This window comes from Kitasatospora sp. NPDC097643 (assembly GCF_040302625.1).
Classification (GTDB): domain Bacteria; phylum Actinomycetota; class Actinomycetes; order Streptomycetales; family Streptomycetaceae; genus Kitasatospora.
This window is the reverse complement of sequence record NZ_JBEOSA010000031.1, coordinates 1-51,852: the sequence shown is the minus strand read 5'-3', so window position 1 is coordinate 51,852 and position 51,852 is coordinate 1. Positions and strand designations below refer to the sequence as shown.

Here is a 51,852-nt window from a genome sequence, read left to right as displayed (position 1 = left end):
GGTGCGGCAGCGCCAGGGCGTCCAGCCGCAGCGGCCCCACCGGATGGGCGGCGGGCAGCGGGTGCAGCGGGTGCACGTCGAACACGTCGCGCAGGTCCTCGGTCGGCTCCATCGCCTGGACCCGCCCGAGCACCCCCGGCGGGCAGTACAGCGGCACCCGCGCTCCGCGCTCGGGCGCGAAGTAGCGCACGCGGCACAGCGCGCTGAGATCGGCGCAGTGGTCGGGGTGCTCGTGGGTGATCACCACCGCGTCCACCCGCCCCCCGGGGCAGTGCTCCAGCAGCCGCGGCAGCGTCGCGTACCCGAGGTCCAGCACCACCCGGAACCCGTCGTACTCCAGCAGGAACCCGCTCGCGGCCCGCCCGGCCTCGGGCCAGGCCCCGCACGTCCCCAGAACCGTCAGTCGCCGCACCGCCCGATGATCTCACGGACACTCAGACACGCGGCGTCCCGTACGGCTTATCGCTGTCGCCGCCGCGGCACCACCGCGGTGCCACCGTCCAGGTCGACGCCCACGCGGGGAGGGGCACCGGTGTGATCGTCGTCCCGCAGGACCAGCCGCTCGCGCCGCTGCTCGATCTGCACGCGCTTGTTGGCGTTGAGGAAGGCCTGCAACTCCTCGGCCGCGGTGGCGCCGAGACCGAGCTCACCGCCGCGCGCCCGCGCCCGCGCGGCCAGCCGCCGGCACAGCCACCCAGGCCGGCCCGAGCGCACCACGAGATGCCGCACGGAGGCGAGGGTGAAGGGCACGATCACCAGCACGACCATGAACAGCAGACTCGTCAGCATCACCATGCCGGGCCAACGCACGAGCCCGACACCCCCGTTCCCCCCCCCGGGGACGAAAAGCGGTGGCCGCCCGCCCGGCCCCCTGCCACCATCCGAGGGTGACCACGCTGTTCCTGATGGTCGGCCTGCCCGGGGCCGGGAAAACCACCCGGGCCCGCCAACTCGCCGACGAACACCGCGCGCTGCGCCTGACGCCCGACGACTGGATGATCCCGCTGTTCGGCGAGGCCGAGGCGGACGGCGCGCGCGACGTGCTGGAGGGGCGGATGCTCCGGCTCGCCCTGGAAGCCGTCCGGCTGGGCACCAACGTCGTGGTGGACTACGGCTGTTGGTCCCGCGACGAACGGTCCTCGATCCGCTGGCTGACCCGGGCCGAGGGCGCGGACTTCCGCATGGTCTACCTCCCGGTGGACGACCGGACCCAACGCGCCCGGATCGCCCACCGCTGGGCGACCACCCCCGAGGAGACGTTCCCGATGACGGAGGCCGACATCCAGGACGGGCGGGCGCACTTCGAGGAACCCGACGCGGCGGAACTGGCCGGCCACGGCACGGCCGGCCCGCCCCCCGGCTGGACGGACTGGCGGGCCTGGGCCGCCCACCGCTGGCCGTCCTTCGCCTAGCCATCCTTCGCCTGGCCGTCGTTCGCCTGGCCGCCGTTCGCCCGGGACCGGGCCGGCGGCCTACCGTGTGACGCCGAACGAGGAGGATCGCTTGTCCAGGTACACGGCCGCAGCGGAAGCGGGGATGAAGGGCATCACCTTCCCCGCCTGGCAGGGCCACCACTACGTCACCCTGGCCGAACTCCTCGCCCAGCTCGGCGATTTCGGCCGCGGCCTGCGCTGGCGCGTCGAGTGCGACGAGACCTGGGACCTCACCGCGGAGCTGGAACGCCGTTCCGCGGGCGACGGCATGGACACCCCGACGCTGCTCGCCCTGACCGCCCCCGGAGTCCAGCTGATCGACGCCGAGGCCTGCGGATTCGCCGGGGACACCCTGGTGGTGGTCCTGACCGAGGTGGACAGCTCCTTCTGGAACGTCAGGGCCGCCGACGAGCGCGTGCTCGGCGAACTGCGCCACCACTACCCGGGCACCCGCGCACTCTGAGCGGGCGCCCGCGGCTCGGCCCAGCGCGGTCTCCGGCCTCCCGCGTCTGCGACCGGGACGTCGATGCCCGCCCCGCCCATCGGTGGGGCTCTGCGGGTGCTCGGTGCACTGCTGCCCGCCGGGGACGGTGCGAAGCGGCTGGACCTGGCGGGACCGGGGTTCGGCGAGCCGGCGGCCGCGGACCTGGTGCTGGTGCCGGTCCATCCGCAGACCGGAGACGTGTGGCAGCCGCGTGCCGGGGCGGTTCCGGTGGCCGTGGATGCCGCACTCCGGGCCGAGCTCGCCTTCCCGCCACACCGGACCCGCCGGCCGGTGGTCGGCGGGCTGCCGGCAGGCGTGGAGATGGATGATCCACTGCCGCCGCACCCGTGGTACCCGTTCCGGCCGTCCAGGGAGGCGTTCCGGTACACGCTCGCGCGGATGCCGGCCGTCCGGGAACCGTGGCTGCGGGCGATCCACGACCGAGGATGCTGACCCGTCACAGGCAGCCCGGACCCGAGGCGTGGGGCGCGGCCAAGGCGCCGTGAACACCAGCACCATGACCGTCCAGGGACGGACTCCTGGTTTCGGCGTGTCCGCGGAACTCCGCCCGGTCGGCCTCGCGATCGCCCTGCCCGGGTGAGCAGCGTGATCACCCTCCGCCTCCTGCGCGACGCGATCCGCCCCGCCCGCACGTCCGGCGGTGTTGCGCCGGTGCAGGCCTCGCGGTCGAAGGCGGGCGGACCTAGCCGGCGTTGAACGTGCCGGCGTCGAACTCGCCGGCGCGGACGGCGGTGACGAAGGCCTGCCAGGCGGGGGAGGAGAAGAGGAGGACCGGGCCGTCGGGGTCCTTGGAATCCCGGACGGGCATCACACCGGTGAAGCCGTCGGCGACCTCGATGCACTGGCCGCCGCCATTGCTGTAGGTGCTCTTGCGCCAGGTGAAGTCCATCGCGGGTTCCTTCCGTCGGGCGGGCGGAGTGGGACGTCGATGGAGATGACTTCCCACTCCGGCACGAGGCAGAGCCAGTGCCGTGTCAGGCAATGTTTGCCCTGAGGTAACGTTGATCTCTTCGGCCGGGATGCCTGCCGGAGTGTTGCAACGGGATGTCCTGTGACTCTTACGGATGCTGACGCCCTGGACGCCGCGGTGGCCCGGGTGGGGGAGGCCTTCAGCGGCATGACGGCCCGGCCGGACGAGACCGGCTGCGGCCGGTGCTTCACCGAGGCCGAGGTCGCGCTGCTCCGGAGCCCCGGTGTCCGCCTCCCGGCGGAACTGGTCCGTCAGGCCGCGCAGAAGGAACCAGGCCACTGGGCCGACCACCCCGCCGTCATCCGGCGCGTGCTGCCGCAACTCGTCGTGCTGCTCGCCGAGGGCGGGGGCGCGGTCGATCCGGAAGTCGTCGCCTACGGACTGGCCGCGGCGGGCTGGGAGCAGTGGCCCGGCGAACAGGCCGCGTCGGTCGCCGGCTTCCTCGACGCGTGGTGGACGCGGACCCTGCGCCAGGCGGAACCACCGACCCCGGTGCCCGAGGTCTTCGTGAGCTGTGCGACCGCGAGTTCCACGGCCACCCCGTGGCTGGCCCGATGGGAGGCGGAGCTGGGCCGCCCGAGCGCCAGGCGGCATGTGGCGGAGACCGTCCACTGGTGGCGGGAGGAACTGGAGTCCGACACCTCGCCGTTCGGGTATTGGTGGTGGGGCACCCCGGAGGAGGGGCGGGCCGCCTGGGCGGAACTGAAGGCGTGGCTGGGGCGGCGGGGCCAATAGAGAACGGAGTGGGAAGTCGATAAGGACGACGTCCCACTCCGGCACGAAGGAACGCTAGTTGGTGTCGAACTCGCCGCTGCGGACGGCGCTGACGAAGGCCTGCCAGGCGGAGGAGGAGAAGAGGAGCGCCGGGCCCTCGGGGTCCTTGGAATCCCGGACGGGTGTGAGGGCGGGGATGCCGTCGGCGACCTCAACACACGCGCCGCCACCGCCACTGTGCGAGCTCTTACGCCAGCGAGCGCCAGTCAGTTCGACATCCATTCAAAGTCCCTCCGTACCGAGCGGATCAACGCGACTGAGTCGGCCTGGCTCAGGGACTCGACCGCAAGCCGATCGTAGTCGCAGGCCAGCGCGGCAACCGCTTCAGGATCTCGATCGATGTACCCACGGAGCTCAGCCTCGCCGTATGCGAGCATTTTGCGCCCGGGCATGGTAAGGAGGTGCACCAGGCGGGTGAATGGCCGGTCCTCGCCGAGTGTGTACGGGGCCACTTGAATGATGATGTTGGGCCGGGTGGCCATCTCTTCGAGGTGGAGCAGCTGCTCCACCATGATGTCCCGACCACCAATAGGCCGCCGGAGGCAGCTCTCGTCAATCACCGCGTGCAGCAACGGTGGTGGCGTGCGGTCGTAGATGTTCTGCCGGGCGAGCAGGAACTCGATGCGTTCGTGGGCCTGCTTGGGTGTGACGGTGCCCCGTCGGAGGTTGCCGTGCTCGTAGGCGGTTGCGTACGGCCGGGTCTGCAAGAGCCCGGGGACGATGTTGATCTCGAAGAGTCTGATCTGCTGCGCGCGGGACTCGTAGTTGGCGTATTCGGGGTACCCCGGCACCAAAGCCGTGTGGCGGAGCTGCCACCACATCAGCTGCAGAGTTCCGCCCGTTTCGAGGACCTCGTCGGCCTTGACGGCGAACTGCTCGCTCGGCGGGCGCTGTGCAAGTTCGACGAAGGAGACGTACGACGGGTCGTATCCAACCTTGCGTGCGAGCTGTGCCTGGGTGAGGCCCATCGACTCCCGTGACCTGCGGAGTTGGATCCCGAACGGGGCCCAGGGAGATGACGACGGGTCAATGTGCTTCTTGTTCACGGCGGTGCCCCCAACTTTCGTTGCCCCCGGATTCAAGCCGGTTGCGGCTTCCGATGCTAGGGGAGGTTGGGCCACCATGTACACAGAACGTGAAAGCCCGATTGCGGAGGGTTCACCCATGACCCATGCTCATACACCACGCAGACTCCACGGTTACGGAGTCCGCTGGGACCCCGAGGGCCGGTGCTACCGGGTGCGGAACGAGACCACCGGGCAGTGGCAGCACGGCGCGGACGGTGAACTCGCCTCCTACACCTCGTTCACCGTCGCCTTCGACGCGTGGCGGGTCTTCGAGCCGCCCCGACGGCTGGGGGAGTGATGGGGTCGATGCTGAACCGGGCGACCGCCGAGCAGCGGCGCCAGGCGGCCTCCGTCGTCGACGACCTCACGACCGTCCTCGCGCTGGGCGGGGTGAAGCTGCCGTCCTTGGAAGTCGACTGGGCGTACGGAAAGTTGACGGGGTGCTTCCTCATCAGCCTCGGCTCGGCGCCCGTCACCGTCGTCCTGCGGATCGTCGATCTGCTCCGCAAGGGGCTGCGCTACGAGCGCCTCACCCATGACGACTGATCCGGCCGCCCGCCCGCTGTGGTGGTTCTGCTGCGCCGCGTCCCTGCTCGCCGGTGTCAACTGGCATTCCCGCAACCGAAAGTAGCCTTCCGATGCGTGACCCCCGTCTGCTCGCCATGCCGCCCGTCACCCGGCTGGGCTGCCTCGTCCTCGTGCGCAACCGGCGCGGCGACGTGCTGCTCGTCGACCCCGACTACCTGGACGGGATGATCCTGCCCGGCGGCGCCGCCCGGCCGGGCGAGCCGCCGAACTTGGCCGCCGCCCGCCACCTGTCCAACGACACCGGGCTGCACCTGCGCCTCGGCCACGTGGTCGCCCTCGACTTCACTCCGGCCGACCGCTACCTGGAGCGTCTGAACCTGGTCTTCGACGGCGGTACAGTTCGCGGCGACGACCGCCTCACCGCCCCGCCGCAGCACCGGAGCGGGCTGCTCGGGGCCCGTTTCGTGCCCGTCCACGAGCTGCCCGCCGTGATGGCCCCCGCGCAGGCGGCCCGGGTCGGCGAGGCGCTCGCGGGATCCACCCTCCCGCTGCTCCGCCACGGCCGGCGGGCTGTCTGAGCTGCGTGAAGGGGCCGGGACCTTGGTCCCTGCCGTTGCCCCGGGGCTGCCCGCATCCTGGACAGGGCGTGCCGCGCCCGTGGATGCGAATGTGGATGTGGAAGGAGGAGCCGGCCCATGTCGGACGAGTCGATCGCTCACCGCCTGGTGGAGGCCTTCTTCACCCACTGCGACAGCTGTCGTCAACCGCACGACCCGGACTGTCACTCCCGTGCGCACTGGCGCCTGTATCTCGACCTTGACGCGGCGACGCTGGAGAGCCTGCGCCGCTGGGCGCAGGCGCCGGATCCGCACCACCCGATCACCGACGCCGAGCGCACGATCCTGCTGCACTGGCTCGACGCCCGCGCGACCTGAGCCTGCGGCTTCACGTGGCCTGAGCCGGCGGCTTCAGGAGTCCGGGCCGCTCCAGTCGAACGGGAAGTGCTTGCTGGAGCGCCCGCTGCGGTCCCAGGTGAAGCCGAAGGCGTCCGCCCGGTCGGTGACGGCGCGCCCCCAGGTGGCGATCTGGCCGGGGCCGGCCTCGGAGCCGGGGGCGTTGTGGAGCTGGACCCGGGTGCCCTCGGGGGTCGTGGGTCCGGCCAGGGCTTCGGCGACGGCGGTGACCCGGCCGGGAATCTCCGCGCGCCAGGTGGCCAGGTCCTCGTCGATGCTCACGAGGATCGGCGCGATGTCCATGCCGCGCATCTCGGCGCCGAGCATCTCGCCCATCTGGGCGGGCCAGCCGCCGGCCTGTCCGCCGAAGATCGTTCCCAGGGCGGCGCGCTGCTGTTCGTCGGCGCGTTCGTCGAGGAAGACGGCGGCGTAGGGGTCGGTGTGCTCGCCGGTCCAGATGTTGCCGGTGAAGGAACTGAGCATGAGGACGTTGAGGCCGTCGAGCCGCACGTCGCCGAAGCTGCCGTCGCGGATGTGCCAGACCAGGATGCCCTCGCAGTCGCCGTCGGTGGGTGGCTGGGCGAACGTGCAGGGGCAGGGGATGGCGCACTTGCAGACGTCGAACCAGTCGCCGGCCAGGTGCCAGCGGGTCTGGACGGTGTCGGCCTGTGATGTGTCGGTCTCGGTGTCGGTCATGTCGTTCACCTCCGGCCTTTCCCTCCCCTCCAGCCTGCGCTCCCGGGGCCGGGAGGGGAAGGCGCGCCCGGCGCCACGGCGGCTACCGGGCGTCGTCGACGGCCGACCGCTGGTGCCGTCCGGGGGCGGGTGCGAGGCTGCACCTGGCCGGGGCGAGAGACGGGAGAGTGGCATGGGCGGCAGCGGTGTGGCCAGGGTCGCGGTGGTGACCAGCGGGACCGGGATCCGGTACGACGAGGACCTCCCGCTGCTCGTGGAGGCGCTGCGCTCCGGCGGGGTGGCGGCGCAGGCGGTGGTGTGGGACGCGGACCCGGCCGCCTGGGCGGGGTTCGACCTGGCGGTGATCCGCTCGACCTGGGACTACGTGGAACGGCTCGACGAGTTCCTGGCCTGGGCCGACGCCACGGCGGGCGTCACCCGGCTGTGGAACCCGGCGCCGGTGGTGCGCTGGAACAGCGACAAGCGCTACCTGCTGGAGCTCGCCCGGCGCGGGGTCGCCGTCGTGCCGACCCGGGTCGTCGAGCCGGGGGCGGGCTTCGCCGAGGGGGACGTGGACGGCGCGGACGGGGTGGTGGTCAAGCCCGCCGTCTCGGCGGGCGCGCTGGACACCGCGCGTTACGAGCCGGGCCGGGGTGCACAGGCGGCCCGGCACGTCCGGATGCTGCTGGCGCAGGGCCGCAGCGTGCTGGTCCAGCCGTACCTGCCCCGGGTGGTGGAGGGGGAGCGGGCGCTGGTCTTCGTCGGCGGCGCCTTCAGCCACGCGATCCGCAAGGAGGCGCTGCTGACCGAGCCGGGGGTGATCGACAACGACCGGGTGCCGCACCCCGGTGTGGTCCCGTACGAGCCGAGCGCGGCGGAGGTGCGGACCGCGCGGGCGGCGCTGGCGGCCGTGCCGTCGCCGGACGTCCCGCTGTTCGCCCGGGTGGACCTGGTGCTGGACGACGCCGGGGAGCCGGTGGTCCTGGAGCTGGAGCTGATCGAGCCGAACCTGTTCCTGCGCGACGCCGCGCACGGGCTGGGGCGCTTCGTCGACGCGGTGGCGGCGCGCGCCGAGGCGGCGGCCGCGGCGCGGTAGCGAACTGGTGGCCCAGCGAACTGATGGCCCAGCGCCCTGGTGGCCCGGCGGCCTGGTGGCCGTGTACGAAACGCGCCCCGGCGCCCCGGGCGCCGCAACCACGCGCTGGTGTCACCCGCCCGGGTGAACATCAATCGGGTGACCGCCAATCAGGTCACCCGTCCAGCCCGCCCGGCCCGTCCAGCACCCCCAGCACGCCCTGCGGGCTCCAGTGCCCCGCCGCCCCCGCCCGGGTGGCCAGGTAGCGGGCCGCCCGCGGTGCGTCCCAGCCGTGGGACTCGGCCAGGCCGGCGGCCACGGTGCGCAGGTAGGCGGCGGAGGGCGGGCGGAGGCCGGCCGCGGCCAGGCCGTCGGGGGCGGTGAGGACGAGCAGCGGGTGGCCGTCGAGTTCGCCCGCGCACAGCAGCGTCTCGTACCGGCCGGGGCCGAGCCGGTCGTGCCCCTCGGCGAGGACGCGGGTGAGGTCGAGGTCGGGGCCGGGCGGGCGGTGCATCTCCTGGGCGGCGAGGTCGCTGAACTGGCCGACGGTCAGCAGGTAGGCGCGGCACGGCACGGTGTCCGCGGCCCGCGGGTCGTAGAAGCCCATGCCGCCGCCCCACACCGTCGAGGTCCCGGCGAAGTAGAGCGCGCCGGGCAGCACCGCGGGCACGTCGCGCCGGGGCGGGCGGCGGTCGCGGCAGCCGGGGTGGGTGCGGGCGCCGCCGGCCGGGCGGCCGCCGCTCAGGTAGCAGGTCAGGCGGGCGGCGTGCAGGTTGGACCCGTACGCCACGTACCAGACCGGGGTGTCGCCGTCACTCACGGCGGCCAACCGTATCGGCTACCCTTCACCAGCGAAAACGCCGGGAACCACCCGAAACGGCATTCGAATCGTTCGTGTGCCGGTCCGTGCGGCGCGGATCATGAGAATTTCCTTTGACCGCACTTGCGCTGCATCCAGCAGCCACCCGGCCGAGTCATGGTGAATGGGTGCGCCCCGTCGGGTGACACCACGTGACGTCAGGCAACCCTGCGTAACGCCACGTGGCGCCGGGTGACAGCCCGTACGCGCCCCCAGGAACACCGGAGCCGAGGACACCCCCCGTATGGACGCACGCCAGGACACCGCCGGCCCAGGCACACTCAGCCGCCCCGTCCCGGGGCACGCCGCCGGCTGGCCGGTGGCCCAGCCCGCCCGGGCCCGCACCCTGCTCGACATCGTCACCGCCACCGCCGAGGCCCACCCCGACGCGCCCGCCCTGGACACCGGCACCGCCGTCCTCGACTACCGCACCCTGCTGCACCAGGTCGACACCCTCGCCACCCGCCTGGCCGGCCACGGCATCGGCACCGGCGACCGCGTCGGCGTGCGCATCCCCTCCGGCACCGCCGACCTGTACGTCGCCGTCCTCGCCGTGCTGCGCTGCGGCGCCGCCTACGTGCCCGTGGATGCCGACGACCCCGACGAGCGCGCCGCGATGATCTGGCAGGACGCCCAGGTCTGCGCGATCCTGACCGCCGGCCACCAGCTGTACGCCGGCCCCGTCGCCACCCCCGGCGGCCGCCCCGCCTGGCCCGCCCCCGCCGACGACGCGTGGGTCATCTTCACCTCCGGCACCACCGGCCGCCCCAAGGGCGTCGCCGTCACCCACCGCAGCGCCGCCGCCTTCGCCGACGCCGAGGCCCGCCTCTTCCTCCGGCACCGCCCGCTCGGCCCCGGCGACCGCGTCCTCGCGGGCCTCTCGGTCGCCTTCGACGCCTCCTGCGAGGAGATGTGGCTGGCCTGGCGCCACGGCGCCTGCCTCGTCCCCGCCCCCCGCGCCCTCGTCAAGGCCGGCACCGACCTCGGCCCCTGGCTCGTGGACCGGCGCATCACCGCCGTCTCCACCGTCCCCACCCTGCTCGCCCTGTGGCCGCAGGAATGCCTGGACGCGGTGCGCCTGATCATCGTCGGCGGCGAGGCCTGCCCCGCCGAACTCGTCGAACGCCTGGCCGTCGACGGCCGCGAGTTCTGGAACACCTACGGCCCCACCGAGACCACCGTCGTCGCCACCGCCGCCCGCCTCACCCCCGGCCAGCCGGTGCGCATCGGCGCCCCCCTGGACGGCTGGGAGATCGCCGTCGTCGACCGGAACAACCAGCCCGTCGGCTGGTACGAGAGCGGCGAACTGCTCATCGGCGGCGTCGGCACCGCCCGCTACCTCGATCCGGCCAAGGACGCCGAGAAGTTCACCACCCACCCCCACCTGGCCTCCCCGCGCGTCTACCGCAGCGGCGACCTGGTCCGCAACGACCCCGAAGGCCTCGTCTTCCTCGGCCGCGCCGACGACCAGGTCAAACTCGCCGGCCGCCGGATCGAACTCGGCGAGGTCGACGCCGCCCTCCAGGCCCTGCCCGCCGTCCGGGCGGCCGCCGCCGCCGTCCGCACCACCCCCGCCGGCGCCGACCTGCTGGTCGGCTACCTCGTCCCCGCCCCCGGCACGACCCCCGACCTCGCCGCCGCCCGCCGCCGGCTCCTCGACCAGCTGCCGGCCCCGCTGGTGCCCGTCCTCGCCCTCGTCGACTCCCTGCCCACCCGCACCTCCGGCAAGGTCGACCGCGCCGCCCTGCCCTGGCCCCTGCCCGGCCTCGACACCCCCGCCGGCGGACCCGCCCCGCAACTGGACGGCACCGCCGGGCGCCTCGCCGCCCACTGGCAGGCCCTGCTCGGCACCGCCCCCGGCCCCGACGACGACTTCTTCGCCCTCGGCGGCTCCAGCCTCACCGCCGCCCGCCTGGTCTCCGAACTGCGCACCCGCCACCCCGGCGTCTCCGTCGCCGACCTCTACGCCCACCCCGTCCTCACCGACCTCGCCGCCCACCTCGACGGCCCCACCGGCGGCCCCGCCGCGCAGGACACCCCCGCCGCCGCCCGGCCCGCCGCCCGCGCCGTGCGCCGCACCCCCGCCACCGCCGGCCTGTGGCAGACCCTCATCCTGCTCCTCCTGTTCACCCTCTCCGGCCTGCGCTGGGTCCTCGCCCTCGTCGCCCTCGACAACCTCACCGGCAACCACCTGCCCTGGGCCCCGCACACCCCCTGGTGGCCCGTCGCCGCCGGCCTCCTCCTCTTCTACAGCGCCCCCGGCCGCACCCTCCTCGCCGCCGGCGCCGCCCGCACCCTCACCACCGGCATCCGCCCCGGCAGCCACCCCCGCGGCGGCCACGTCCACCTGCGCCTGTGGGCCGCCGAACGCCTCACCGCCCTCCTCGGCGTCGCCGCCCTCACCGGCACCCCCTGGGCCACCCGCTACGCCCGGGCGCTGGGCTGCCGCGTCGGCCCCGGCGTCCACCTGCACACCCTGCCCCCCGTCACCGGCCTCGCCCGCCTGGGCGCCGGCGCCACCGTCGAACCCGAAGCCGACCTCGCCGGCTGGTGGCTCGACGGCGACACCCTCCACCTCGGCCACGTCGACATCGGCGACCGCGCCCGCATCGGCGGCCGCGCCACCCTCATGCCCGGCGCCCGCATCGGCGCCGACGCCGACATCGCCCCCGGCTCCTGCGTCACCGCCACCGCCACCGTCCCACCCGGCGAACACTGGCACGGCTCCCCGGCCCGCCCCGCCCCCGGACCCGCCCCCACACCCTGGCCCACCCACACCCCGCACCGCGCCACCCGCGCCTGGAACCTCGCCCACACCGTGGGCCTGACCGTCTTCGGCCTGCTGCCCCTGATCGCCGCCCTGCCCGCCCTGCTCATCGTCTACCCGATGATCGACACCGACCGCACCCTCGCCGCCGCCCTGCTCCAACTCCTGCCCGCCACCATCCCGCTGGCCGCCCTCACCCTGCTGCTGCACGCCACCCTGATAGCGCTCCTGGTCCGCCTGCTCTCCCGCCCGCTGCGCCCCGGCTTCCACCCCGCCCACGGCCGCGTCGCCTTCTGCGCCTGGGCCGTCACCCGCCTGTCCGACACCGCCCGCCGCACCCTCTTCCCCTTCTACGCCAGCCTGTTCACCCCCGTGTGGCTGCGCCTGCTCGGCGCCAAGGTCGGCCGGCGCGTCGAAGCCTCCACCGTCCTGGCCCTGCCCGGCCTGATGCGCGTCGACGACGGCGCCTTCCTCGCCGACGACACCCTCGTCGCCCCCTACGAACTGCGCGCCGGCTGGCTCCACCTCGGCCCCTCCCACGTCGGCCGCCGCTCCTTCGTCGGCAACTCCGGCGTCGTCGGCCCCGACCGCCACCTGCCCGCCGGCTCCCTCGTCGGCGTCCTGTCCGACGCCCCCGCCCACGCCCCCGAAGGCTCCTCCTGGCTCGGCCGCCCCGCCTTCGCCCTGCCCCGCGTCGCCGACACCGGCGGCGAGAGCCGCACCTACGACCCACCCAGGCGCCTGATGTGGGCCCGCGCCGGCGTCGAAACCTGCCGCCTGCTGCCCGTCATCCTCGCCGCCCTCCTCGGCGACCTCGTCCTCGCCGCCCTCCAGGAACTGCGCGACGACTACGGCCTCACCACCGCCCTGGCCGGCGCCGGCCTCGTCCTCGCCGCCGCCGCCCTCACCGCCTGCCTGGTCACCACCGCCGCCAAATGGCTGCTCGTCGGCCGCTTCCGCACCGCCGAACACCCCCTGTGGTCCCCCTTCGTGTGGCGCAACGAGCTCTACGACACCTTCGTCGAGGAACTCGCCATGCCCTTCGGCGGCCACAGCCTCACCGGCACCCCCTACCTCAACGCCTGGCTGCGCAGCCTCGGCGCCCGCATCGGACGCGGCGTGTGGTGCGAGACCCATTGGCTGCCCGAGAGCGACCTCGTCACCGTCGAGGCCGGCGCCAGCGTCAACCGCGGCACCGTCCTGCAGACCCACCTCTTCCACGACCGCGTCATGCGCCTGGGCCCCGTCCACCTCGGCCCCGGCGCCACCACCGGCCCGCACTCCGTCGTCCTGCTCAACACCTCCCTCGGCGCGGGCACCACCATCGGCCCGGCCTCCCTGGTGATGCGCGGCGAACACGTCCCCGGCGCCACCCGCTGGCTCGGCAACCCCGTCGCCGCCTGGAACGCCGACCCCACCCCGCCACCGGGCCGCCGCGCCGCCCGCGCCCGGGGCAGGCGCCGCACGACGGTGTGACGCGGCTCACGGCGGCGGGGCGATGAGTCCGCGGTGCGGCCACGGTCCTACCCGTGACCGCACCACCCGCCGAGAGGACACCACCGTCATGACCGCCACCCCCGTGAAGGGCCCCGCCAGCTACTTCCCCTCGATCGAGAAGAAGTACGGCCGGCCCGTCGCCGAATGGCAGGAGCTCATCCGCACCTCCCCGCTCACCCGGCACATGGAACTCGTCGCCTGGCTCAAGACCGACCACGGCCTCGGCCACGGCCACGCCAACGCCCTCGTCGCCCACACCCTCGCCGAAGGCACCGCCTGACCGCAGAGCTGAGCGGGGGCCACGGGCTCCTCGGGCGCTGAGAGTCGGGCGGCCGGGTTCCTGCTCAAGGACACCACCCCCGACGTGCTGCTCGCGGGCATCCGCACCGTCGCGGCGGGGGAGTCGCTGCTCGCACCCTCGGCGACCCGGCGCCTGATCGATGGGTTCGCCCGCCTGGCGTACCCGCGCCGGCGGGCCTGACCGGGTGTGAGCCGGAGGTGCCGGTGCTGCCGGCGGGCGGCCTGTCCGGCGCCGGCACCGCCGCCCACCCGCACCTGGGCTCGGGCGCCGCCAGGACGCACACCGGCCGCCTGCCGGCCAAGCTGCGGGCCCGCGACCGCGCCCAACTGGCCATCGGGGCCTACGAGTCGGGGCTGGTCACCGCCGCGCCCCGGACCGGACCGTGAGGCGGGCCGGGCGTACGGGCGGGGGCATCGACGGTACCGCCCGTACGGCCACGGCCGGGAACCATTCGACAACTTCAACAGCCCTTGAAGTCAAGCCCCCGGCGGCGGGGCCCGTCCCGGGGCGGAGTAGCCTCGCATCCGGCGGGGGGTCGACCCGGCGTGACCGGCGACCAGTGACCGGCGACAGCGACCAGCGAAACCAGCGGACCGGCGACCGGCGGACCGGCGGACCGGCGAACCAGGGGCGGGCGATGGAACAGCAAGAGCACGGCTACTGGCGGGAGGCGGACGGCTCCGCCGTCAGCTCGACCCAGGCGCAGGTGGCCTGGACCAGGGCGGCCTACCCGGCCCTGGTGGACGTGGCCCGCCGCTACCACGCGGTGATCACCTACGGCGAGCTGGCCGAGGCCGTCCAGCAGGCCTCCGGGGTGCGCACCCGGGTCAAGCAGCAGCACTGGATCGGCAAGGTCCTGGCCCTGGTGGTGCGCGAGGCGCACCGGCGCGGGGACCCGCCGCTGACCGCGCTGGTCGTCCACGCCGCCGACGGCATGGTCGGCGTCGGCTACAAGGAGGTGCTGGCGGTGGCCGGGCAGGCGCCGGTGGCCGGCGAACTCGACCGGGAGCAGCACGCGGCCGCGGCCCGCCTGGCCTGCTACCGCCACTTCGGCGCCGCCCTGCCCGCCGACGGCGGCACGCCCGCGCTCGCCCCGCGCCTGCGCGCCAGCCTGGACCGCAAGGCCGCCGCCACCGCTGCGCCGCGCCCGCCGGCGATCTGTCCGAACTGCTTCCTCCAGCTGCCCGCCACCCGGGTCTGCGACTCCTGCGGCACCCACATTCCCTGACGGACCGTCACGCGGGCGGCCGGGCGGGCCCGGGGGCTGAACCCCCGGCCCGCTCCGGCCCTGGCCTCGGTTCCGGCTCCGGGTTCAGCCCGCGGTGGTCGTCGTGGCGGCCGCGCCGCGGGCGGCGACGGTGCGGGCCTGGCCGTCGCGCAGCCGGTAGGACAGCCCCACCACGCCCACCGAACCCTCGGCCGCCCGGGCGGCCAGCAGCTGGGAACGCTCCAGCAGCAGGTCGACGGTCTGGCGGATGTGCTCGTCCACGATCGCGTCCGGGTCCTCGATGCCCGCCGCCCGCGCGGACACCACGCTCGGGGTCACCCGCTCCACCACGTCCCGCACGTAGCCGCCCGGCAGCTGCCCCTGGTCCAGGGCGTCCAGCGCCGCGCCCACCGCCCCGCACGAGTCGTGCCCCAGCACCACCACCAGCGGGCACTCCAGCACGCTCACCGCGTACTCGATGCTGCCCAGCACCTCCGCCCCGGTGACGTGCCCGGCGGTGCGCACCACGAACAGGTCGCCCAGCCCCCGGTCGAAGATGATCTCGGCGGCCAGCCGGGAGTCCGAACAGCCGAACAGCACCGCGAACGGGCGCTGCGCCGGGGCGAGGGCGGCCCGGCGGCCGGCGTCCTGGTTGGGGTGCTCGGGGCTGCCCGCGACGAACCGGGCGTTGCCCTCCAGCAGCACCCGCAGCGCCTGGTCGGGACCCGTTATCGGTGAGGAGATCATGCCTGCACCCTAGATCGCCGCAGGTGGGGGTCGCAGCCCGGGGTCGACGGGCCGGGGCCCTTCGGCGCTGTGCTCACCGTGCGCCGCCGTTCGGCCGATACCCGACGTACAGCCGTCCCGCCGTACGAGGAGTGCGAGGAGTTCGATGAGCCCGATGAGCACCGCCGTCGTCCTGTTCACCCAGGACCTGCGCCTGCACGACAACCCCGCCCTGCACGCCGCCCGCACCAGCGCCGACCAGGTCGTCCCGCTGTTCGTGCTCGACCCCGCCGTCGCCGCCGCCGGCTTCGCCGCCCCCAACCGGCAGGCCTTCCTCGCCGACTGCCTCGCCGACCTCGACGCCTCCCTGCGCCGGATCGGCTCGCGCCTGACCGTCCGCCACGGCGACCCGGCCGAACAGGTCGCCCAGGTGGCCGCCGCCCACGGCGCCGCCACCGTCCACGCCGCCGCCGGGGTCTCCGCCTTCGCCACCCGCCGCGAGCGCGCCCTGCGCCGCGCCCTGGGGGAGCGGCTGCACCTGCACGAGGGCGCGCTCACCGTCGTCCCGCCGGGCCGCGTCACCCCCGCCGGGCGCGACCACTACGCCGTCTTCACCCCCTACCACCGCGCCTGGCGGCAGGCCCCGCGCCGGCCCGTACTGCCCGCCCCGCGCACCCTCGCCACCCCCGACGGCCCGCCCGGTGAGGCGCTGCCCGCCGCCCCCGCCGCCACCTCCCCGGGCCTGCCGCCCGGCGGCGAGAGCGCCGCCCGCCGGCTCCTGCGCCGCTGGGACCCCGCCGACTACGACCGCCACCACGACGACCTCGCCGCCGATGCCACCTCCCGCCTCTCGCCCTACCTGCACTTCGGCTGCCTGTCGGCCGGCGAACTCGCCCACCGCACCGCCCGGCACGACACCCCCGGCGCCGAGGCCTTCGTCCGCCAGCTCGCCTGGCGCGACTTCCACCACCAGGTCCTCGCCGCCCGCCCCGACGCCGCCCACGCCGACTACCGCCCCCGCCCCGGCCACTGGCACCAGGACGAGGACGAACTCCAGGCCTGGCGCGAAGGCCGCACCGGCTACCCCATCGTCGACGCGGGGCTGCGCCAACTCGCCCACGAGGGCTGGATGCACAACCGCACCCGCCTGCTCACCGCCTCCTTCCTCACCAAGACGCTGCGCCTGGACTGGCGCGCGGGCGCCGCCCACTTCCTGTCCCTGCTCGTCGACGGCGACGTGGCCGACAACCAGCTCAACTGGCAGTGGGTCGCCGGCACCGGCACCGACACCCGCCCCAACCGCGTCCTCAACCCCCTGCGCCAGGCCGCCCGTTACGACCCCGACGGCACCTACGTGCGCCGCTGGATCCCCGAACTCGCCCACCTGCCCGCCCCCGCCGTCCACCACCCCTGGACCCTCCCCACACCCCCCGCCGGCTACCCCGCCCCCCTCGTGCCGCCCACCGCCCTCGCCGCCCGCATGCCCGCGGCCACCGGCGGCTGAGCCGGGCCGCCCGCCGGGCTGCGGAGGCGGTCACTCCTCCCGGCCCGGGCGGCGCCAGGCGCCGTAGAGGAGGGCCAGGGCGGTGGCCACCACGCCGATCTGTTCGGGGCGGACGCCGAGGGCGACCAGGGCGACGGTGGTGGCCAGGACGGCCAGGAAGGCGAACAGGTCCACCACGCGGTGACCTCGCATCGGTGTGCTCCAGGTGTGTGCTGTGCTGACCGGACGTGCCGACCGGATGTGCCGTCCGGCCGTGCGGCGGACGTGTCGTCAGCTTCCGGGACGGCCCCGCCCCAGGGCCATTTGATACATTGAATGACGCAATCAATCTGTGAATGTGTCGATTAAACGGGGGTTGGTTCCTTGTCCGGACGTGGAGGACGCCGGGGGAGGCCGTGGACGCCGCTGCCGCCGGACCTGGACCCCGACACCGCCGAACTCCTGCGGGTGCTGCGTGAACTCGTCGACCGCAGCGGCCTCGGCCTCAAGGGGCTCGGCGCGGCGCTGACACCGGATCACTTCAACGGCGCGCAGCCGCCCGCCTACAACAAGCTGTCCCGCTGCCTGAAGGGGGAGGGCATCGGCAACGCCGGGCTGCTGGTGTCGGCCATCGTCCAGATCTGCGCGTCGCCGGAGGAGCGGGAGGCGAAGGCGGCCGAGGTCGAGCGGCTGAAGGTCGCCGCCCGGGCCGCCTCCCAGAACGTGCGCCCGGCGCCCGAGGACGTCCCGGACCGGGCAGACCGGGCAGACCGGTCGGATCGGTCGAGGGAGACCGCCGTCGCGCTGGAGGCCGCCCGCAACCGCATCATCGAGCTGCAGAACGAACTGGCCGCCGAACGCCGGCGCGCCGAGGAGAGCGAACGCACCCTCGCCCTGCTGTTCGGCATGCTCGGCCGCCCCCCGGCCACGACCGAGGCCCCGGCCGCCCCCCGGCCCGCCGCCACGGCCGTCGTCCCGCCCCGGCGGCCGCGCCCGGTCCCGCAGCCGGCCCGGATCGAGGCGGTGGCCGCCACGCTGCGCGCCCTCGACCCCGACGGCGAGCGGATCGCCCGGGCGCTGCGCACCGCGGTGGACGAGACCCTCGACGGCCGGCACACCGGCCGCTACCGGCTGGATCAGCTCCACCGGGCCGAGCGGATCCATCTCGGCGCCAAGGTCGAGATCGTCCTGGCCGCGGCCCTGGGCCTGGCCCACGGGCACCAGATGGACTTCTCCATCGCCGGCTGCGAGGTCGACCTGGGGTTCACCACCGGCCGCAACTGGATCTTCGGTCCCGAGCAGGTGGGCCAGGTGTGCCTGCTCGTCCAGCTCGACGAGGACCGGTCCGAGTGGAGCGCCGGGCTGATCGTGGTGGAGGAGCACCTGCTGAGCGTCGGGATGAACCACGAGCGCAAGCGGGCCCTCTCCCCGGCCGGGCGCGAGGCCGTCCTGTGGCTGTTCCGCCGGGCGCCACTGCCGCCCAACACCCTGCTGAGCCTGGAGCCGGAGCAGGTCGCCGTCATCCTGTCCCACCGCTCCGCGCGGGACCGGGTGACCGAACTGCTGCGCACGGCGCAGCGCCGCCCGATCACGCCCGCCTCGATGGCCACCGTGGCGATGCAGGAAGACCACCCCAGGCGCGTGCGGGAGGCGATCCCCCTGCTGGCCGAGGAGGGCATCGCCGCGCTCGGCTGGATCCAGCAGCAGGAGGCCCGGGCGCTGGGCCTGCCCGTCCTGAGGCCCGGCGAGCTCGTTACCGCCCGGCTCGCCCCGCTGGGGGAGGACGAGGGTGACACGCCGTCCGTCCGGTTCGCCGACGGGCGGCGCTGGACGCTCGCCCGCCCGGGCGACCCGGTGGAACCGCTGCCGGGGCCGTGGCCCTGGTCACGGCACGCGGACCAGGGCCAGGACGGTGGCGTCGATGGTGCGGAGGCGGACGGCGCGGTCGAGGGCGGCGGGCGGTAGCGCGGGCGCGGGGCTGAGCCCTCCCCTGTGGGGCTCAGCCCCGCCGGGTGGTGCGGCCCAGGCGGGTGAACACGACGCAGGCCTGCACCGCCTGTCCCAGCGCCACCGCCGGGACGACGGCCCAGGGCAGCAGGTGGGCCACCGACAGCGGCACCAGGACGAGGGCGCCCAGGGCGAGCACGGGCAGGGTGCTGAGCAGGGCGATGCGCAGCCGTACCGGGCGGGGCACGGGCAGCCCGGGGGCGCTCACGGCCGCGCCGCCGGACGCTGCGCCGCCCGTTCCGCCGTCTGTTCCGCCGGGCGGGTGTGGGGGCGGGCCTGGTCGAGGAAGTCCGCCAGCTGCGCCCACTGGTCGGCCGGGGCGTGCGGGTCGCCGGACAGGGCGGCCGGTTCGGCGCGCCACGCGCCGCGTACGGCTGCCGAGAGGGTGGCGTCGCCGCCGCTGAAGAGCCGGCTCAGTTCGTCCAGGCGCTCGGCGATCCGCCGGACCTCCGGTGCGGTGGGCCGGGCCCCGGCGGTGCGCAGGGCCTCGGCGCGCCGGTAGAGCTGGGGCCACTCGATCTCCAGCAGGTAGTGGGCGGCGGGCCCCAGTGCCGCGGCGTGGTCGCGCAGGGCGCGCAGCTGGTCGTCGTCGAGGTGGCGGCGCAGGGCCTCTTCGGCCACCGGGCCGCCGGTGCCGCCCATGGCCTGGAGGACGCGCAGCAGGGCGGCGGTGTCGGGGCGGCGTTCGGCGGCGAGTTCGGTGTGCAGGTGGGTGAGGCGCTCGCGCAGGGCCGTCAGGTTGGCGAGGGCCTCCTCGGTGGCGGCGAGGTGTTCGCGCACCAGGCGGACGGGGTCGACGCCGGCGTCCAGGCAGGTGGCGATGGTCTCCAGGCCCAGGCCGAGGCGGCGCAGCGCCAGGATCTGGTAGAGGCGCACGACGTCCTGTTCGGTGTAGGCGCGGTGGCCGGAGGGGGTGCGGCGGGAGGGGGTGAGCAGGGCGATCTGGTCCCAGTGGTGCAGGGTGCGCACGGTCAGGCCGCTGGCCTCGGCGAGCGGGCCGACCTTCCAGGTCTGTCCGGCGGGGGTGGGCGTGGGGGTGTGTTCGGGTGCGGGTGTGCGTTCGGCCATGGGTTCACGATGCCTCCTGACGTCGCGTGAGGTGCAAGCCCCGTGCACGTCCCCGTGCGCGGGCGCCGGGGCTGCGGTGGGCGCCTCACGCGGCGGCGAGGGCGTAGTCGGGCAGGTCGATGTCGCCGGCCTTGGCGAACTGGGCGGCCAGGATGTTGCGCATCGGCCAGCGGCCCATCATGCGCATCGAGGCGGCGCGCAGGCGGATCATCAGGGCGCTGTTGGGGGCGTAGCCGTTCATGCCACCGGGCGGCAGTTCCTGGGCGCGGGTGACGTAGGGGCGCATCAGCTCCTCGTAGCGGGCGAAGGCGGTGCGGTGGTCGCCGCGGGCGGCGGCGAGTTCGCCGGCCAGCAGGTAGGCGCCGACGACGGCGAGGCTGGTGCCCAGGCCGGTGAGCGGGCTGGGGCTGTAGCCGGCGTCGCCGAGCAGGACGACGCGGCCGCGGCTCCAGCGGTCGAGGTGGATCTGGCCGTAGGAGTCGAAGTTGAAGTCCTCGGCGTTCAGCATCCCGGCCACCAGCCGGTCCACCTGCCAGCCGGCGCCGGCGAAGCGTTCGGCGAGCAGGCGGCGCTGGGCGGTGGTGTCGTGGCGGTCGAGGTCCAGGGGTGCGCAGCGCAGGGCGAGGGAGGCCTTGACCTCGCCGGGCAGGCGTCCGGGGCGGGCGCTGGCGACCAGGCCGCCGGGCGCGTTGTACATCAGGAACCAGTCGTCGAGGCCGAAGTCGCCCTTGACGGTGAACCAGGCCTGGTAGCCGCCGAGCGGGCGGTAGTGGCCCTCCTCGGGGCCGAAGGCGAGGCGGCGCACGACGGAGTGCAGCCCGTCGGCGCCGACGACCAGGGCGAAGCGGCGCGGGGGCGCGTTCTCGAAGGTGACGGTGACGCCGTCGGCGTCCTCGGCGATCGCGGTGACGGTGTCGTCGAAGAGGTACTCGACGTCGGCGGCGGTGGCCTCGTACAGCAGGTCGGCGAGGTCGCCGCGCAGGATCTCGATCTCGGAGACGATGCCCTCGCCCTCGAACAGCTCGACGGGCATCCGGGCGGTCAGTCGGCCGGCCCGGTCGACCAGGCCGAGGCCGCGCTGCTCGACGCACAGCGCGCGGGCCCGCTTCATGAGGCCCATCCGCTCGACGACGGTGCGGGAGGCGCCGCGCAGGTCGACGTTCTGCCCGCCGGGGCGCGGGGCGGGGGCGCGTTCGACGACGGTGGGGTGGAAGCCGTTGCGGCGCAGCCAGTAGGCGAGGACGGGGCCGGCGATGCCGGCACCGGAGATGAGGATGTCGGTGTTCTCCATACCCATGAATGTACGCCGTACGCATGAGCCCAACAAGCCATGTAGTGGGGTTATTTGACGCCGCCGCACTAGTGCACTAGGGCGCTTCGGGGTGGGTTCCGGGGCGGTGGCGGGCGGCTGCCCAGGTCGGCGGCCCCCGTGGTGCACTAGTGCGCGCGCCGCAGGGGGCGCGGAAGATTTTTCGGGTGCGGCGCCCGGGTGCACTGGTGAACACTGTGCGGATGACCAGCGACACCTTTCCGACCCCGCAGGAGCGGGCCCTGCGCCACGTCGCCGGCCTGGCGTCGGGTGCGCCGGTGGACCCGGCGCTGCGGGTCACCCTCAACTTCCACCCCGACCGGCTCGTGCGCGGCACGCCGATCCTGGACGCCCTCGCCGCCGACGGCGTGTACCGCTCGCAGTTCGTCACCGGCACCGGAAACGGCGGGCTGACCGCCCACCCCGGCGGCGACCGCTGGCGCTGGGAGAGCCGGATCTTCAACCAGGCCTACGACACGGCGCCCGCCCACCAGCGCCCCGTCTACGGCGCCCTGAACTTCCGTCACAAATCCGTCGGCGCCGCGCCCCGCTTCGGCTCCGCCCACTTCCGGCTGGCGGCCGACGCGTTGGAGCGCACCACCTTCTGCTATCCGGACAGTTACCTCGAACCCGAGGACTTCGGGGTCGCCGCACGCCTGGGGCGCCTGGTCGAACTCGCCCTCGCCGACCGGCAGGACGCCCTCGACGACTACATCGAGGCCCAGGTGCACGGCCCCGTGCACTTCGACGCCCACGTGGAGGCGCTGGTCCTGGACCCCTGCTACCGGGGCACCGAGGTCGAGGCGTCGGCCCGGCGCCTGGGCTGCGCCGTCGAGTGGCACCCGGGCTTCCGTCTCGGCGTCGACGAACTGCGCCGCCACCCCGACTACCGCGGCCGCCGCTACGTCGAGCTGGGGGAGCGGATCGCCGTCGACGGCGTCCTCGACCCGCGCATCGTCGGGGAGGCGGTGCGGGCGGGCGACCACGACCCGCAGGAGGTCAAGAAGGTGTGGCACTACCTGGCCCGCTTCGGCGCCCTCGGCTGACGCGACTGCTGTTGCGGTGACGCGCCCCCGGTGAACGCTTCCACCGGGGGCGCGTGGTCCCTGTCCGGCGCGAGCTGACGGCTATGCGCGCAGCCGCAGGGGGGTCAGGTGTTCCGGGCGGATCAGGTTGGTGCGCGGGGAGAGTTCGCGGACCTGTGCGACGAGTCCGTCCAGGTCCATCTTGTTCCCCAGGACGGCCGGATCGGTCAGTGGCGTCTCGAAGTCGTCCCAGTGCACGGGGACGACGGTGCGCGGGAAGTCGAGGGCCTTGAGCAGCCGTGGCACGTAGCGGTACGTGGCGTGGGCGGTGCTCTCGACGGAGATCATCGCGATGTCGGGCCTCAGCCCGGTGAGGTTGCGCTCCACGAAGTCGCTGGCGCCCGTCAGGAGGGTCGACGGTCCGTCGCCGAGGCGGATCTGGAAGGCCAGCGTGTCGCCCTCCGGGAGTTCGCCGATCGTCTCCGGAGCCTTGGCCGGCGGGCCCGTCAGCGTGCCGGGCGCCCAGTAGGCGTGCTTGGCGTTGCGGCTGTGCAGACTCGCCACCACCTCGACGGTGCACCCGTCGAAGTCGAGGACCTCGCCGCCCTTGACGGTGATCAGCTGCGCGGGCTCCACGCCCATCGCCTGGAGCAGGTAGCAGGTGGTCGCCGTGCCGACGACGGGGATGTTCCTGGTCTTGGCGATGTGGGGGACGTCGTTGAAGTGGTCCCAGTGGCTGTGGCTGACCAGGATGAGGTCCGGCGTGCCGATGTGCTGGTCGACCAGGTCGGTGTTGACGGTGAGCGGGGTCTTCGCGTCGAATCCGCGGGTCGGGTACCGCGTGAGGTACGGGTCGAACAGCACCGTCTTCTTGTTGCCCTCGATCCGCCAGCCACTGTTCCCGAGCCAGCGGAACACCGTTTCGCCGCCGCCGCCGCTCCGGTGCGGCTCGCCCGTCGTGGCCGCGGCCGTGGACGCGGCGCCGACCACCGGTAGGAAGGCGGCCCCCGCGACCGCCGTCCGAAGGAGTCCGCGTCGTCCTAACGTGTTGTCACTCGTGTCACTCATACAGCAGGAGACGATCACCTCGGCCCGTCAGTTCCACTCCGGTGCACGGGTGGCACGTATACGACTCGTGGCACTGCCTTCCCGTTATCGGCGCGGTGCGGCGATCGACGAGAACCTCGGCCAGCAGCCTGACCGTCGACTGCGGTGAGAACCGGCCGCCTGCTGCGCGCGTATGGCGGACCCCCGGTGTGGGGCCGGGGGTTGGTAACTGCTGGCCGTCGAGTGTTCACGAGTGCCCGTGAGGTGCTGTGAGTGTGTTTGTCAGTGGTGGGTGTCATGCTGCGGTGACTGCGTGTGCAGGGGTCGTGTCCGTCTGGCTGGAATGGGCCGAGACCCTGCTGTTGCGCGACAGGTTGGGGTCAACTTTCCTGCGGTTGGGGGGTGTTGGGGTTTTGGCTGGTCTGCGTTCGATTGATGTGCCGTTCGTCGCGCTCGGTCCGTCTGGTGTGTCGGTACGGGACCGGCTCAAGGGCCTCACTCCCGAGGACGAGAGGGTTCTGCGGCTGGTCGGTGAGCATCTGGGTTCGCTGGCGTCCCGGGACCTGGCGGCCCGGTGTGCGGACGGCTCGGGGCATTCGGCGACCACGTGGGCGGCTCGGAAGCGGGGTTTGACCGGTGGGTCGTCGTCCCGCTGGGCGGGGTCGATCACGAAGGCGACGCCTGACCAGTGGGCGCTGGCCCGGCGTGGGCAGGCCGCGCACCTGGACTCGTTGGACGCCGGGATCCGGACGATCGCCCACCGGCTGTCACTGCCGCTCGGGGAGAAGGGCACCAAACGCGCACCCGGTGGCTACCGCTCCAAGCGGGAGTGGTTCGCCAAGTCCCGCCGCCTGGCGGCGCTTGAGGAGCGCCGCGCGGTGGTGGCGGCGGATCGTGCGGCCGGTGTCGTGCATGTGGTGCGTGGCGGCAGGAGGCTGCTGAACACCCGGCACCACCTGGCGGCAGCGAACCTGACCGAGGCCGGCTGGCGGGCGCGGTGGGAGGCGTCGCGCTGGTTCCTGTCCGCGGACGGGGAGTCGGGGAAGCGGTTCGGGAACGAGACGATCCGCGTCACGCCGGACGGCGAGGTGTCGATCAGGCTGCCCGCCCTGCTCGCTGATCTGGCGAACGCCGGGAATGGCCGGTACGTCCTGGCCGCGAGGGTGGTGTTCGCGCACCGGGGCACCGAGTGGGCCGACCGGATCGCAGGCAACCGGGCGGTGGCCTACCGCATCCACCTGGACGTGGACCGGGGGCGCTGGTACCTGGACGCCGCGTGGACCCGGCCGGTGGTGCGGACGATGCCGCTGGAGGCGGCCCGCGTGGCCGGGATGGTCGGCGTGGATACGAACGCGGACCACTTCGCGGCCTGGCACCTCGACGTCCACGGCAACCCGGTCGGCGACCCGCGCCGCTTCCACTACGACCTGTCGGGCACCGCACAGCACCGCGACGCCCAGATCCGCCACGCCATCAGCCGGTTGCTGCACTGGGCCAAGCGCTGCGGCGTGACCGCGATCGGCATCGAGAACCTGGACTTCGCCGACGAGAAGACCCGCGAGAAGCACGGCCGCAGGAAGCGGTTCCGTCAGCTCGTCTCCGGCATCCCCACCGGCAAGCTCCGTGCCCGGCTTGTTTCCATGGCCGCCGGGCTGGACATGGTCATCGTCGCAGTGGACCCCGCCTACACCTCCCAATGGGGCGCGCAGCACTGGCGGAAGCCGCTCGCGACGCCCACACGCACCACCACCCGGCACGATGCCGCGAGCATCGCGATCGGGCGACGCGCCCTTGGACACCCGATCCGGCGACATGGGGGTCCCCCCGGCCGGAGGCTGGGGGAGGCACCGCCCCACGACGACCGGAGCGATCGTCGTGGGCATCGGACCGCCCAGGCCGGACCAGGTGACCGGGGGCGTGAGGAAACCCGCCACCCCGCCACGGACCGTGCACAGGATGCGCGCAGCCGGGCGGGGACAACGAGAACGCGGGCGACCAGCGCACCCAAAACCGTTCGGGATGCGCGCAGCAACAGGACGTGGACTCAATGTTCACTCCTGGACACTGTTTAGGAACGGTTGGGTGAGGATGGGCGGATGGGCGACGTGATGATCAGCGATGAGGACCGCCGGCTGCTCGGGCTCTGGGCCGCCGACTGCGCCGAGCGGGCGCTGGCGCTGTACGAGGCGCAGGCCCCGCACGACACCCGGCCGCGCGAGGCCCTGGAGGGGGTACGGGCCTTCGCCCGCGACGGCAAGCGGACCCGGCACCTGCGCACCGTCGCCTGGGCGGCGCTGAAGGCCGCGAGCGAGGCCGAGGACCCGGCCGCCGCGGCGGCCGCCCGCGCCGCCGGCTACGCGGCCGCCGCCCCGTACATCCACCCGCTGGCCACCCCGCACCAGGTCAAGCACGTCCTGGAGCCGGCCGTCCACGCGGCGCACGCCCGCGAACTCGCCGCCGGCGTCGGCGAGGAGGAGCTGGCCCGGGCGATCGCGCACGCCCCGGCCCAGGTACGCGACCTGGTGCGGCGCCTGCCCGCCTGCACCCCCGGCCACAACCGCGTGGCCGCCCTCCGCACCCGCTTGGACGCGGCCCTGCGCGGCTGACGGGGGCGGGCGGTGTGGAGTGGGAAGTCGGCCCGGCCGACTTCCCGCTCCACACCCCGCTACTCCTCCTCGTCGAGCAGCAGCCGCAGCAGGTCGCGCAGCGCCTCGCGTTGTGGTGTGTCGAGGCGGGCCAGGGGGGCGGCGGCGAATGGCATGCGGGTGCGCAGGTCGGTGGCGACGGTGCGGCCGGCCTCGGTGGCGGCGACGCGCTTGACGCGGCGGTCGGTGGGGTCGGGGCCGCGTTCGACCAGGCCGCGGGACTCCAGCCGGTCGACGATCACCGTCACGTTGGACGGCTCGGCGTGCAGCCGCTCGGCGATCCGGCGGGTGGGGACGGGCTCCTCGGCGGCGGCCAGCAGCGCCTTGGCCTGGAGCGGGGTCAGCTCGTGGGCGGCCGCCGCGGCCTCGGACTCGCGACTGTAGCGGCGGTTGACGGCCGCGAAGAGACCGACGATCTCCCTGGTCAGCTCATCCGACGGATTCGACATGGGTTCAGCCTACCGAAGTGCTTGACAAGGTGAAGTATGTCCGCACATAGTTATGGAACATAGTGGTTATGAACCATAAGTAAGTAGCGAGGACCGAGCATGAACACCGAGACCGCCAACAAGACCGTCCTGATCACCGGCACCTCCTCCGGCATCGGCCTGGCCACCGCCGTCGCCGCCGCGCGCGGCGGCTGGCACGTGATCGCCACCATGCGCGACACCGCCAAGGCCGGCGCCCTGCGGGCCGCCGCCGAAGAGGCCGGGGTCACCGTCGACATCCGGACCCTGGACGTCACCGACCCGGCCTCCGTCCAGGCCTGCCTGGCCGGCCTCGACCGCCTCGACGCGCTCGTCAACAACGCCGGCGCCGGCCACGTCGGCACGCTGGAACAGGAGAGCGTCGAGGACGTCCGGGCCGTCATGGAGGTCAACTTCTTCGGCGTGCTGCACGTGACCAAGGCCGCCCTGCCGCTGCTGCGCGCCAGCGGCGGCCGCGTGGTGACCGTGACCAGCGTCGGCGGGGTCGTCGGCCAGCCCTTCAACGAGGCCTACTGCGCCGCCAAGTTCGCCGTCGAGGGCTACATGGAGTCCCTGGCACCGGTCGCGGCCACCGTCGGCGTCAACGTCAGCGTCGTCGAACCGGGCGCCGTGGCCAGCGAGTTCGTCAGCAACGTCGGCGAGATCGAGAAGGTCGTGGCGCAGGCCGGACCGTACGCGCCCGCCCTGACCGCCTACCTGGCTCGCACCCGCGGCGCCTTCGCCGCCGCCCAGACCCCGCAGGACGTCGCGGAGCGCATGGTCGAGCACCTGGACGCCGAACGCCCCGCCTTCCGCCTGCTCACCTCGCCGACCGCGCAGGCCTTCGTCGCCCCCAAGCTCAACGACCTCGACGGCGCGGCCGTCCAGGCGCTGACCGGCGCCTGGCTCGCCTGAGGACGAGTCCGGCGGCGAGTCCGGCGACCGGTCCGGCGGCACTGGTTCAGGTGAGCTGCGGCGCGACCTCCGCCGCGATCCACTCCATCGCCTCCTCGACGTGCCCGGCGGCCACCGGCAGCCACAGGGTGCAGGCGGCGAGCCCCGCCTCGCCGAGCCGCCCCAGCTCGTCGGCGACGCTCGCCGCACTGGGCGCGGCGCCGCCGAGCGGCCGCCCCGGCGGCTCGGTCACCGCCGGGACGCCCGGCGGGGTGAGGAACGCCGCCGCGGCCAGCGTCAGCCGCTCGGCGGCCCCGGCGGCCCCGGCGTCCCCCGTGCTCGCCGCGCCGTCGGCGGCCAGCTCGCGCAGCCGGCGCCGCACGTCCCGCACCTGGTCGGCGTCCACACCCGTGCCGTACCACCCGTCGCCCAGCCGCAGCACCCGGCGCAGCGCCGCGTCACTGTGCCCGCCGACCCACACCGGCGGCCCACCGGGGGTGACCGGCGGCACGCCCAGACGGGCGCCGCGCAGCCGCGTGAACGGCCCGTCGAAGTCCGCCGGCCGCTGCGCCCACAGCGCCCGGGAGGCCGCGAGGTGGTCGTCGGTACGGGCGCCGCGCTCGCGCACGGGCACGCCGACCGCCTCGAACTCGGCCGGGTTCCAGCCGGTGCCCACCCCCAGGATCAGCCGCCCGCCCGACACCACGTCCAGCGTGGCCGCCTGGTTGGCCAGCACCGGCGCCGGATAGTACGGCGCGACCAGCACCGACGTCAGCAACCGCAGACGGGTCGTCACCGCCGCGACGGCCGACAGCAGCACCAGCGGGTCGGTGTCCAGGCCGAACCCGCTGTCCAGCAGCCGGTTGCCGACCGCGACGTGGTCGAAGCCCAGCTCCTCGGCCCGCCGCGCGGCCCGCAGCACGGCCGTCCCGTCATCCAGGGGCCAGCGCGGCTGGAGGGAGACACCAAGGCGAAGCGAGGGCATGCGGTGAACCCTTTCCGAGGCGGCCGGGCGGCCTGTCACCCCACCCCAACTCCCGTGGCGCCCCCGTTCATTCCTCACCGCCCGACACCCCGTCAGGCCGACCCGGCCGGGCCCGGGGCCGTGACCGCGTTGTTCTGGCCCGCCACGATCCGCCGGCCGCCCGCCTGCCGGGCGAGCACGTACAGCGCGGCACCGTGCGGACCCGCCACCGCCCGGCCCTCGGCGTCGACGGGCGTCTGCGCCACGTTGACGTGAGGTCAAGCCCGTTAGGCTCGACACGAACGACACGAACGACACGAACGACACGAACGACGCGAACAACGCGAAGGACCGAGACGGAGGAGACCGGATGAGCACCGGGCCGACCCGCACGATCGTCGTGCTGCGCCACGCCAAGGCCGAACCGCACCGCCCCGAGGACCACGGGCGCCACCTCGCCGAGCGCGGCCGGTCCAACGCCCCGCAGGCCGGCCGCTGGCTCGCCGGCCGCGGCATCGCACCCGACCTCGCCCTGGTCTCCACCGCGGCCCGCACCCGGGAGACCTGGGAGCTGGCGGCGGCCGAACTCCCCGCGCCACCCGAGGCGGTGTACGACGACCGCCTCTACGACGCCGACCTCGACGAGCTGATCACCGTGCTGCGGGAGACGCCGGACGGGGCGGCGGAGGCGGTCGTGGTCGGCCACAACCCCGGGATGCACGGCCTGGCGGACTACCTGGCCGGCGCCTGCGAGCCCGGCCTGCTGCCGTGGCTGAACGCCAGCGGCTTCCCCACCTGCGCCGTCGCCGTCCTCACCTTCACCGGCCCCTGGACCTCCCTCGACGAGGGCGTCGCCCGGCTCGTCGCCTACTGGACGCCGCGCGAGGGCGACCGGTCCGACGCATAACGGTCCGACGCACAACGGTCCGACGCATAACGCCCTTGCCGCGGCGGCGGCGCCCCGGGATGCTGGCCGGATGCCGGGACAGGGGAAGCGAAGACGGCGCCAGCGGGAGCGGATCGAGCGCAACGCCGCCCGCTTCGCGCCCGAGGCCGGTCACTGGGAGGTGCTCTTCGAGACCCAGGACGAGGCGCAGTGGCACGCGCACATCCGCCGCCTCCGGGCCTCGGACCCGCAGATCGACTGGTCGGCGATGCGGCTGGAGATGTTCTGCGGGCGCCTGACCCAGCCGACCACCCACCGGCTGAGCCGCTTCGTGCCCGACCCCGCGCCCGACCCCGGGCCCGACCCCGCGCCCGACTCCGGGCCCGACCCCGCGCCCGACTCCGGGCCGAACCCCGCGTCGTAGGGCCCGGCCGGTCGCCGTCCTGGCAGGATGACGGCATGGAACGTGTGCTTGGCATCGGCGGCTACTTCCTGCGCGCCGCCGACCCGGCGGCCCTGACCGCCTGGTACCGCGACTGCCTGGGTCTGGACGCCGACGAGAACGGTCTGTGGCACCCGGGCGCCGGGCCGACGGTGTTCGCGGCCTTCGACTCCGGCACCGACTACTTCGGCTCCCGCACCCAGCAGACCATGCTCAACTTCCGCGTCCGCGACCTGGACGCGATGCTCGCCCAACTGCGTGCCGAGGGCGCGGACGTGGCCGAGGAGACCCAGGACATGGAAGGCGTCGGCCGCTTCGGCTGGGTCACCGACCCGGAGGGCAACCGGATCGAGCTCTGGCAGCCCGCCTGATCGCGAGAAGCGTGGGAAGTCGGCCCCGTCGACTTCCCACGCCGCTCACGCCCGCCCGGTAGCCCGGGCTCGTCGAAGGCGAACGCGCGGGCCCACGAGGACCGTTGTCCCAGGCCTGGCACCCCATCAGGCCCCGTACTCCTCGATCACTCCCGTAGGGTCTCGTTGCGGAGGCCGCCGGGGTCGAACGGGTTTCACCGTGCCACCCTGGCGGCCCCGACGTGACAACACCCTTTCGCCAAGGAGGAACACGTGACGACCAATCCGGAGTTACCGCCCCAGCCCTACGACGAGGGCATGCTCGACGTCGGCGACGGCAACCAGGTGTACTGGCAGGTCCGCGGCACCCCCGGCGGCAAGCCCGCCGTCGTGGTGCACGGCGGCCCCGGCGGGGGCTTCCACCGCGGCGGGTTCCGGCGCTTCGACAAGAACGGCTACCAGCTGGTCCTGTTCGACCAGCGCGGCTGCGGCCGCAGCACCCCGCACGCCGGCGACCCCGACACCGACATGAAGCACAACACCACCTGGCACCTGATCGCCGACATGGAACGGCTGCGGGAACACCTGGGCATCGAACGCTGGCTGCTGTACGGGTACTCGTGGGGATCAGCGCTCAGCCTCGCCTACGCGCAGCAGCACCCGGAACGGGTGTCCGAGATCATCCTGGCCGCCGTGTTCGGCGGGCGCCGCGAGGACATCGACTGGCTGTACCGGGGCGCGGGGCGCTTCTACCCCGAGGCGTGGGACCGCTTCCTCGCCGGGGCGGCCGGGGCGGCCGGTACTGCCGGTACTCCGCACGACGGGGACGTCCTCGGGGCGTACGCCCGGCTCCTGGAGGACCCGGACCAGGCGGTGCGGGAGAAGGCGGTGCACGACTGGTCCGCCTGGGAGGACGCCCTGCTGTCGAACGAGATGCAGGGCAAGGACGGGGTGTTCGCCACCTACCCGATGCGGGAGCAGATGGGCCTGGTGCGCAGCTGTGCGCACTACTTCTCCAACGGCCTGTTCCTGGAAGACGGCCAGCTGCTCCGCGACGCGGGCCGGCTGGCGGGCATCCCGGGGGTGCTGGTGCACGGCCGGATGGACATGAACGGGCCGTTGCAGGCGGTGTGGGAGCTGGCCAAGGCCTGGCCCGACGCGGAGGTGAAGGTCGCCGAGGACGCGGGCCACCTCGACAGCGAGACCAAGATCCGCTACGTCCGCGAGGCGGTCGAACGGTTCGCGCGCCGGTAGGCGGTAGTTGGTACTTGGTAGTTGGACGAAGCGCCCCGCCGCCCCCGGGTGCGGGCGGCGGGGCGTACCTGCTGGGTTCAGCTGGCGTCGAACTCGCCGGTGCGGACGGCGGTGACGAAGGCCTGCCAGGCGGCGGAGGGGAAGCGGAGGGTGGGGCCGTCGGGGTCCTTGGAGTCCCGGACGGGGACGGCGTTCGGGAAGCCGTCGGCAACCTCGATGCACTGGCCGCCGTCGGAGCTGTAGGTGCTCTTGCGCCAGGTGGTGTCCATTGCGGTCTCCTCCAGATCGAGCGTGCCGGCTGGTTGCCACGGTACGCGCCGGAGTGGGAAGTCGACGAGGCCGACTTCTGGCGGGAGTTGAACCCGGGGGAGGAGTTCAGAAGCCCCGCCGGGCGGTCCCGGTGGTCAGTTGTCCGCGAGTGCCAGCTTGATGCCGAAGCCGACGAGGACCGAGCCGGTGATCGCGTCGATGACCCGCCGCACCGAGCCGCGGTTCAGCCACCGGCGGACGAGCTGGGTGCCGAATATCAGCGCGCTGAACCAGACCAGCCCCTCCAGGTCGTGCACGGTCGCCAGGACGACCCCCATCAGGAGATGCGGGGCGCCGCTGGGGATGAACTGGGGCAGCATCGCCATGTAGAAGACGCCGTTCTTCGGGTTCAGCAGGCTGGTGCCCAGCCCACGCGCCCAGGAGCGTGCCCACGTCGCCTCCGCGGCCGCTTCGTTGGCCGCTTCCCCCGACCCGGGCCGGCCGCGTTCCTTGAGCGTCCGGCGCAGCATGCCGATCCCCAGCCAGGCCAGGTACCCGGCGCCGGCCAGGCGCAGCGCGTCGTAGAGCAGACGGGATGCCGTGAGCACCGCGGCGGCACCGACCGCGGCGGCCACGCCCCACACGAGCACGCCGCACAGGATCCCGAGCGCCGTCGCGAAGGCCCGGCGCCTGCCCTGGGTGATGGCGGAGCGGAGCACCAGAGCGGTGTCCAGCCCCGGCATGATGGTGAGCATGCCTGCCACGACGGCGAAGGAGGCGATGGCGGAGGAAACGGTCATCCGGCCATCCTGGAGCCGCGGCTGCGATCACGTCCAACGAGGTCTGCTGCACTGCGCATCAGCAGGGCTGATGCCGCTGCTCGCTGGAGTGGGAAGTCGGCGGGGCCGACTTCTGGGGGAGTTGAACCCGGGGGAGGAGTTCAGAAGCCCCGCCGCCCGGGTGTGGGGCGGCGGGGCTTGGCCTGATGAGGTTCAGGCGGCGTCGAACTCACCGGTGCGGACGGCGGTGACGAAGGCCTGCCAGGCGGCGGAGGGGAAGACGAGCGCCGGGCCGTTGGGGTTCTTGGAGTCACGGACGGGCATGACGCCGGGGAAGCCATCGGCGACCTCGATGCATTCGCCGCCGCCGCCGCTGTACGTGCTCTTGCGCCAGTTGGCACGAGATAGGTCAAGATGCACTTTCGAAGTCCTTCCGTGCTGCGCGGATCAGCTCCAGTGACGCGGCCAGGGGCAGCGCTTCAACCTGAAGCCGATCGTAGTCCCTGGACCAGCCGGAGAGGGTTTCGGGATTGCGTTCCAGAAAGCCTCGTTGGTGGCTCTCGCTGTAGCCCAGCAACGAACGGTTGGGCATGGTCAGCAGGGTTACCGGGTGGGCGAACGGCCGGTTCTCGCCAAGGCCCAGTGGCGCCACCTGGATGGTCATGTTGGGCTGTTGGGCCAGGCGTTCAAGGTGTGTCAACTGATCGACCATCACGGTGGCTCCGCCGATCGGCCGACGCAGGCTCCACTCGTCCAGTACGGCGTGGATGTGAGGGGGAGACGGTGGTGCGAGCCGATTCTGTCGTGCGAGCAGGAATTTCACGCGCTCGTCCGCTTGCTGCTGGGTAACGGTTCCGCGCCGGACGAAGGCCTGCTCGTAGGCTGTTGCGTACTCGCTGGTCTGCAGAAGCCCAGAGACCACGCCGATCTGGAAGAGCCGGATGGTGACGGCGTCGGCCTCCTTCTCGGCGTACTCCGGGAATCCCTCTATCAGGATGCTGTTTTCGAGCTGGTCGAGCATCAGAGCGAGGGTGCCGCCGGTGCCGAGGTGTGCGTCCGCGAGCTCGACGAAGCGGCGGCTGGGTGCGCGGATGCCGCGCTCGATGCTGGAGATGTAGGCGCCGGTGTAGGCGATGGCTTCTCCGAGCTCGTTCTGCGTCAGATTCTGGGCCTCGCGTGAGCGACGGAGCTGGATCCCGAGTGACGCATAAGGGGATGACGCTGGGTCAAGATCCTTACGGTTCATGCTGTTTCCCAAGTGAACCAAGCTGAACTGGCGACTTCAAATACTTCCGCAACCAGGGCCTCATCCGCAACCCTTTCCCTACGGAACGTGAAATCTCGACTGCGGAGGGTTCTTTCCATGACCCATGCTCATGTACCATCGGCCAAGCTGCACGGCTACGGCGTCCGGTGGGACCCGGAGGGGCGGTGCTACCGCGTGCGGAACGAAATGACCGGGGAGTGGCAGCTCGACTCCTCCGGTCAACTTGCGTCGTACACCTCCTTCACCGTCGCCTTCGGTGCGTGGCGGGTCTTCGAGCCGCCTCGCCGGCTGGGGGAGTGATGGGGTCGATGCTGAACCGGGCGACCGCCGAGCAGCGGCGTCAGGCGGCCTCCGTCGTCGACGACCTCACCACCGTCCTCGCCCTCGGCGGGGTGAAGCTGCCGTCTCTCGAAGTCGACTGGGCATGCAAAAAGTTGACGGGGTGCTTCCTCATCAGCCTCGGCTCGGCGCCGATCGGCGTCGTCCTGCGGATCGTCGATCTGCTGCGCAAGGGGCTGCGGTACGAGCGCCTCACCCATGACGACTGATCTGGCCGCCCGCCTCCTCTGGTGGCTCTGCTTCGCCCTCTCCCTCCTCGCCGGCTTGCGCTGGCGTTCCCGCAAGTAGGTTCCCGCAAGTAGGAAGTAACCCCCATGCGCGACCCCCGTCCGCCCGCCAGGCCGCCCGTCACCCGGCTGGGCTGTCTCGTCCTCGTGCGCAACCGGCGCGGCGATGTCCTGCTCGTCGACCCCGACTACCTCGACGGCATGATCCTGCCCGGCGGTGCCGCCCGCCCCAACGAGCCCCCGCACCGGGCCGCCGCCCGCCACCTGCACGCCGAGACCGGCCTCAACCTCCGCCTCTCGCAGGTGCTCGCCCTGGACTTCACCCCCGCCGACCGCTACCTGGAGCGCCTCAACCTCGTCTTCGACGGCGGCACGGTCCGCGACGGCACTCGCCTCACCGTCCCGCCGCAGCACCGGAGCGGCCTGCTCGGCGCCCGCTTCGTCCCCGTCCACGAACTGCCCGCCGTGATGGCCCCCGCCCAGGCCGCCCGGGTCGCCGAAGCCCTCACCGGCCGCGACCTCCCCCTGCTCCTCCACGGCCAGCGAACCGTCTGATCACCGAAGTTCGGAACTCCGCCACGGCGACGGGGCTTCGAAATCCGTGCAACACCCTGTACGACGACGACCACTACGGGTACCAGGGCCTGTTGCGAAAGTGGATCATGGTCGTAGGTGATCACGGGCTGTGGGGCGTGGTGATAGGAGGCGGACCAGATCCGCAACCGCCAGACCGTGCTGGTCGCCGCAATTAACGAGTGGCTGTGAGACACCGCTCGTTGCGACCATGCGGCAGTGAACGCACTTCTTCCCGACGGATGGACGGTCGAGCAGGTCCGCTCCGCATCGGATGACGCCACAGCGGATCTGCTCTCGCTTGAACGACTCGTCGTCATCGAACAGCACGGATTCGCCGACTATGACGTCCTCCAGCCCGACGTCATCATTGCCTTCCACAGCTATGACATGTGCCTTGCAAGAGTTGGTGAAGACTGGTTCATGGGGCAGCTCGAGCCCGACGGCTCAGTCATTTGCTGGGCCTCCTACGGCCCTGACCTGGGCTGGGCCATTCGCGGGTTGTGAGCTGCCAGGCGGCGAGCTCGATCGTTTCCACAACACGCCCCACTACTGACACACCTGATCAGGTGTGCTTCCTGCACTCGTTGGCGACGGCCTCCCGGTGGGTGTTCCAGGTGCCGGCACCGGTCTGGGAGATCACCCCAGTGCCGAGGAAGTCCGCGGTGCTGCGCAGTGTCGAGCGCAGCGCAGGGCGCCGTCGTGCGCGACGTCGGCCGCGGCGTTCGCGGCGTTGTCCTCGTTCCGGAAGACCAGTGTGGTGGCTGTTCCGCCGCCCAGGGCCAGCACGGCCGCCAGGGCGGCCAGGACGATGCGCAGGGTCCTGCTCCTGCGGTCCCGGCCGGCCCGCGCCACCCGGTTCAGCTGCGGCCGGTCCGTCACCCGCATCGGGCGCGTGGCGACCACCGTGGGAGCGAGGGCGGGAGCGGGGCCGGCAGCGGGAGAGGCGTCGGGCGGCGGCTCGTCGAGCAGAGCCAGGGCCTCGGCGACACACCCGGGCGTTTGTCCGGGTCCCTCGTCAGCAGGGCGGTGATCAGGGCGTCGAGCGGCCGGTCGGCCCGCGTCAACTGCGATGGCTCGTCGAGGAGTACGGCCGTCAGCGAGCCCATGAGCGACTCGCGCCGGAACGGCGACAGCCCCTCGACCGCCTGGAAGAGGGTGGCGCCCAGGGAGAACAGGTCGCTGGCAGGCAGGCAGGCAGGCAGGCAGGCAGGCAGGCCGTCCCGGCCGCGGGCGCGTTCGGGCGCCGTGTACTCGGGGGAACCGACGAACAGCCCGGACGCGGTCATCGCGGTGTCCTGCTCGTTTTGGCGGATGGTCAGACCCGAGCGTACGCAGGGCGTCCGGGCGCCGGTGCGGGGATGCCGGAAAACGACTCACGGCCGTGACAGTACGGTGAGCGGATGACCGAGGAGACGAACACGCAGGTGGTGCCGAACAGCGAGTCGCCGATCGATTCGTGCGGGTGCATCGAGCGGGGCAGGACCGGGGCGCCGCAGCGGCCGACCCGGTTCCACGGCGAACTCCAGGACACCACCGCGCCCGGATGGATCCGCCTGCTCGAACTCGTCGAGGAGGCGGCGGCCGACCGGCGGGAGGAGTTCAAGCCGCTGGTGGAGCTCACGGCGGAGCAGCGGCGCCAGGTCGTCACGCTGCCGCCGACCATCGCCAAGCTCACCGCCGTGAAGCACCTCGTGCTGTACCGCAGCAACCTGGTGCGCATCCCGCCGGAGATCGGCGCCATGCGCAGCCTGGAGGAGTTCACCCCCTACACCTCCTACCGCCTGCACTGGTTCCCGTACGAGCTCACCCGCTGCGCCAACCTGCGGCGCAGCACGGTGAGCACCCGGGCGCTCTACGGCAACTACAAGTTCCGGGCGCCGTTCCCGCTGCTGCCGGCCCCGGCGGACGGCCGCCACGGCCTCGGCGATCTCGACCCCGGGGTGTGGGGCGCCACCGCGATCCGCACGTGCAGCGTCTGCGACCGGCGGATCGAGAAGAGCGGGGACCTGCGCCAGGTGTGGATCTCGCGGTGGACGTCGGGGGCCGACGTCCTGCCCCTGCTGGTCAACGCCTGCTCGGCGGCGTGCGTCGACGCGCTGCCGGTGCCGGCCAACGGCTACGTCCCGGTCCCGCACAGCGGCGGGCCGGGTGTGGAGCAGCCGCCGGCCGGTCGGATGCCCGAGTGGCGGGCCGGCGGGTGATGGTGCCCGCGGGCGCGGTCAACGGGCGGGTGTGAGGAGGGGCTTGAGGTCGAGGACGGGGGTGCCGTCGACAGCTTCCAGGTGGCGCACGTGCAGGCGGGGGCCGTCGATGGTGAGGAGGTGGACGGTGTGCAGGCCGATCGGGTTGGGGCGGTCGGGGGCGCGGGTGGTGAAGACGCCGGCGGGCGGGCGGGTGGTGTCGCCGCGGGGGTGGACGGTGAGGGTGGTGCGGTCGGCGCCGTGCAGCCAGGTCAGGAGGAGGACGTCGGTACCGGGGCGCAGGCCGTCCAGGGCGGGCAGGTAGCGCTCGTCGAGGACGATCCAGGCCTCGGGGGCACCCTCGTCGGGCTGGCGGGGCGCGGCGGAGCGGTCCTTCAGCGGGGATTCGACGTGTCCGATGGGGTGCAACTGGTAGCTGGTCACGGGGGGTTGGCCCCTTTCAGGCGGTGCGCGGCGGGCGGCGGCGTTCCCGCAGTGTCTCGCGCACGACCGTCCAGGCGTCGGCGACCGGGCCCACGTGGGTGAGCTTGTCGGGGTTGGTGACCGAGCGGATCGTCTGGACCTGCCCGTCGAGGATGTCCAGGACCAGGGTGTTGACGACCCTCCCGTCGTGGTCGCGGAAGATCGCGCCGGGCTGGCCGTTGACCTCGTGCTGCTCCACGACGCCGCCGATGCGCACGAACGGCGGGACGAGGACGGACAGCAGCCGGGACACGGTGGCGGCGCCGGCGATGACGCTGGCCCACTGCGGGGCCTTGCCGCCGCTGTCGCCGACCAACTGGACGTCGGCGGCCAGCAGTTGGCGCAGCCCGTCGAGGTCGCCCGCGCGGAAGGCCTCGAAGAACCGGTCGGCGAGCTGCTCGCGTTCGCGGCGGTCGGCCTCGAAGCGGGGACGCCCCTCGGCCATGTGGCGCCGGGCCCGCACCGCGAGCTGGCGGCACGCGGCCTGCGAACGCCCCACCGCCGCGGCGACCTCCGGGAAGTCGAAGGCGAACACCTCGCGCAGCACGAACACCGCGCGTTCCAGCGGGCTGAGCCGTTCCAGCAGCAGCAGGGCCGCCATCGACACCGAGTCCGCCAACTCCGCCGCACGCTCCGGGTCCTGGTAGGGGTCGGCCAGCAGCGGCTCGGGGAACCACGGCCCCACATAGGCCTCGCGCCGCACCCGTGCCGAGCGCAGCACGTCGATGGACAGCCGGGTCACCACCGCCGACAGGTACGCCTTGAGCGAGAGCGGCTCGGCCGGGCCGGCCTGGTAGCGCAGCCAGGTCTCCTGGACGGCGTCCTCCGCCTCGGCCACGCTGCCCAGGATCCGGTAGGCGATGGAGAACAGCAGCGGGCGCAGCCGCTCGAACTCCTCGGTCCTCGCGGCGTCTTCGGTCACCCGCATGACCTTGGCTCCCTTCCCCGTCGTCGCGTTCTCTGTGACGAAGACGGGGTGGGGCCGCGGTTTGTGACATCCGGGCCCCGGTGTCTCAGGACGGCGGCGACGGCGGCGACGGCGCGGGCGCCAGCAGGGTGCGGACGAGGTCGTCGCCCAGGGCGAGGCCGGTCGGGGACTCGTCGCTGAGGTGGTAGTCGCGGTACCAGTCCGGCGGGGCCTCGGGGTGCGGGCCGCTGACGGCGACGCGGCCGGTGCCGTAGGGGGCGACGACGGCGGCGGGGTGGTTGTCGGGCAGGTAGCGGGCGAGCACGTCCACGCTGCCGGGGGCGGCTCCGGTTCCGGTTTCGGTCCCGGTTTCGGGGGCGTTGGGGGTGGGGTCGAGGTCGAAGTAGGGGCCGTCCTGGAAGTACATCCGCTGGCGGTGGCCGCGCCAGGTGACGTCGACGAGCTGGTCCCGCTCGTCGGTGACGCTCGCGCCCTCGGCGTGGACGTACTGGCCGGAGTCGCCGGGCAGGAGGTCGAAGCCGGGGTCGCCGGCCAGGTAGCCGCCCATGCACAGGCCCAGGTAGCGGCCGCCGCCGCGCACGTAGTCGCGCACCAGCTCGGGGCGGAAGGCCGGGTCGCGGCGCAGCAGGTCCCACGCGGTGGTGACCTCCTGGCCGTTGGTGCCGCCCGGCTGCACGTACACGGCGGCGCCGGCGAGGGTGGCGGCGGCGAAGTGGAGGCGTTCGTGCGGGCCGATGTAGCGCACGGCCAGACCGCCGCGTTCCAGCAGGGCGCGGGCGGCCTCGGGGCAGCCGTCGCAGGCCGCCGGGCCGCGGTAGACCAGTGCGAGCGGGCGCCCGGCGGGGGCGGTGGCGGTGTCCGCGGTGGCGTCCGGGCCGCTGTCGGGGGCGGTGGGGGCGGAGGTGCAGCCGGCCACCGTGAGCAGGGCCGCCAGGGCGAGGGCCGCGAGCCGCCTCACGGGGTCTGCCCGGTGTTCGGTCCGGCTTCCGGCCCGGTGTCCGGTCCGGCGTTCTGCCCGGTCAGTGTGCGCAGGGCCGTCAGCAGGGCGTCGGCCTGGGCGGTGGGCAGCGCGGCGAGGAAGCGCCGGTCGGTGTCGCGGCGCACGCGTTCCGCGCGGTGCAGCAAGTCACCGCCCTGGTCGGTGAGTTGGACGATGTTCTTGCGCCGGTCGGCGGGGCTGCGGCGGCGGTCGACGAGGCCCTTGGCCTCCAGGGTGTCGACCAGGGCGACCATCGTGGTGCGGTCGACGCCGAGCCGCCCGGCCGCCTCCTGCTGGGAGAGCGGGACGTCCGCGGCCAGCACGGCCAGCACCGCGAGTTCACGCCCGTCCAGGCCGAGCGGCGCCAGGGCCCGGCCGGATTCCTCCGCGTACCGCAGGTGGGCGTGTTTGAGCAGGTAGCCGAGGCGGGTGCTCAGGAGTCCGGGACTGGTGTCGCTCGTCATGGGGGCAAGCCTATCGCCATCCCGTACATCTCCTGATTGTCAGTCAACCTGACGATCGGTTAGGCTGACGGTTATGGGTCAACTCGCTGCGCACGACATCACGTTCGGCCTCAAGACCACCCCGATGCGGGTCGGCTACCCCGAGATCCTGCGGGTGTGGGAGGAGGCCGACGACGTTCCCGAGATCGCCGACGCCTGGCTGTGGGACCACCTCCTGCCCCTCGGCGGCCCCCCGGACGGCACCGTCCTCGAAGGCTGGACCCTGCTCGCCGCCCTCGCCGCCCGCACCCGGCGGCTGCGCCTGGGCCTGCTGGTCACCGCCAACCGCCTGCGCCACCCCGCCGTCCTCGGCAAGACGGCCACCACCGTCGACGTCATCTCCGGCGGACGCCTCGTCATGGGCCTGGGCGTCGGCGGCACCCACCAGCCCCCCGGCGCCGGCGGCATCCCCGGCCACAACCCCGCCGCCGCCGAGTACGCCGCCTACGGCCTCGACCTGGTGCCGCCCGCCGAAGGCATCGCCCGCCTCGCCGAGACCATCGCCATCCTGCGCGGCATGTGGACCCGCGACGTCTTCGACTTCGCCGGGCCGTACACCACCCTCGTCGGCAACCGCAACGAACCCAAACCGCTCAGCCGCCCGCACCCGCCGATCCTCCTCGGCGGCTGGGGCACCCGCCTGCTGCGGCTGGTCGCCGAGCAGGCCGACATCTGGAACATCCCCGGTCCGCCGCACCACGGCATCCACCACGTCGTCGAGCGCAGCCGCGTCCTGGACGCCCACTGCGCCGCGATCGGCCGCGACCCGCGCACGCTCACCCGCTCGGTGCAGTACACCGTCTCCTACGACGACCCGGCCGCCGACCGCGCCGCCCTCGCCGAACTGATCGCGGCCGGGTTCAGTCACTTGGTGCTCAGCCTGCGCAGTCCCTACCCGCCGGGGGTGGTGGGGTGGTTGGCGAAGGAGATCGTCAACCCGCTGCGGCAGGGGTAGCCGGCGGGGGTGCGGGCGGCAGCGCGGGGCTCGGACCGGGCGGGGGAGTTCCCCCGCCGCGTCGTCCGGGCCCCGGCGTCCGCGCCCGCGCTAGGCGTGGCCGCCGACCGCCGCCACCACGTGCGACAGGTCCTGCTCGGCGACGGACGGGTGCGCCAGCAGCACCTCGCGGGCCGCCCGCAGGACCGGGCCGCCGTCGGCCAGCGCCAGGTCCTTGGCCGCCAGCCGCACCGGGAAGTCCGATTCGGCGCTGCGGGCCCGGGCCACCACCCCCGCGAGCGGCCCGGAGCCCAGCGCCTGGAGGGCGAGTTCCTGCGGCACGCCCAGCCTCCCGGCCACCGCCAGCGCCTCGGCGACCACCGTCACCCCGGCCACCACCGCGCCGATCACCACCACCTTCAGCGCCGCCCCCGACCCCGGGCCGCCACAGCGCAGCACCGTGCCCAGGTGCTCCAGGACGGGCTGCGCCCGGTCCAGGTCGCCGTCCTCGCCGCCCGCGTAGACCAGCAGCTCGCCGCTGGCCGCCGGCCCGACGCTGCCCAGCACCGGGGCGTCCACCAGGCCCACTCCGTCCGGCAGTTGACCACGCAGCGCGCCCACCGCGTCCGGCCCGATCGAGGACATGTCGATCCACAGCGTGCCCGGCGCCAGCTCCGGCAGGAACCGCGCGGCCGTCTCCGCCACCGCCGCCGGGTCCGCCAGCATGGTGACGACGACGCCCGCCCCCCGCACCGCCTCGGCGGGGGAGGCGGCCTCGGTCAGCCCGCCGGCCCGGCCGGGCGTGCGGTTCCAGACGGTCAACGGGTAGCCGACGGCGGCGATCCGACGGGCCATCGGCAGGCCCATCCGGCCCAGCCCCAGAAAAGCGATCTTCTCCATGGCCCCCACGCTAGGCAGCCACGAGCCAGGCGACAAACGAATGTCTCGCATGATAACCATGCGGAATGGACATGGCTTGGCTGGACGTCTTCCGCACCGCGGCCCACCTCGGCTCCTTCACCGCCGCCGGGGACCGGCTCGGCTTCACCCAGTCCGCCGTCTCCCGGCAGATCTCCACCCTGGAGGCCGAACTCGGCGTGCCGCTGTTCGACCGCCTCGCCCGCGGCGTGCGGCTGACCGAACACGGCCGCGCCCTGCTCCCGCACGCCGAAGCCCTCCTGGAACGCCTCGACACCACCCGCCGCGACCTCGCCGCCCTCACCGACCTCGGCGCCGGACGGCTACGGGTGGGCGCCTTCGACAGCGCCAACGCCGCCCTCGTCCCCGGCGCCCTCGCCGCCTTCCGCGCCGCCCACCCCGACGTCGCCCTCACCCTCACCGAAGGCCTCTCCGCCCACCTGCTCACCCTCCTCGCGGAGGCCGCGATCGACCTCGCCGTCGTCGCCGCCTACCCCGAACACCCCTATGACACCGAGCAGTTCGACATCCGCCCGCTGACCGAGGACCCGGTGCTGGTCGCCCTGCCCCGCCGCCACCGCCTCGCCCGGCGCCGGCGCGTACGGCTGGCCGAACTCGCCGACGAACCCTGGATCGCCGTCAGCCGCCGAACCGAGACCACCCTGCTGGCCGCCTGTGTGCGCAGCGGCTTCCAGCCCCGGATCGAGTACGAGGTCGCCGGCTGGACCGCCAAACTCGGCCTGGTGGCAGCCGGGTTGGGCGTCACCCTGATCCCCGCCCTGGCCGCTCGCGCCACCGTGCGCCCCGACCTCGCCCTGGTCGCCCTGCACCCCGACGACACCCCCGTGCGCCGGGTCTGCACCGCCACCCGCCGCGGCCACCACCCGCCGCCCGCCGTCACCGCCTTCCTCACCCACCTGCGGGCGGCGGCCCGCGGGGACTAAGTCAGCTCAGGAGGTCAGTCCGTCCGGGTGCGCCACTGGTCGAACTCGGCCGGGGTGCGCACCCCGCCGTCCAGCACCGCGCGGTAGACGTCCCAACTGCGCACGCTCCGACCGTACTCGGGGCGCTCGGCCCAGACGTGCTTGATCCGCAGGATGGCCTCGCGGGCGGGCGGCGTCAGCCGCGGCGGCAGGTCCCGCAGGTGCGCCAGGTCCGGCTGGCGGGCCGGCTCGTCGACGAACCAGAGGTCCAGGGTCCAGTCGTGACCGCGCGGGCAGCGGTAGTCCAGGCCGAGGTACAGCCCATCCGGGTAGGCCTCCGGGGCGCTGTTCCAGGCGCCGGTGTCGTTGCGCAGGCGCACCTGCCGCACCCGCCCGTGCAGCGCCAGCTGCCCGCCGATCGCGACGACGCTGCGGTGGACGGCCGCGTCCAGTCGCGGACACACCACCGTGACGTCGAGATCCCGGCGCACCATCAGCCCCAGCGCCGCGCTGCCCACCCGCACCGGGTCCCCGACTCCGCCCAGCAGGGCCGCCAGGCCCAGGTCCGCGTGCACCACGCCGGCCTCGGCCTGCAACTCGTCCTGGCGGCGCAGGAGATCGTTCGTCGTCATCGTCACCGGGTCAGTCTGTCAGGCGATGAGGAGGGAGAATTGACCCATGAAAACTGGTGCTGATTGCCACCTGATGATGGGTCTATCGGCTTCTAGGCTGGTCGCATGACGACGACGAACGCCGCCCCCGCCGCCCTCGCTGCTCCTGCCGCTGCTCCCGCCGCCCCCGCCGCCGCTGTGTTGACCCGCTGTGCCGTGGCCGAGACCTGCGCCGACCCGAGCGCGACCATGACCCTGCTCGCCGAGACGGCCGGCACCGAGGGTGGCTTCACCAGCTACCGCTCCCGGTTCGCCGAGGGCGCCGTCGGGGCCCCCGCGCACTTCCACACCCGGGCCTGGGAGCTGTTCTTCGTCATTGGCGGCTCCCTCCAGGTGCTGGTCGGCGAGGAGGTCACCGTGCTGGGGGAGGGGGACTTCCTCGCCGTGCCCCCGCACACCCCGCACGCCTTCGCCGCCGCTCCGGGCTGCGCGGCCGACGTGCTGTTCGTGTTCACCCCGGGGATGGAGCGCTTCGACTACCTGCGCCTGCTGGGCCGGGTCATGCGCGGGGAGAGCGACCCGGCGCAGATCGCCGCCTCCGCCGGGCGCTTCGACAACCACTACGTCGACAGCCCCGCCTGGCGCGCCGCGCTGGAACGCGGCGCTGCCGCGGGTAGTGCCACCGCTGCCCGTACCGCCTGACGGGCCGGGGCGGGCGGAGTGTGGAACGGTGGAAGCCGGGGGTGACCGGTAGCGAGAGGAGCGGCCATGTCATCGAAGCGGCGCCGGAAGAAGAAGGCGCGGGCCAGGCGCGGAGCCAATCACGGCCGTCGGCCGCAGTGCTGAGCGGCTGAGCGGCTGAGTAGCCGAGCGGCTGCGCGTTGACCTGACCTCCTGGGGCCGCCCGGCCGTGCGCCGGGCGGCCCCGCTGCTTCGCGGCAGCGGTGCGCAGGCTCGGAGCCGGTCCCGGATCTCAGCGAGATCCGTGAAGTCGTTGGGTGAGACGACCTTGCGCTGGACGATGGAGAAGAAGATCTCGATCTGGTTGGTCCAGGAGGCGTGCACGGGGGTGTGAACGGGTGTGAACCAGGACGGCATTCGGAAATGCCCTGGTTGGACGGTTGATAGCCTCTTGGTTCATGACTTGCAGCACGGTGAACACCGGCGGCCGCCACTGCGTTTACGGTCGGCCATCCCCGGTCACGCCGTGTTCTGTGAACCGGCCCCGCCAGCGGCGCACGGTGTCCAGGTGCAAGCCCGTCTCCCGGGCGATACGCGCGTTCGAGTGCCCCGCTGCCGCGTGCAGCACGATCTGCGCGCGTATCCGCAACCGGTACTGGCTGTGGCCGTAGGCCGTCTTCTTCAGCCGCTTGCGCTCGGTGGCGGTCAAGATTATTCCAAGCTGACTGGGCTCGGCGGCAGGATGCGCCATTTGAGTGCATGTGCTGAGCTGGAAGTACGTGACGCAGCGCCGCCTATGTCAGCGCGGCAAGCGACAGCGGAACCTGGAGCGGATGGAACGTGCTGCCCAAGGCCGGCATCACCGGCGTTGCGCCGGCCGCCGCGGGTAGAGCCATGTCCACCTGTTCGCCAAGAGGGGCTCAGGACAAGCAACTGTATGTGTTGCGGGACACGAAGCTGATGCGGGTTTAACCGGGCCTTCTTTTGGAGTTCGATATGAAGCGGCTCGAAGTTGGCAACGAAAAGATCAAGCTCCGCCTTGCAATTGGACCTTCCGGCGAAAAGGACCCCCGGTTGCAGTGGCGAGATGGGATTTTCGTTGAGAGTATCCGCGATTTGGCCGTCGGTCGCGAGCACGAATATCTGACGTCGCAGACATACCTGTTTGAGTTCGCGGTGAACAACGGGCCATCCCAGATATCGAGTCGTGACTTGGTGGTGACAAATCACGCCATCCTCGCTCCCGGACGATTCGTACGGATCTACGCGAAGACACGGGACGATAGCCTGTCTTTCAAGCTCGACGTGTACACCGACGGATCTAACCCGGCAGTCATTCTCGCTCTGACCGTCACCAACACCAGCAGGCAACTCGGGTCGGCGTTCTTGCGGATGGTGGTGCCGAAGCTCCTCGGCCTTCAGGCCAGGGGAGGTCCTTGTGACACGTATGGAATGGTTTCGATGGAGATCGGCTCGAACGTGGAGCTGGCCGGGACGTTGACACGGAACGGCAAGCAAGACGATTTTGGTGGCACGTTCGCCCCGGGCACGATCGGCATGCCGTACCGGAAGGAGGCACAACGGATTGGGTTGCCGACAAGCATGAACACGATGGAGGTAGCGAGCTTCTACAGCGCGCACGGCGGTGGGATGTTCGTCGCCGACATCGATCACGACGTCGAGGCCGGAATCGCGCCGATTCAGCTCACCCTTTCCTTGCTGGGTGTTGAAGGATTTTGGGTCTCGGAGCTCAAGCCGGAAGATCCGGTGAAGCTGCCGAACCTGGCGATCGGCGTCCATCCGGACGGGGACTGGCATGCGGCTGTCGACTACTACCTCGACAAGCATCGTCAACGTCCGAACTGGCGGTTTCCGCCGCAGCCAGCCTGGTTCGCCGACCAGGCGGCGATCTACACCCATTCAGGTGGCGGCGCCGGTGGGATGTACCTGTCCAACATGCGCGAGAACCTTCCCGACGGCGCAATCGGCACCTTTTTCGAGGCCGCCGGCGAGTGGCTGCCAGTCGGGCCTGTGCCGATTAGTGGCGCTGCTCGGGCGCCCGCAGGTGCACCGCTCGCCGTGGTTGTGCGCGACGAAAAGGACGAGGACTTGTTCGTCGTCGACAAGGAGGGGGCGATCGGATGGACACCCATGCGCAACAACGGGCCTTGGGGCCTGACCGAGCAGATCACGCCGCCGGGCATCGCCCAGGTCGGTGGGTGGCTCGCCGCGGTGGCGCGTCACAGACAGCAGGTCGATGTGTTCTTCATCGGCATGGATGGCGCTCTGTGGACCGTTTATGGCCCCGCGACGGGTAAGCCGTCGTGGATTTTGACACAGCTGTCGCGTGCGATCGCTCTGCCCGGTGCGCCGCTGGCCGCGATAACTCGCGGCGGTAAGGACGTGGACGTCTTCCTGGTCGATGCAGTCGGCGCAGTCCGTTGGACGTTCGAACGCGACAACGGCAAGTGGCTGCCGACGCCGCGCACGATCACGATCAACGAGACCTGTGTGTCTCCTTCCTGTCTGGTGGCGCTCGTCCGCAACCCGGTCCAAACCGACGTCTTCTTCGTCGATAAGCACGGGAAGATGGCCACTCTCTACAAGACGACACCGTCGGACGACGGACCGTGGCAGATTGCACAGCTGAGTGAGCAGCCGCTGGCGCCAGCCGGTGCCGGTATCGCCGCAATCGTTCGTAACGGTAAGGATGAGGATATCTTCGTCATTGCCGATCGGGGTGCCATCCAGCACTCCGCCATGCGCAACAACGGCGGCTGGAGCATTCCGTCGGATCTGGACGTAGTAGACGCACAAGGGGTGCCGCAGCACGAAGACTTCGCCCCGCCCGGCGCGCCGATCACGGCTCTGGCCGTCACGGCGGACCGAACCGATCTTTTCTTCGTTGACGGAAACGGCGCTCTCGTCCGGCTGTACCGAACCGGCGCAGATCCATGGCGACGGATGGATCCGACGCCGGCTCTCTACACGGCTCCGAAAGCGGCGACCGCAGCGGTCATCCGAAGCGCTCGGCAACTGGATGTGTTCCTGGTGATGAAGGGGCGGCTGCGTTCGTTTCTCGAGCTTCCCAAGCTCCTTGAAGAGGCTCGGTCATTGGGGACGGATATCGTCTACCTGTGGGACTACTGGGAAGGGAGACCACGCCTCGACGCCGACGTAACCGGGGGCGCCTATCCGCCGGGGCCGTCGCCCGCGCCGTTGCATCCTCCATATTTCAACAAGGGTGACTACTGGCCGCGATCAGACCTCGGTGGTGAATCGGCACTCAAGGAGGGTATCGCGAGTGTCCACGCGCTCGGCGGGAAGGTGATTCTCTACGTCGAGCCCTTCATCATCTTCCGTGATTCTCAGGTCGCCCGCACGCGGCCGAAGCCTGGCTTCAAGACGCAGGGTGAATACCTTGCCGGCCGATTCCCCACACATGAGTCCCGGCCGCTGGACCTCATCGCCAGCCCCGAGGAACAGGGGGTGGAGTGGCAGGTCTATTGGCCCTATTACTACACGATGGTACCGGCTTTCGCGGACTGGCAGAACCACGTCATAAAGGTCGTCGACCGTTTGGTCAACAACTACGGCGCCGATGGTATTTTCCTCGATTCGTTTGGCTGGCAGCTCAACTGGCCGATGCATGTCACGACACTGAAGGACAATATCCAATACTGGCCAATCGAATATGCGCAGGGAGTGCTCACTCTCGCCAAGGCGGTGATGGACACGATCCGGCCTGATCGTGTCGTTCTCGTCGAGACACCTGGGGGGCCGATTCGCCGACACTGCCATGGCGGCTTGAGCTTGGATTTCGATCCATTTCACGTAGACAACGGCCTAAGTGACCAAACGCGGATCACCGCCTCAGCGGTCCGCTACGGAATCCCTGAGGTCCGGTACTTCAGCAATGGCGGCGACTCGATGAATCGGCTGCACCAAATCTATGCCGCCGGTCATGGCCTGGCGCTCTGTCACCAGCACATTCTTGAAGACGCCGGCGCGCACATCGCCCACATCAGGCAACTCGTCGACATTCGTCGCACGCATGCTGACACACTGATCCGCGGTCATCAGTCCTACCAACCGACGACCGAAGATGGCCGAGACGATGTGGCTGCCTACTGCTACCGCGGCACCGACGGGACGGCAATCATCACAGTCGTCAACACGTCAGAAGTCGCGGACTATGCTGGCCGACTGCAGCTAAGACCTGAACACGCAGGCTCGTCGTGGACCGACCTGCTGACCGGTCGATTGTTCGTCGCGAACGGAACCACACTCCCGATCACAGTCCCGCGTGGTGGGCGGTCGACGACAACCAACCTGCTCGTCCTCCACGCGAGATAAGAGCCACGATCCCTGCGCGCGATTGGGCGTAGCACGACGGCCAGTTCCGCCTCGGTCGTCGTCGGGTACGGCAGGCCGAGAACGCTCTCCGTGGCCATTGCGCTGCGCTACAGCCAGCCAGCAGGTGGGGCTCGCCCGCCTGCCCGGCCGGCGCCGCGCCGCAGGCGGACTGCGTCCACGCCCACCCCGCCACCGTCACCGTGAGCCGGCGCCGCGCCGCCCGTGGCCCCGGCTGCCGCTCCGACCCCGCCCGGTACGCGCTGCGCCCGGTCGTCCTCACCGCCTGGGCCTGGGCCTTCGGCGGCACGATCGCTGTCGACGTCCTGGCCCGGCGCCGGCTCCCCGGCCCGACGCAAAGCCCGAGCCCGTCCCGGTGGCGGGCCGCGTCGTCCCCGGGGCAGCCTGAAGGGAGGGGTGGGGGCGGCTCTCCCGGCACCGAGGAGCGGGCGATGGACGACACCGATGTCCTGGTCGTGGGCGCCGGACCGGTCGGCCTGACCGCCGCCGCCGAACTGCGCCGCCACGGCGTGCGCTGCCGGATCGTCGACCGGCTGCCCGCCCCGCAGCCCTACGCCAAGGCCGTCGGCATCCAGCCCCGCACCCTGGAGGTCTGGGACGACATGGGTCTGGTCCAGCGCGTCCTCGACCAGGCCGTGCCGCTGCTCGGCCAGCTCAGCTACCTCAACGGCGAACCCGGCCCGCGCCTGGACCTCGACCTGCCCGCCGACGTCCCGTACCGCTTCGCCGCGCTGCCCCAGTACGCCACCGAACGCCTCCTCGCCGACCACCTCGCCGGCTACGGCACCACCGTCGAACGCGGCACCGAACTGCTCGACCTGTACCCGGCCGACGACCACGTCCGCACCACCCTCGCCACCCCCGACGGCCCGCGCGAGCTCGCCGCCCGCTACGTGCTGGGCTGCGACGGCGCGCACAGCCGGGTCCGCCACAGCGCCGGCATCGCCTTCGACGGCGACGCCTTCCCCGAGCAGTACATGCTCGGCGACGTCGAGGTCGACTGGGACCTGCCGCCCGGCTACGGCATCCGCGCCGCCCACCGCAGCGCCGACGGCACCACCGACGACCAGCTGGTCTGCATCCCGCTGCCCGGCCGCGGCCGCTACCGGGTCTCGATGCGGGTCCCGCCCGAACTGGCCACCGCCCCCGCCGGGCCGGGGCGGGTCGCCCACGGCCTGGACACCGGCGCCCGCGCCCCCGAACTGCGGCACATCCAGGCCGTCCTCGACCGCCTCGCCCCGCAGCCCACCACCGCGCGCACGCTGCGCTGGTCCTCCGTCTTCCGGATCAGCCACCGTCTCGCCGACCGCTACCGCCACGGCCGCCTCCTGCTCGCCGGCGACGCCGCCCACATCCACCCGCCCACCGGCGCCCAGGGCATGAACACCGGCATCCAGGACGCCTACAACCTCGCCTGGAAACTCGCCCTCACCGTCCACGGCGCCGCCACCGACACCCTCCTCGACAGCTACCACGCCGAACGCCACCCCGTCGGCGAGGAGGTCGTCGGCCGCACCGTGCGCCACGCCCGCACCGGCCTCGGCCCCGGCTCCGGTTCCGGCGAGCGGGCCGCCTTCCTGCTGCGCGAGGCCCAACTGCTGGTCGGCTACCGCGACGGGCCGCTCACCGAACCCGGCCCCGTACCCGACAGCGGGCCCGCCCCCGGCGACCGCGCCCCCGACTGCACCGGCCTCACCCGCCCCCTGGCCGCCTACCCGCTGCGCCTGCACGACCTGCTGCGCGGCCCCCACCACACCCTGCTGCTGCACCCGGGCCCCACCACCACCCCGGACACCCTGCACGCCTGCGCCGCCGCCGCCCACGCGGCCGCCCACGGCCGCCTCACCACCTACACCGTCCTCACCACGGCGGCCCCCACCACGCTGGACGGCCTGCGCCTGCCCGTCGTCCACGACACCGCCGCCACCTTCCGCACCGCCTACACCCCCGGCGACGGCGAGGCCCTCCTCATCCGCCCCGACGGCCACCTCGCCGCCCGCCTCCCCACCACCGACCCCGCCCACCTCGTCACCCACCTGCGCCGCACCTTCGCCCCCACCTGACCGGACCCCACCGCGCAGGCCCTGAAGAAGAGCGACCGCAGCCTCCCCGGCCCTCGTCCCCGCGGCCGACCACCTGTGGTGGCCGCGGGTAGCAGACGAAGTCCCCCGGGCCGAGGCGGGCGTCAACTCCTGCCCCGGCGTCGCCCGCTGAGCGTCCCCTGGGGGCTGGCTCCGCGCGCCGAGCGTGCCCGGCGGCGGGGTCCGGCCGCCGCCGGGCACGTCCGGCGACGCCGGGGGAGGGCGCCACCTGGGGCTTCGAGGAGTGGGTGCGGCGCTGGCAGTGCGGTGACGGCCGGTGGGACCGGGCGGTGTGATCTATCCCACAGGCCGGGAAATCCGGCGGCCCGCCCGGTCGGCGGGTGGGGGTGACGGGCGGTCGGGACCGGGGTGACGGTCGGGCTGAGCTGCGCTGGCGGGGCCCGGGGGCGCCGGGGGAGGGGCGGTGGCCGGGAGGGGGGAAGCTGGCCGGTTCGCGAGCGGGGCGCGGATCCGGTTCAACCGCTTCCGCTTGTTCATCCGTTCGACAGGGGACGGTCGGCCGCCGATCCGAGGGCGGCCGGCCGGTGAACGAGAGGGGACGGAACGGATGGGACGAGTACTGGCCGCACTGGTGGGGGACACCGGGGCCTTCGCCGGGGCGCTGCACGAGCGGCGGCCGCAGGTGTTCCGCACCGACGGGTGGCCGCAGGGCCTGCCCCGGCCGGACGAGCTGGACGAGGTGCTGCACGGCGGCCTGCTGCGTGTGCCGTACGTGGAGATGGTCAGGGCCGGCGAGGTCGTCCCGGCCGAGCGGTTCTGCACCTCCCGCACCGTCGCCGGACGGCGCGAGGACGGCTTCGCCGACCCCCGCCGCATCGCCGCCCTGCTGGCCGACGGCGCCACCCTGCTGTTGCCGCAACTCGACCAGTGGCACGCCCCCGTGCGGGCGCTGGCCACCGACATCGCGCTCGAACTGGGCCGGCGCACCGAGGCGTTCTGCTTCGCCACCGGCGCCGGCCGGCGCGGCCTGGACGTCCACCGCGACGACGCCGACGTCCTGGTCGTCCAGCTCGCCGGGGAGAAGGAGTGGACCGTCCACGACGCCCCCGCCGACGGACACTGGCGCCCCGGGCTGGCCCCCGAACCCGGACCGGTCGCCCTCGCCACCGTGCTCACCCCCGGTGAGGTGCTGTACGTGCCGCGCGGCGCCCCGCACACCGCGACCGGCCGTCAGGGCCTCTCGGTGCACCTGTCCTTCACCATCCGGGAGGCGGGCACCGCCGGACTGCGCGGCGCGGTCGGCGCATGGCTGGCCGCCGGGGACTGGACCGACGCGCTGCCCGAACGCCCGGCCACCCCCGAGGACCTGCTGGCCGCCGCCGAGGAGGTGCTGCGCCTGGGGCGGGAACGGCTGGCCGCACTGACCCCGGACGAGCTGCTGCGCCTGGCCCGGGGGCCGCTGCCGGAGGCGGGGGCGGAGACGGAGGCGGGGGCGGGGGCGATGCCGGGGCCGTTGTCCGGCGGCTGATCCGGCCGGGGGACGTCAGGGAACCTGAGGGAACGTCAAAAGGGCGCGGCCGTCCGGACCGAGTGAATCGGTCCGGACGGCCCCCCCCCCGGGGGGGCGCGAACGGTGGGGGGGGACCAACGAACCCCACAAAGGGGGGGTAAGAAGGAGATA

At 73.0% G+C, this 51,852-nt stretch carries 64 protein-coding genes (1 of these 64 only partly in view); 35 read left to right on the top strand and 29 right to left on the bottom strand.

What is annotated here, in order from left to right; all coding sequences use genetic code 11:
- Together ABTY15_RS20895 and ABTY15_RS20890 are read right to left on the bottom strand one after the other, a co-directional pair.
- A protein-coding gene (locus ABTY15_RS20895; RefSeq protein ID WP_350594600.1) for an MBL fold metallo-hydrolase crosses the window boundary here: on the bottom strand, nucleotides 1-412 show its 5' portion. 380 nt of this gene lie to the left of the window's left edge; only the first 412 of its 792 coding nucleotides appear in the window; it begins with the start codon at nucleotides 410-412; its stop codon lies beyond the left edge, outside the window.
- A 47-nt stretch (nucleotides 413-459) separates the two neighbouring features.
- Complete coding sequence (locus ABTY15_RS20890; RefSeq protein ID WP_350594593.1) at nucleotides 460-795, bottom strand: DUF6191 domain-containing protein; 336 nt, start codon at nucleotides 793-795, stop codon at nucleotides 460-462.
- A 92-nt stretch (nucleotides 796-887) separates the two neighbouring features.
- On the opposite strand from ABTY15_RS20890, the gene ABTY15_RS20885 reads away from it, so the two are divergent.
- From ABTY15_RS20885 to ABTY15_RS20875, 3 genes are all read left to right on the top strand, one after another.
- Complete coding sequence (locus ABTY15_RS20885) at nucleotides 888-1,412, top strand: P-loop nucleotide/nucleoside kinase family protein (RefSeq protein ID WP_350594584.1); 525 nt, start codon at nucleotides 888-890, stop codon at nucleotides 1,410-1,412.
- A gap of 91 nt (nucleotides 1,413-1,503) precedes the next feature.
- Nucleotides 1,504-1,896: a hypothetical protein gene (locus ABTY15_RS20880; protein WP_350594575.1), complete on the top strand. Its 393-nt coding sequence runs from the start codon at nucleotides 1,504-1,506 to the stop codon at nucleotides 1,894-1,896.
- 63 nt (nucleotides 1,897-1,959) lie between these two features.
- Nucleotides 1,960-2,370, top strand: coding sequence for a hypothetical protein (locus ABTY15_RS20875; RefSeq protein WP_350594566.1), 411 nt, complete (start codon nucleotides 1,960-1,962; stop codon nucleotides 2,368-2,370).
- A gap of 250 nt (nucleotides 2,371-2,620) precedes the next feature.
- Here ABTY15_RS20875 and ABTY15_RS20870 read toward each other — a convergent pair whose 3' ends face one another.
- Nucleotides 2,621-2,827: a DUF397 domain-containing protein gene (locus tag ABTY15_RS20870; protein WP_350594560.1), complete on the bottom strand. Its 207-nt coding sequence runs from the start codon at nucleotides 2,825-2,827 to the stop codon at nucleotides 2,621-2,623.
- 162 nt (nucleotides 2,828-2,989) lie between these two features.
- Here ABTY15_RS20870 and ABTY15_RS20865 point away from each other — a divergent pair, with 162 nt between their 5' ends.
- Complete coding sequence (locus tag ABTY15_RS20865; protein ID WP_350594554.1) at nucleotides 2,990-3,643, top strand: hypothetical protein; 654 nt, start codon at nucleotides 2,990-2,992, stop codon at nucleotides 3,641-3,643.
- A gap of 54 nt (nucleotides 3,644-3,697) precedes the next feature.
- On the opposite strand, the gene ABTY15_RS20860 is transcribed toward ABTY15_RS20865, so the two are convergent.
- Together ABTY15_RS20860 and ABTY15_RS20855 are read right to left on the bottom strand one after the other, a co-directional pair.
- On the bottom strand, nucleotides 3,698-3,904 hold the full coding sequence (locus ABTY15_RS20860; protein ID WP_350594546.1) for a DUF397 domain-containing protein: 207 nt from the start codon (nucleotides 3,902-3,904) through the stop codon (nucleotides 3,698-3,700).
- Nucleotides 3,889-4,806: a helix-turn-helix domain-containing protein gene (locus tag ABTY15_RS20855; protein ID WP_350594966.1), complete on the bottom strand. Its 918-nt coding sequence runs from the start codon at nucleotides 4,804-4,806 to the stop codon at nucleotides 3,889-3,891. Before ABTY15_RS20855 ends, ABTY15_RS20860 begins: the two co-directional genes overlap by 16 nt.
- 40 nt (nucleotides 4,807-4,846) lie before the next feature.
- On the opposite strand from ABTY15_RS20855, the gene ABTY15_RS20850 reads away from it, so the two are divergent.
- The 4 genes from ABTY15_RS20850 (at nucleotide 4,847) to ABTY15_RS20835 (ending at nucleotide 6,212) form a co-directional block, all read left to right on the top strand.
- Complete coding sequence (locus ABTY15_RS20850; protein WP_350594534.1) at nucleotides 4,847-5,047, top strand: hypothetical protein; 201 nt, start codon at nucleotides 4,847-4,849, stop codon at nucleotides 5,045-5,047.
- Nucleotides 5,048-5,055: 8 nt separating this feature from the next.
- Entirely contained in the window at nucleotides 5,056-5,295 is a 240-nt protein-coding gene (locus ABTY15_RS20845) for a hypothetical protein (protein WP_350594527.1), read from the top strand.
- Between the two features lie 92 nt (nucleotides 5,296-5,387).
- Complete coding sequence (locus ABTY15_RS20840) at nucleotides 5,388-5,855, top strand: NUDIX domain-containing protein (protein ID WP_350594523.1); 468 nt, start codon at nucleotides 5,388-5,390, stop codon at nucleotides 5,853-5,855.
- 117 nt (nucleotides 5,856-5,972) lie between these two features.
- Nucleotides 5,973-6,212: a hypothetical protein gene (locus ABTY15_RS20835; RefSeq protein WP_350594517.1), complete on the top strand. Its 240-nt coding sequence runs from the start codon at nucleotides 5,973-5,975 to the stop codon at nucleotides 6,210-6,212.
- 33 nt (nucleotides 6,213-6,245) lie between these two features.
- On the opposite strand, the gene ABTY15_RS20830 is transcribed toward ABTY15_RS20835, so the two are convergent.
- Nucleotides 6,246-6,926, bottom strand: coding sequence for a DUF1326 domain-containing protein (locus ABTY15_RS20830; protein WP_350594508.1), 681 nt, complete (start codon nucleotides 6,924-6,926; stop codon nucleotides 6,246-6,248).
- A gap of 172 nt (nucleotides 6,927-7,098) precedes the next feature.
- On the opposite strand from ABTY15_RS20830, the gene ABTY15_RS20825 reads away from it, so the two are divergent.
- Nucleotides 7,099-8,001, top strand: coding sequence for an ATP-grasp domain-containing protein (locus ABTY15_RS20825; protein ID WP_350594502.1), 903 nt, complete (start codon nucleotides 7,099-7,101; stop codon nucleotides 7,999-8,001).
- Between the two features lie 154 nt (nucleotides 8,002-8,155).
- On the opposite strand, the gene ABTY15_RS20820 is transcribed toward ABTY15_RS20825, so the two are convergent.
- A complete protein-coding gene (locus tag ABTY15_RS20820; protein ID WP_350594497.1) occupies nucleotides 8,156-8,800 on the bottom strand; it encodes a histone deacetylase in 645 nt (214 codons plus the stop codon).
- A gap of 283 nt (nucleotides 8,801-9,083) precedes the next feature.
- On the opposite strand from ABTY15_RS20820, the gene ABTY15_RS20815 reads away from it, so the two are divergent.
- From ABTY15_RS20815 to ABTY15_RS20800, 4 genes are all read left to right on the top strand, one after another.
- Nucleotides 9,084-13,082, top strand: coding sequence for a Pls/PosA family non-ribosomal peptide synthetase (locus tag ABTY15_RS20815; protein ID WP_350594490.1), 3,999 nt, complete (start codon nucleotides 9,084-9,086; stop codon nucleotides 13,080-13,082).
- Between the two features lie 88 nt (nucleotides 13,083-13,170).
- Nucleotides 13,171-13,383 carry a DUF4287 domain-containing protein gene (locus tag ABTY15_RS20810; protein WP_350594475.1) on the top strand — a complete coding sequence of 71 codons (213 nt, stop codon included), beginning with the start codon at nucleotides 13,171-13,173 and terminating at the stop codon, nucleotides 13,381-13,383.
- Between the two features lie 218 nt (nucleotides 13,384-13,601).
- Nucleotides 13,602-13,790: a helix-turn-helix domain-containing protein gene (locus ABTY15_RS20805; protein WP_350594469.1), complete on the top strand. Its 189-nt coding sequence runs from the start codon at nucleotides 13,602-13,604 to the stop codon at nucleotides 13,788-13,790.
- Between the two features lie 251 nt (nucleotides 13,791-14,041).
- On the top strand, nucleotides 14,042-14,632 hold the full coding sequence (locus ABTY15_RS20800) for a hypothetical protein (protein ID WP_350594460.1): 591 nt from the start codon (nucleotides 14,042-14,044) through the stop codon (nucleotides 14,630-14,632).
- Nucleotides 14,633-14,716: 84 nt separating this feature from the next.
- On the opposite strand, the gene ABTY15_RS20795 is transcribed toward ABTY15_RS20800, so the two are convergent.
- The gene (locus ABTY15_RS20795) at nucleotides 14,717-15,358 is read right to left on the bottom strand and encodes a carbonic anhydrase (RefSeq protein ID WP_350594453.1); all 642 of its coding nucleotides are present in this window, start codon (nucleotides 15,356-15,358) and stop codon (nucleotides 14,717-14,719) included.
- Nucleotides 15,359-15,512: 154 nt separating this feature from the next.
- On the opposite strand from ABTY15_RS20795, the gene ABTY15_RS20790 reads away from it, so the two are divergent.
- A complete protein-coding gene (locus ABTY15_RS20790; protein ID WP_350594959.1) occupies nucleotides 15,513-16,841 on the top strand; it encodes a cryptochrome/photolyase family protein in 1,329 nt (442 codons plus the stop codon).
- A gap of 30 nt (nucleotides 16,842-16,871) precedes the next feature.
- Here the strand turns inward: ABTY15_RS20790 and ABTY15_RS20785 are convergent, their stop codons facing one another.
- Nucleotides 16,872-17,033, bottom strand: coding sequence for a hypothetical protein (locus ABTY15_RS20785; RefSeq protein WP_350594443.1), 162 nt, complete (start codon nucleotides 17,031-17,033; stop codon nucleotides 16,872-16,874).
- A gap of 171 nt (nucleotides 17,034-17,204) precedes the next feature.
- Here ABTY15_RS20785 and ABTY15_RS20780 point away from each other — a divergent pair, with 171 nt between their 5' ends.
- Nucleotides 17,205-18,785: a NaeI family type II restriction endonuclease gene (locus ABTY15_RS20780; RefSeq protein ID WP_350594436.1), complete on the top strand. Its 1,581-nt coding sequence runs from the start codon at nucleotides 17,205-17,207 to the stop codon at nucleotides 18,783-18,785.
- Between the two features lie 34 nt (nucleotides 18,786-18,819).
- Here ABTY15_RS20780 and ABTY15_RS20775 read toward each other — a convergent pair whose 3' ends face one another.
- The 3 genes from ABTY15_RS20775 to ABTY15_RS20765 form a co-directional block, all read right to left on the bottom strand.
- Nucleotides 18,820-19,035, bottom strand: a complete 216-nt coding sequence (locus ABTY15_RS20775) for a hypothetical protein (RefSeq protein WP_350594424.1) — start codon at nucleotides 19,033-19,035, stop codon at nucleotides 18,820-18,822.
- Nucleotides 19,032-19,895: a MerR family transcriptional regulator gene (locus ABTY15_RS20770; protein ID WP_350594419.1), complete on the bottom strand. Its 864-nt coding sequence runs from the start codon at nucleotides 19,893-19,895 to the stop codon at nucleotides 19,032-19,034. The genes ABTY15_RS20775 and ABTY15_RS20770 overlap by 4 nt, the downstream gene beginning before the upstream one ends.
- Before the next feature lie 85 nt (nucleotides 19,896-19,980).
- Nucleotides 19,981-21,186 (bottom strand): FAD-dependent monooxygenase, encoded by a 1,206-nt coding sequence (locus ABTY15_RS20765; protein WP_350594412.1) that lies wholly within the window; start codon nucleotides 21,184-21,186, stop codon nucleotides 19,981-19,983.
- Nucleotides 21,187-21,407: 221 nt separating this feature from the next.
- Between ABTY15_RS20765 and ABTY15_RS20760 the strand changes: the two genes are divergently transcribed.
- Nucleotides 21,408-22,250 (top strand): DUF3626 domain-containing protein, encoded by an 843-nt coding sequence (locus ABTY15_RS20760; protein ID WP_350594400.1) that lies wholly within the window; start codon nucleotides 21,408-21,410, stop codon nucleotides 22,248-22,250.
- An 81-nt stretch (nucleotides 22,251-22,331) separates the two neighbouring features.
- Here the strand turns inward: ABTY15_RS20760 and ABTY15_RS20755 are convergent, their stop codons facing one another.
- Nucleotides 22,332-23,219, bottom strand: a complete 888-nt coding sequence (locus tag ABTY15_RS20755; RefSeq protein ID WP_350594394.1) for an MBL fold metallo-hydrolase — start codon at nucleotides 23,217-23,219, stop codon at nucleotides 22,332-22,334.
- Between the two features lie 470 nt (nucleotides 23,220-23,689).
- On the opposite strand from ABTY15_RS20755, the gene ABTY15_RS20750 reads away from it, so the two are divergent.
- Together ABTY15_RS20750 and ABTY15_RS20745 are read left to right on the top strand one after the other, a co-directional pair.
- On the top strand, nucleotides 23,690-25,348 hold the full coding sequence (locus ABTY15_RS20750; RefSeq protein WP_350594948.1) for an IS200/IS605 family accessory protein TnpB-related protein: 1,659 nt from the start codon (nucleotides 23,690-23,692) through the stop codon (nucleotides 25,346-25,348).
- Between the two features lie 24 nt (nucleotides 25,349-25,372).
- A complete protein-coding gene (locus ABTY15_RS20745; RefSeq protein WP_350594387.1) occupies nucleotides 25,373-25,882 on the top strand; it encodes a putative immunity protein in 510 nt (169 codons plus the stop codon).
- Between the two features lie 59 nt (nucleotides 25,883-25,941).
- Here the strand turns inward: ABTY15_RS20745 and ABTY15_RS20740 are convergent, their stop codons facing one another.
- Nucleotides 25,942-26,370 carry a MarR family winged helix-turn-helix transcriptional regulator gene (locus ABTY15_RS20740; RefSeq protein ID WP_350594381.1) on the bottom strand — a complete coding sequence of 143 codons (429 nt, stop codon included), beginning with the start codon at nucleotides 26,368-26,370 and terminating at the stop codon, nucleotides 25,942-25,944.
- Between the two features lie 99 nt (nucleotides 26,371-26,469).
- On the opposite strand from ABTY15_RS20740, the gene ABTY15_RS20735 reads away from it, so the two are divergent.
- Nucleotides 26,470-27,303 carry an SDR family NAD(P)-dependent oxidoreductase gene (locus tag ABTY15_RS20735; protein WP_350594374.1) on the top strand — a complete coding sequence of 278 codons (834 nt, stop codon included), beginning with the start codon at nucleotides 26,470-26,472 and terminating at the stop codon, nucleotides 27,301-27,303.
- 46 nt (nucleotides 27,304-27,349) lie between these two features.
- On the opposite strand, the gene ABTY15_RS20730 is transcribed toward ABTY15_RS20735, so the two are convergent.
- Nucleotides 27,350-28,267, bottom strand: coding sequence for a TIGR03619 family F420-dependent LLM class oxidoreductase (locus ABTY15_RS20730; RefSeq protein WP_350594366.1), 918 nt, complete (start codon nucleotides 28,265-28,267; stop codon nucleotides 27,350-27,352).
- A gap of 92 nt (nucleotides 28,268-28,359) precedes the next feature.
- Nucleotides 28,360-28,512, bottom strand: a complete 153-nt coding sequence (locus ABTY15_RS20725; protein ID WP_350594355.1) for a hypothetical protein — start codon at nucleotides 28,510-28,512, stop codon at nucleotides 28,360-28,362.
- Nucleotides 28,513-28,616: 104 nt separating this feature from the next.
- Between ABTY15_RS20725 and ABTY15_RS20720 the strand changes: the two genes are divergently transcribed.
- The 4 genes from ABTY15_RS20720 (at nucleotide 28,617) to pip (ending at nucleotide 31,178) form a co-directional block, all read left to right on the top strand.
- Nucleotides 28,617-29,153 carry a SixA phosphatase family protein gene (locus tag ABTY15_RS20720; RefSeq protein WP_350594347.1) on the top strand — a complete coding sequence of 179 codons (537 nt, stop codon included), beginning with the start codon at nucleotides 28,617-28,619 and terminating at the stop codon, nucleotides 29,151-29,153.
- Between the two features lie 70 nt (nucleotides 29,154-29,223).
- The gene (locus tag ABTY15_RS20715) at nucleotides 29,224-29,556 is read left to right on the top strand and encodes a hypothetical protein (protein WP_350594339.1); all 333 of its coding nucleotides are present in this window, start codon (nucleotides 29,224-29,226) and stop codon (nucleotides 29,554-29,556) included.
- Between the two features lie 35 nt (nucleotides 29,557-29,591).
- Nucleotides 29,592-29,945 (top strand): VOC family protein, encoded by a 354-nt coding sequence (locus ABTY15_RS20710; RefSeq protein WP_350594333.1) that lies wholly within the window; start codon nucleotides 29,592-29,594, stop codon nucleotides 29,943-29,945.
- Nucleotides 29,946-30,197: 252 nt separating this feature from the next.
- On the top strand, nucleotides 30,198-31,178 hold the full coding sequence (gene pip, locus ABTY15_RS20705) for a prolyl aminopeptidase (protein ID WP_350594321.1): 981 nt from the start codon (nucleotides 30,198-30,200) through the stop codon (nucleotides 31,176-31,178).
- Between the two features lie 77 nt (nucleotides 31,179-31,255).
- Here pip and ABTY15_RS20700 read toward each other — a convergent pair whose 3' ends face one another.
- The 4 genes from ABTY15_RS20700 to ABTY15_RS20685 form a co-directional block, all read right to left on the bottom strand.
- Nucleotides 31,256-31,447 (bottom strand): DUF397 domain-containing protein, encoded by a 192-nt coding sequence (locus ABTY15_RS20700; protein ID WP_350594312.1) that lies wholly within the window; start codon nucleotides 31,445-31,447, stop codon nucleotides 31,256-31,258.
- A 135-nt stretch (nucleotides 31,448-31,582) separates the two neighbouring features.
- A complete protein-coding gene (locus ABTY15_RS20695; RefSeq protein ID WP_350594304.1) occupies nucleotides 31,583-32,227 on the bottom strand; it encodes a LysE family translocator in 645 nt (214 codons plus the stop codon).
- 192 nt (nucleotides 32,228-32,419) lie between these two features.
- Nucleotides 32,420-32,626 carry a DUF397 domain-containing protein gene (locus ABTY15_RS20690; RefSeq protein ID WP_350594286.1) on the bottom strand — a complete coding sequence of 69 codons (207 nt, stop codon included), beginning with the start codon at nucleotides 32,624-32,626 and terminating at the stop codon, nucleotides 32,420-32,422.
- The gene (locus ABTY15_RS20685; protein WP_350594276.1) at nucleotides 32,616-33,452 is read right to left on the bottom strand and encodes a helix-turn-helix domain-containing protein; all 837 of its coding nucleotides are present in this window, start codon (nucleotides 33,450-33,452) and stop codon (nucleotides 32,616-32,618) included. The genes ABTY15_RS20690 and ABTY15_RS20685 overlap by 11 nt, the downstream gene beginning before the upstream one ends.
- 117 nt (nucleotides 33,453-33,569) lie before the next feature.
- Here ABTY15_RS20685 and ABTY15_RS20680 point away from each other — a divergent pair, with 117 nt between their 5' ends.
- The 4 genes from ABTY15_RS20680 to ABTY15_RS20665 all read left to right on the top strand — a co-directional run bounded on the left by ABTY15_RS20680 (nucleotide 33,570) and on the right by ABTY15_RS20665 (nucleotide 35,119).
- Nucleotides 33,570-33,773 carry a hypothetical protein gene (locus ABTY15_RS20680; RefSeq protein ID WP_350594268.1) on the top strand — a complete coding sequence of 68 codons (204 nt, stop codon included), beginning with the start codon at nucleotides 33,570-33,572 and terminating at the stop codon, nucleotides 33,771-33,773.
- 8 nt (nucleotides 33,774-33,781) lie between these two features.
- Nucleotides 33,782-34,021 (top strand): hypothetical protein, encoded by a 240-nt coding sequence (locus ABTY15_RS20675; protein WP_350594262.1) that lies wholly within the window; start codon nucleotides 33,782-33,784, stop codon nucleotides 34,019-34,021.
- Between the two features lie 105 nt (nucleotides 34,022-34,126).
- Nucleotides 34,127-34,594 (top strand): NUDIX domain-containing protein, encoded by a 468-nt coding sequence (locus tag ABTY15_RS20670; RefSeq protein ID WP_350594255.1) that lies wholly within the window; start codon nucleotides 34,127-34,129, stop codon nucleotides 34,592-34,594.
- A gap of 237 nt (nucleotides 34,595-34,831) precedes the next feature.
- The gene (locus ABTY15_RS20665) at nucleotides 34,832-35,119 is read left to right on the top strand and encodes a hypothetical protein (protein ID WP_350594250.1); all 288 of its coding nucleotides are present in this window, start codon (nucleotides 34,832-34,834) and stop codon (nucleotides 35,117-35,119) included.
- 132 nt (nucleotides 35,120-35,251) lie between these two features.
- Here the strand turns inward: ABTY15_RS20665 and ABTY15_RS20660 are convergent, their stop codons facing one another.
- Nucleotides 35,252-35,500, bottom strand: a complete 249-nt coding sequence (locus tag ABTY15_RS20660; RefSeq protein ID WP_350594246.1) for a hypothetical protein — start codon at nucleotides 35,498-35,500, stop codon at nucleotides 35,252-35,254.
- Nucleotides 35,491-35,901, bottom strand: a complete 411-nt coding sequence (locus ABTY15_RS20655) for a protein kinase family protein (RefSeq protein WP_350594238.1) — start codon at nucleotides 35,899-35,901, stop codon at nucleotides 35,491-35,493. Before ABTY15_RS20655 ends, ABTY15_RS20660 begins: the two co-directional genes overlap by 10 nt.
- A 114-nt stretch (nucleotides 35,902-36,015) precedes the next feature.
- Between ABTY15_RS20655 and ABTY15_RS20650 the strand changes: the two genes are divergently transcribed.
- Complete coding sequence (locus ABTY15_RS20650) at nucleotides 36,016-36,816, top strand: leucine-rich repeat domain-containing protein (RefSeq protein WP_350594231.1); 801 nt, start codon at nucleotides 36,016-36,018, stop codon at nucleotides 36,814-36,816.
- An 18-nt stretch (nucleotides 36,817-36,834) separates the two neighbouring features.
- Here ABTY15_RS20650 and tsaA read toward each other — a convergent pair whose 3' ends face one another.
- From tsaA to ABTY15_RS20630, 4 genes are all read right to left on the bottom strand, one after another.
- On the bottom strand, nucleotides 36,835-37,239 hold the full coding sequence (tsaA, locus tag ABTY15_RS20645; RefSeq protein WP_350594225.1) for a tRNA (N6-threonylcarbamoyladenosine(37)-N6)-methyltransferase TrmO: 405 nt from the start codon (nucleotides 37,237-37,239) through the stop codon (nucleotides 36,835-36,837).
- A gap of 16 nt (nucleotides 37,240-37,255) precedes the next feature.
- Entirely contained in the window at nucleotides 37,256-38,206 is a 951-nt protein-coding gene (locus tag ABTY15_RS20640; RefSeq protein WP_350594220.1) for an RNA polymerase sigma-70 factor, read from the bottom strand.
- Nucleotides 38,207-38,291: 85 nt separating this feature from the next.
- Nucleotides 38,292-39,164: a hypothetical protein gene (locus ABTY15_RS20635; protein WP_350594214.1), complete on the bottom strand. Its 873-nt coding sequence runs from the start codon at nucleotides 39,162-39,164 to the stop codon at nucleotides 38,292-38,294.
- Complete coding sequence (locus ABTY15_RS20630) at nucleotides 39,161-39,649, bottom strand: MarR family winged helix-turn-helix transcriptional regulator (protein WP_350594209.1); 489 nt, start codon at nucleotides 39,647-39,649, stop codon at nucleotides 39,161-39,163. The genes ABTY15_RS20635 and ABTY15_RS20630 overlap by 4 nt, the downstream gene beginning before the upstream one ends.
- Nucleotides 39,650-39,722: 73 nt before the next feature.
- On the opposite strand from ABTY15_RS20630, the gene ABTY15_RS20625 reads away from it, so the two are divergent.
- Nucleotides 39,723-40,643 carry an LLM class flavin-dependent oxidoreductase gene (locus tag ABTY15_RS20625; RefSeq protein ID WP_350594198.1) on the top strand — a complete coding sequence of 307 codons (921 nt, stop codon included), beginning with the start codon at nucleotides 39,723-39,725 and terminating at the stop codon, nucleotides 40,641-40,643.
- A gap of 90 nt (nucleotides 40,644-40,733) precedes the next feature.
- Here ABTY15_RS20625 and ABTY15_RS20620 read toward each other — a convergent pair whose 3' ends face one another.
- Nucleotides 40,734-41,522, bottom strand: coding sequence for an NAD(P)-dependent oxidoreductase (locus tag ABTY15_RS20620; protein WP_350594190.1), 789 nt, complete (start codon nucleotides 41,520-41,522; stop codon nucleotides 40,734-40,736).
- A 65-nt stretch (nucleotides 41,523-41,587) separates the two neighbouring features.
- On the opposite strand from ABTY15_RS20620, the gene ABTY15_RS20615 reads away from it, so the two are divergent.
- Nucleotides 41,588-42,484 carry a LysR family transcriptional regulator gene (locus ABTY15_RS20615; RefSeq protein WP_350594182.1) on the top strand — a complete coding sequence of 299 codons (897 nt, stop codon included), beginning with the start codon at nucleotides 41,588-41,590 and terminating at the stop codon, nucleotides 42,482-42,484.
- A 14-nt stretch (nucleotides 42,485-42,498) separates the two neighbouring features.
- On the opposite strand, the gene ABTY15_RS20610 is transcribed toward ABTY15_RS20615, so the two are convergent.
- A complete protein-coding gene (locus ABTY15_RS20610; protein WP_350594940.1) occupies nucleotides 42,499-43,095 on the bottom strand; it encodes a hypothetical protein in 597 nt (198 codons plus the stop codon).
- A gap of 105 nt (nucleotides 43,096-43,200) precedes the next feature.
- Here ABTY15_RS20610 and ABTY15_RS20605 point away from each other — a divergent pair, with 105 nt between their 5' ends.
- Together ABTY15_RS20605 and ABTY15_RS39810 are read left to right on the top strand one after the other, a co-directional pair.
- Nucleotides 43,201-43,776, top strand: a complete 576-nt coding sequence (locus ABTY15_RS20605) for a cupin domain-containing protein (RefSeq protein ID WP_350594176.1) — start codon at nucleotides 43,201-43,203, stop codon at nucleotides 43,774-43,776.
- A gap of 66 nt (nucleotides 43,777-43,842) precedes the next feature.
- Entirely contained in the window at nucleotides 43,843-43,920 is a 78-nt protein-coding gene (locus ABTY15_RS39810; protein WP_464336931.1) for a hypothetical protein, read from the top strand.
- A 334-nt stretch (nucleotides 43,921-44,254) separates the two neighbouring features.
- Here ABTY15_RS39810 and ABTY15_RS20600 read toward each other — a convergent pair whose 3' ends face one another.
- Nucleotides 44,255-44,464 (bottom strand): helix-turn-helix domain-containing protein, encoded by a 210-nt coding sequence (locus ABTY15_RS20600; protein WP_350594166.1) that lies wholly within the window; start codon nucleotides 44,462-44,464, stop codon nucleotides 44,255-44,257.
- A gap of 287 nt (nucleotides 44,465-44,751) precedes the next feature.
- Here ABTY15_RS20600 and ABTY15_RS20595 point away from each other — a divergent pair, with 287 nt between their 5' ends.
- The 3 genes from ABTY15_RS20595 to ABTY15_RS20585 all read left to right on the top strand — a co-directional run bounded on the left by ABTY15_RS20595 (nucleotide 44,752) and on the right by ABTY15_RS20585 (nucleotide 51,699).
- Nucleotides 44,752-48,111: a hypothetical protein gene (locus ABTY15_RS20595; RefSeq protein ID WP_350594160.1), complete on the top strand. Its 3,360-nt coding sequence runs from the start codon at nucleotides 44,752-44,754 to the stop codon at nucleotides 48,109-48,111.
- 449 nt (nucleotides 48,112-48,560) lie between these two features.
- The gene (locus ABTY15_RS20590; protein ID WP_350594153.1) at nucleotides 48,561-50,192 is read left to right on the top strand and encodes an FAD-dependent monooxygenase; all 1,632 of its coding nucleotides are present in this window, start codon (nucleotides 48,561-48,563) and stop codon (nucleotides 50,190-50,192) included.
- A gap of 586 nt (nucleotides 50,193-50,778) precedes the next feature.
- The gene (locus ABTY15_RS20585) at nucleotides 50,779-51,699 is read left to right on the top strand and encodes a JmjC domain-containing protein (RefSeq protein ID WP_350594141.1); all 921 of its coding nucleotides are present in this window, start codon (nucleotides 50,779-50,781) and stop codon (nucleotides 51,697-51,699) included.
- The last annotated feature ends 153 nt before the right edge of the window (nucleotides 51,700-51,852 follow it).

Excerpts from the sequence above, each read along its gene's own strand:
- ABTY15_RS20745 (WP_350594387.1), top strand. The coding sequence starts at position 25,373 with ATGGGCGACGTGATGATCAGCGATGAGGACCGCCGGCTGCTCGGGCTC.
- ABTY15_RS20650 (WP_350594231.1), top strand. The coding sequence starts at position 36,016 with ATGACCGAGGAGACGAACACGCAGGTGGTGCCGAACAGCGAGTCGCCG.
- ABTY15_RS20830 (WP_350594508.1), bottom strand. The coding sequence starts at position 6,926 with ATGACCGACACCGAGACCGACACATCACAGGCCGACACCGTCCAGACC.
- ABTY15_RS20585 (WP_350594141.1), top strand. The coding sequence starts at position 50,779 with ATGGGACGAGTACTGGCCGCACTGGTGGGGGACACCGGGGCCTTCGCC.
- ABTY15_RS20630 (WP_350594209.1), bottom strand. The coding sequence starts at position 39,649 with ATGACGAGCGACACCAGTCCCGGACTCCTGAGCACCCGCCTCGGCTAC.
- ABTY15_RS20850 (WP_350594534.1), top strand. The coding sequence starts at position 4,847 with ATGACCCATGCTCATACACCACGCAGACTCCACGGTTACGGAGTCCGC.
- ABTY15_RS20615 (WP_350594182.1), top strand. The coding sequence starts at position 41,588 with ATGGACATGGCTTGGCTGGACGTCTTCCGCACCGCGGCCCACCTCGGC.
- ABTY15_RS20720 (WP_350594347.1), top strand. The coding sequence starts at position 28,617 with ATGAGCACCGGGCCGACCCGCACGATCGTCGTGCTGCGCCACGCCAAG.
- ABTY15_RS20740 (WP_350594381.1), bottom strand. The coding sequence starts at position 26,370 with ATGTCGAATCCGTCGGATGAGCTGACCAGGGAGATCGTCGGTCTCTTC.
- ABTY15_RS20675 (WP_350594262.1), top strand. The coding sequence starts at position 33,782 with ATGCTGAACCGGGCGACCGCCGAGCAGCGGCGTCAGGCGGCCTCCGTC.
- ABTY15_RS20790 (WP_350594959.1), top strand. The coding sequence starts at position 15,513 with ATGAGCACCGCCGTCGTCCTGTTCACCCAGGACCTGCGCCTGCACGAC.
- ABTY15_RS20670 (WP_350594255.1), top strand. The coding sequence starts at position 34,127 with ATGCGCGACCCCCGTCCGCCCGCCAGGCCGCCCGTCACCCGGCTGGGC.
- ABTY15_RS20815 (WP_350594490.1), top strand. The coding sequence starts at position 9,084 with ATGGACGCACGCCAGGACACCGCCGGCCCAGGCACACTCAGCCGCCCC.
- ABTY15_RS20680 (WP_350594268.1), top strand. The coding sequence starts at position 33,570 with ATGACCCATGCTCATGTACCATCGGCCAAGCTGCACGGCTACGGCGTC.
- ABTY15_RS20715 (WP_350594339.1), top strand. The coding sequence starts at position 29,224 with ATGCCGGGACAGGGGAAGCGAAGACGGCGCCAGCGGGAGCGGATCGAG.
- ABTY15_RS20660 (WP_350594246.1), bottom strand. The coding sequence starts at position 35,500 with ATGCGGGTGACGGACCGGCCGCAGCTGAACCGGGTGGCGCGGGCCGGC.
- ABTY15_RS39810 (WP_464336931.1), top strand. The coding sequence starts at position 43,843 with ATGTCATCGAAGCGGCGCCGGAAGAAGAAGGCGCGGGCCAGGCGCGGA.
- ABTY15_RS20870 (WP_350594560.1), bottom strand. The coding sequence starts at position 2,827 with ATGGACTTCACCTGGCGCAAGAGCACCTACAGCAATGGCGGCGGCCAG.
- ABTY15_RS20625 (WP_350594198.1), top strand. The coding sequence starts at position 39,723 with ATGGGTCAACTCGCTGCGCACGACATCACGTTCGGCCTCAAGACCACC.
- ABTY15_RS20700 (WP_350594312.1), bottom strand. The coding sequence starts at position 31,447 with ATGGACACCACCTGGCGCAAGAGCACCTACAGCTCCGACGGCGGCCAG.
- ABTY15_RS20620 (WP_350594190.1), bottom strand. The coding sequence starts at position 41,522 with ATGGAGAAGATCGCTTTTCTGGGGCTGGGCCGGATGGGCCTGCCGATG.
- ABTY15_RS20845 (WP_350594527.1), top strand. The coding sequence starts at position 5,056 with ATGCTGAACCGGGCGACCGCCGAGCAGCGGCGCCAGGCGGCCTCCGTC.
- ABTY15_RS20765 (WP_350594412.1), bottom strand. The coding sequence starts at position 21,186 with ATGGAGAACACCGACATCCTCATCTCCGGTGCCGGCATCGCCGGCCCC.
- ABTY15_RS20855 (WP_350594966.1), bottom strand. The coding sequence starts at position 4,806 with ATGGTGGCCCAACCTCCCCTAGCATCGGAAGCCGCAACCGGCTTGAAT.
- ABTY15_RS20710 (WP_350594333.1), top strand. The coding sequence starts at position 29,592 with ATGGAACGTGTGCTTGGCATCGGCGGCTACTTCCTGCGCGCCGCCGAC.
- ABTY15_RS20825 (WP_350594502.1), top strand. The coding sequence starts at position 7,099 with ATGGGCGGCAGCGGTGTGGCCAGGGTCGCGGTGGTGACCAGCGGGACC.
- ABTY15_RS20800 (WP_350594460.1), top strand. The coding sequence starts at position 14,042 with ATGGAACAGCAAGAGCACGGCTACTGGCGGGAGGCGGACGGCTCCGCC.
- ABTY15_RS20735 (WP_350594374.1), top strand. The coding sequence starts at position 26,470 with ATGAACACCGAGACCGCCAACAAGACCGTCCTGATCACCGGCACCTCC.
- ABTY15_RS20730 (WP_350594366.1), bottom strand. The coding sequence starts at position 28,267 with ATGCCCTCGCTTCGCCTTGGTGTCTCCCTCCAGCCGCGCTGGCCCCTG.
- ABTY15_RS20610 (WP_350594940.1), bottom strand. The coding sequence starts at position 43,095 with ATGACGACGAACGATCTCCTGCGCCGCCAGGACGAGTTGCAGGCCGAG.
- ABTY15_RS20785 (WP_350594443.1), bottom strand. The coding sequence starts at position 17,033 with ATGCGAGGTCACCGCGTGGTGGACCTGTTCGCCTTCCTGGCCGTCCTG.
- ABTY15_RS20890 (WP_350594593.1), bottom strand. The coding sequence starts at position 795 with ATGGTGATGCTGACGAGTCTGCTGTTCATGGTCGTGCTGGTGATCGTG.
- ABTY15_RS20810 (WP_350594475.1), top strand. The coding sequence starts at position 13,171 with ATGACCGCCACCCCCGTGAAGGGCCCCGCCAGCTACTTCCCCTCGATC.
- ABTY15_RS20875 (WP_350594566.1), top strand. The coding sequence starts at position 1,960 with ATGCCCGCCCCGCCCATCGGTGGGGCTCTGCGGGTGCTCGGTGCACTG.
- ABTY15_RS20840 (WP_350594523.1), top strand. The coding sequence starts at position 5,388 with ATGCGTGACCCCCGTCTGCTCGCCATGCCGCCCGTCACCCGGCTGGGC.
- ABTY15_RS20795 (WP_350594453.1), bottom strand. The coding sequence starts at position 15,358 with ATGATCTCCTCACCGATAACGGGTCCCGACCAGGCGCTGCGGGTGCTG.
- ABTY15_RS20770 (WP_350594419.1), bottom strand. The coding sequence starts at position 19,895 with ATGGCCGAACGCACACCCGCACCCGAACACACCCCCACGCCCACCCCC.
- ABTY15_RS20595 (WP_350594160.1), top strand. The coding sequence starts at position 44,752 with ATGAAGCGGCTCGAAGTTGGCAACGAAAAGATCAAGCTCCGCCTTGCA.
- ABTY15_RS20835 (WP_350594517.1), top strand. The coding sequence starts at position 5,973 with ATGTCGGACGAGTCGATCGCTCACCGCCTGGTGGAGGCCTTCTTCACC.
- ABTY15_RS20640 (WP_350594220.1), bottom strand. The coding sequence starts at position 38,206 with ATGCGGGTGACCGAAGACGCCGCGAGGACCGAGGAGTTCGAGCGGCTG.
- ABTY15_RS20590 (WP_350594153.1), top strand. The coding sequence starts at position 48,561 with ATGGACGACACCGATGTCCTGGTCGTGGGCGCCGGACCGGTCGGCCTG.
- ABTY15_RS20760 (WP_350594400.1), top strand. The coding sequence starts at position 21,408 with ATGACCAGCGACACCTTTCCGACCCCGCAGGAGCGGGCCCTGCGCCAC.
- ABTY15_RS20695 (WP_350594304.1), bottom strand. The coding sequence starts at position 32,227 with ATGACCGTTTCCTCCGCCATCGCCTCCTTCGCCGTCGTGGCAGGCATG.
- ABTY15_RS20860 (WP_350594546.1), bottom strand. The coding sequence starts at position 3,904 with ATGGATGTCGAACTGACTGGCGCTCGCTGGCGTAAGAGCTCGCACAGT.
- ABTY15_RS20685 (WP_350594276.1), bottom strand. The coding sequence starts at position 33,452 with ATGAACCGTAAGGATCTTGACCCAGCGTCATCCCCTTATGCGTCACTC.
- ABTY15_RS20605 (WP_350594176.1), top strand. The coding sequence starts at position 43,201 with ATGACGACGACGAACGCCGCCCCCGCCGCCCTCGCTGCTCCTGCCGCT.
- ABTY15_RS20655 (WP_350594238.1), bottom strand. The coding sequence starts at position 35,901 with ATGACCGCGTCCGGGCTGTTCGTCGGTTCCCCCGAGTACACGGCGCCC.